At 69.8% G+C, this 56692-nt stretch carries 52 protein-coding genes (2 of these 52 only partly in view); 35 read left to right on the forward strand and 17 right to left on the reverse strand.

The window, feature by feature from the left end:
- From scpB to KY661_RS17265, 4 genes are all read left to right on the forward strand, one after another.
- A protein-coding gene (gene scpB, locus KY661_RS17250; RefSeq protein WP_225411235.1) for an SMC-Scp complex subunit ScpB crosses the window boundary here: on the forward strand, positions 1-749 show its 3' portion. It extends 238 nt beyond the left edge of the window; the window shows 749 of its 987 coding nt (coding positions 239-987); its start codon lies beyond the left edge, outside the window; the stop codon is at positions 747-749.
- Between the two features lie 22 nt (positions 750-771).
- Positions 772-2829: a pseudouridine synthase gene (locus KY661_RS17255; RefSeq protein WP_225411236.1), complete on the forward strand. Its 2058-nt coding sequence runs from the start codon at positions 772-774 to the stop codon at positions 2827-2829.
- Positions 2830-2899: 70 nt separating this feature from the next.
- On the forward strand, positions 2900-5005 hold the full coding sequence (locus tag KY661_RS17260; RefSeq protein ID WP_225411237.1) for a HEAT repeat domain-containing protein: 2106 nt from the start codon (positions 2900-2902) through the stop codon (positions 5003-5005).
- 1 nt (position 5006) lies between these two features.
- Complete coding sequence (locus KY661_RS17265; protein WP_225411238.1) at positions 5007-6443, forward strand: cyclic nucleotide-binding domain-containing protein; 1437 nt, start codon at positions 5007-5009, stop codon at positions 6441-6443.
- A gap of 7 nt (positions 6444-6450) precedes the next feature.
- Here KY661_RS17265 and KY661_RS17270 read toward each other — a convergent pair whose 3' ends face one another.
- A complete protein-coding gene (locus KY661_RS17270; protein WP_083423051.1) occupies positions 6451-7182 on the reverse strand; it encodes a GspE/PulE/PilB domain-containing protein in 732 nt (243 codons plus the stop codon).
- A gap of 90 nt (positions 7183-7272) precedes the next feature.
- Between KY661_RS17270 and KY661_RS17275 the strand changes: the two genes are divergently transcribed.
- Both KY661_RS17275 and KY661_RS17280 read left to right on the forward strand, forming a co-directional pair.
- Positions 7273-8103, forward strand: coding sequence for a hypothetical protein (locus tag KY661_RS17275; RefSeq protein ID WP_225411239.1), 831 nt, complete (start codon positions 7273-7275; stop codon positions 8101-8103).
- A gap of 131 nt (positions 8104-8234) precedes the next feature.
- Positions 8235-9806: a hypothetical protein gene (locus KY661_RS17280; protein ID WP_225411240.1), complete on the forward strand. Its 1572-nt coding sequence runs from the start codon at positions 8235-8237 to the stop codon at positions 9804-9806.
- Between the two features lie 10 nt (positions 9807-9816).
- Here the strand turns inward: KY661_RS17280 and KY661_RS17285 are convergent, their stop codons facing one another.
- The 3 genes from KY661_RS17285 to KY661_RS17295 are packed head-to-tail and all read right to left on the reverse strand — an operon-like array spanning position 9817 to position 12424.
- Positions 9817-10476 (reverse strand): SRPBCC family protein, encoded by a 660-nt coding sequence (locus KY661_RS17285; RefSeq protein ID WP_225411241.1) that lies wholly within the window; start codon positions 10474-10476, stop codon positions 9817-9819.
- Positions 10473-11123, reverse strand: coding sequence for a 2OG-Fe(II) oxygenase (locus tag KY661_RS17290; protein ID WP_075005411.1), 651 nt, complete (start codon positions 11121-11123; stop codon positions 10473-10475). Before KY661_RS17290 ends, KY661_RS17285 begins: the two co-directional genes overlap by 4 nt.
- A 53-nt stretch (positions 11124-11176) precedes the next feature.
- Positions 11177-12424, reverse strand: a complete 1248-nt coding sequence (locus KY661_RS17295; protein WP_225411242.1) for an ArsB/NhaD family transporter — start codon at positions 12422-12424, stop codon at positions 11177-11179.
- Positions 12425-12491: 67 nt separating this feature from the next.
- On the opposite strand from KY661_RS17295, the gene rtcA reads away from it, so the two are divergent.
- On the forward strand, positions 12492-13568 hold the full coding sequence (gene rtcA, locus KY661_RS17300; protein ID WP_225411243.1) for an RNA 3'-terminal phosphate cyclase: 1077 nt from the start codon (positions 12492-12494) through the stop codon (positions 13566-13568).
- 15 nt (positions 13569-13583) lie between these two features.
- Here the strand turns inward: rtcA and KY661_RS17305 are convergent, their stop codons facing one another.
- Complete coding sequence (locus tag KY661_RS17305) at positions 13584-13919, reverse strand: hypothetical protein (RefSeq protein WP_225411244.1); 336 nt, start codon at positions 13917-13919, stop codon at positions 13584-13586.
- A 120-nt stretch (positions 13920-14039) separates the two neighbouring features.
- On the opposite strand from KY661_RS17305, the gene sppA reads away from it, so the two are divergent.
- On the forward strand, positions 14040-15758 hold the full coding sequence (gene sppA / locus KY661_RS17310; RefSeq protein WP_225411245.1) for a signal peptide peptidase SppA: 1719 nt from the start codon (positions 14040-14042) through the stop codon (positions 15756-15758).
- On the opposite strand, the gene KY661_RS17315 is transcribed toward sppA, so the two are convergent.
- Entirely contained in the window at positions 15755-17011 is a 1257-nt protein-coding gene (locus KY661_RS17315) for an isochorismate synthase (protein ID WP_225411246.1), read from the reverse strand. The two genes, sppA and KY661_RS17315, sit on opposite strands and share 4 nt — an antisense overlap.
- Positions 17012-17333: 322 nt before the next feature.
- On the opposite strand from KY661_RS17315, the gene ubiE reads away from it, so the two are divergent.
- The 12 genes from ubiE to KY661_RS17375 all read left to right on the forward strand — a co-directional run bounded on the left by ubiE (position 17334) and on the right by KY661_RS17375 (position 26532).
- On the forward strand, positions 17334-18011 hold the full coding sequence (gene ubiE, locus KY661_RS17320; protein ID WP_225411247.1) for a bifunctional demethylmenaquinone methyltransferase/2-methoxy-6-polyprenyl-1,4-benzoquinol methylase UbiE: 678 nt from the start codon (positions 17334-17336) through the stop codon (positions 18009-18011).
- Between the two features lie 17 nt (positions 18012-18028).
- The gene (locus KY661_RS17325) at positions 18029-18637 is read left to right on the forward strand and encodes a hypothetical protein (protein ID WP_225411248.1); all 609 of its coding nucleotides are present in this window, start codon (positions 18029-18031) and stop codon (positions 18635-18637) included.
- Positions 18638-18800: 163 nt separating this feature from the next.
- On the forward strand, positions 18801-19889 hold the full coding sequence (gene apbC / locus KY661_RS17330; protein WP_075005418.1) for an iron-sulfur cluster carrier protein ApbC: 1089 nt from the start codon (positions 18801-18803) through the stop codon (positions 19887-19889).
- A gap of 24 nt (positions 19890-19913) precedes the next feature.
- Positions 19914-20411, forward strand: coding sequence for a hypothetical protein (locus KY661_RS17335; RefSeq protein ID WP_225411249.1), 498 nt, complete (start codon positions 19914-19916; stop codon positions 20409-20411).
- A 2-nt stretch (positions 20412-20413) separates the two neighbouring features.
- The gene (locus KY661_RS17340; protein ID WP_225411250.1) at positions 20414-20815 is read left to right on the forward strand and encodes a hypothetical protein; all 402 of its coding nucleotides are present in this window, start codon (positions 20414-20416) and stop codon (positions 20813-20815) included.
- Positions 20816-20875: 60 nt separating this feature from the next.
- Positions 20876-21727, forward strand: a complete 852-nt coding sequence (locus KY661_RS17345) for a 3-hydroxyacyl-CoA dehydrogenase family protein (RefSeq protein ID WP_225411251.1) — start codon at positions 20876-20878, stop codon at positions 21725-21727.
- Positions 21728-21761: 34 nt separating this feature from the next.
- Positions 21762-22538: an enoyl-CoA hydratase-related protein gene (locus tag KY661_RS17350; protein ID WP_225411252.1), complete on the forward strand. Its 777-nt coding sequence runs from the start codon at positions 21762-21764 to the stop codon at positions 22536-22538.
- Between the two features lie 120 nt (positions 22539-22658).
- Entirely contained in the window at positions 22659-23801 is a 1143-nt protein-coding gene (locus KY661_RS17355; RefSeq protein ID WP_225411253.1) for an acyl-CoA dehydrogenase, read from the forward strand.
- Between the two features lie 2 nt (positions 23802-23803).
- Positions 23804-24241: an AgmX/PglI C-terminal domain-containing protein gene (locus tag KY661_RS17360; RefSeq protein WP_225411254.1), complete on the forward strand. Its 438-nt coding sequence runs from the start codon at positions 23804-23806 to the stop codon at positions 24239-24241.
- Positions 24242-24250: 9 nt separating this feature from the next.
- The gene (locus KY661_RS17365; RefSeq protein WP_225411255.1) at positions 24251-25396 is read left to right on the forward strand and encodes an acyl-CoA dehydrogenase family protein; all 1146 of its coding nucleotides are present in this window, start codon (positions 24251-24253) and stop codon (positions 25394-25396) included.
- A gap of 39 nt (positions 25397-25435) precedes the next feature.
- Complete coding sequence (locus KY661_RS17370) at positions 25436-26155, forward strand: immunity 52 family protein (RefSeq protein ID WP_225411256.1); 720 nt, start codon at positions 25436-25438, stop codon at positions 26153-26155.
- Between the two features lie 5 nt (positions 26156-26160).
- A complete protein-coding gene (locus tag KY661_RS17375) occupies positions 26161-26532 on the forward strand; it encodes a DUF3703 domain-containing protein (RefSeq protein ID WP_225411257.1) in 372 nt (123 codons plus the stop codon).
- Here the strand turns inward: KY661_RS17375 and KY661_RS17380 are convergent.
- Genes KY661_RS17380 through KY661_RS17390 form a run of 3 tightly spaced genes read right to left on the reverse strand, consistent with a single transcriptional unit; the run spans position 26507 to position 29555 of the window.
- Positions 26507-27331: a carbohydrate ABC transporter permease gene (locus KY661_RS17380; RefSeq protein ID WP_225411258.1), complete on the reverse strand. Its 825-nt coding sequence runs from the start codon at positions 27329-27331 to the stop codon at positions 26507-26509. The two genes, KY661_RS17375 and KY661_RS17380, sit on opposite strands and share 26 nt — an antisense overlap.
- Positions 27332-27334: 3 nt before the next feature.
- Positions 27335-28279, reverse strand: coding sequence for a carbohydrate ABC transporter permease (locus KY661_RS17385; protein ID WP_225411259.1), 945 nt, complete (start codon positions 28277-28279; stop codon positions 27335-27337).
- A gap of 10 nt (positions 28280-28289) precedes the next feature.
- Positions 28290-29555, reverse strand: coding sequence for an ABC transporter substrate-binding protein (locus KY661_RS17390; protein WP_225411260.1), 1266 nt, complete (start codon positions 29553-29555; stop codon positions 28290-28292).
- A gap of 324 nt (positions 29556-29879) precedes the next feature.
- Between KY661_RS17390 and KY661_RS17395 the strand changes: the two genes are divergently transcribed.
- Both KY661_RS17395 and KY661_RS17400 read left to right on the forward strand, forming a co-directional pair.
- On the forward strand, positions 29880-31295 hold the full coding sequence (locus KY661_RS17395) for a carbohydrate porin (RefSeq protein ID WP_225411261.1): 1416 nt from the start codon (positions 29880-29882) through the stop codon (positions 31293-31295).
- Positions 31296-31673: 378 nt separating this feature from the next.
- Entirely contained in the window at positions 31674-33389 is a 1716-nt protein-coding gene (locus tag KY661_RS17400; protein ID WP_075005431.1) for a 30S ribosomal protein S1, read from the forward strand.
- 81 nt (positions 33390-33470) lie between these two features.
- On the opposite strand, the gene KY661_RS17405 is transcribed toward KY661_RS17400, so the two are convergent.
- Both KY661_RS17405 and KY661_RS17410 read right to left on the reverse strand, forming a co-directional pair.
- On the reverse strand, positions 33471-34523 hold the full coding sequence (locus KY661_RS17405) for a hypothetical protein (RefSeq protein ID WP_225411262.1): 1053 nt from the start codon (positions 34521-34523) through the stop codon (positions 33471-33473).
- A 9-nt stretch (positions 34524-34532) separates the two neighbouring features.
- On the reverse strand, positions 34533-35948 hold the full coding sequence (locus tag KY661_RS17410) for a cytochrome C (RefSeq protein ID WP_225411263.1): 1416 nt from the start codon (positions 35946-35948) through the stop codon (positions 34533-34535).
- A gap of 296 nt (positions 35949-36244) precedes the next feature.
- Here KY661_RS17410 and KY661_RS17415 point away from each other — a divergent pair, with 296 nt between their 5' ends.
- The 11 genes from KY661_RS17415 (at position 36245) to KY661_RS17465 (ending at position 46268) form a co-directional block, all read left to right on the forward strand.
- Entirely contained in the window at positions 36245-37426 is a 1182-nt protein-coding gene (locus tag KY661_RS17415; RefSeq protein WP_225411264.1) for a thiolase family protein, read from the forward strand.
- 31 nt (positions 37427-37457) lie between these two features.
- Positions 37458-38156: a CoA transferase subunit A gene (locus KY661_RS17420; protein ID WP_225411265.1), complete on the forward strand. Its 699-nt coding sequence runs from the start codon at positions 37458-37460 to the stop codon at positions 38154-38156.
- Positions 38157-38166: 10 nt separating this feature from the next.
- A complete protein-coding gene (locus KY661_RS17425; protein ID WP_075005435.1) occupies positions 38167-38823 on the forward strand; it encodes a CoA transferase subunit B in 657 nt (218 codons plus the stop codon).
- A gap of 12 nt (positions 38824-38835) precedes the next feature.
- On the forward strand, positions 38836-39204 hold the full coding sequence (locus KY661_RS17430) for a TIGR02266 family protein (protein ID WP_225411266.1): 369 nt from the start codon (positions 38836-38838) through the stop codon (positions 39202-39204).
- A 24-nt stretch (positions 39205-39228) separates the two neighbouring features.
- Positions 39229-40515, forward strand: a complete 1287-nt coding sequence (locus KY661_RS17435) for a class I SAM-dependent RNA methyltransferase (protein WP_225411267.1) — start codon at positions 39229-39231, stop codon at positions 40513-40515.
- Between the two features lie 12 nt (positions 40516-40527).
- Positions 40528-41925, forward strand: a complete 1398-nt coding sequence (locus KY661_RS17440; RefSeq protein ID WP_225411268.1) for a vWA domain-containing protein — start codon at positions 40528-40530, stop codon at positions 41923-41925.
- An 11-nt stretch (positions 41926-41936) separates the two neighbouring features.
- Positions 41937-42443 carry a hypothetical protein gene (locus tag KY661_RS17445; RefSeq protein ID WP_225411269.1) on the forward strand — a complete coding sequence of 169 codons (507 nt, stop codon included), beginning with the start codon at positions 41937-41939 and terminating at the stop codon, positions 42441-42443.
- Positions 42444-42517: 74 nt separating this feature from the next.
- Entirely contained in the window at positions 42518-43921 is a 1404-nt protein-coding gene (gene miaB / locus KY661_RS17450) for a tRNA (N6-isopentenyl adenosine(37)-C2)-methylthiotransferase MiaB (RefSeq protein ID WP_317987272.1), read from the forward strand.
- A gap of 71 nt (positions 43922-43992) precedes the next feature.
- Positions 43993-44466, forward strand: a complete 474-nt coding sequence (locus KY661_RS17455) for a Crp/Fnr family transcriptional regulator (RefSeq protein WP_075005441.1) — start codon at positions 43993-43995, stop codon at positions 44464-44466.
- Positions 44467-44494: 28 nt separating this feature from the next.
- Positions 44495-45484 (forward strand): hypothetical protein, encoded by a 990-nt coding sequence (locus KY661_RS17460; protein WP_225411270.1) that lies wholly within the window; start codon positions 44495-44497, stop codon positions 45482-45484.
- Positions 45485-45503: 19 nt separating this feature from the next.
- On the forward strand, positions 45504-46268 hold the full coding sequence (locus tag KY661_RS17465) for a DedA family protein (protein WP_225411271.1): 765 nt from the start codon (positions 45504-45506) through the stop codon (positions 46266-46268).
- An 18-nt stretch (positions 46269-46286) separates the two neighbouring features.
- Here KY661_RS17465 and KY661_RS17470 read toward each other — a convergent pair whose 3' ends face one another.
- The gene (locus tag KY661_RS17470) at positions 46287-48374 is read right to left on the reverse strand and encodes an Hsp70 family protein (RefSeq protein WP_398577203.1); all 2088 of its coding nucleotides are present in this window, start codon (positions 48372-48374) and stop codon (positions 46287-46289) included.
- Positions 48375-48586: 212 nt separating this feature from the next.
- Between KY661_RS17470 and guaB the strand changes: the two genes are divergently transcribed.
- The gene (guaB, locus tag KY661_RS17475) at positions 48587-50044 is read left to right on the forward strand and encodes an IMP dehydrogenase (protein ID WP_225411273.1); all 1458 of its coding nucleotides are present in this window, start codon (positions 48587-48589) and stop codon (positions 50042-50044) included.
- A gap of 33 nt (positions 50045-50077) precedes the next feature.
- Here guaB and KY661_RS17480 read toward each other — a convergent pair whose 3' ends face one another.
- Positions 50078-50701, reverse strand: coding sequence for a hypothetical protein (locus tag KY661_RS17480; RefSeq protein WP_225411274.1), 624 nt, complete (start codon positions 50699-50701; stop codon positions 50078-50080).
- 112 nt (positions 50702-50813) lie between these two features.
- Between KY661_RS17480 and guaA the strand changes: the two genes are divergently transcribed.
- Entirely contained in the window at positions 50814-52367 is a 1554-nt protein-coding gene (gene guaA, locus KY661_RS17485) for a glutamine-hydrolyzing GMP synthase (protein WP_317987277.1), read from the forward strand.
- A 3-nt stretch (positions 52368-52370) separates the two neighbouring features.
- On the opposite strand, the gene KY661_RS17490 is transcribed toward guaA, so the two are convergent.
- The 4 genes from KY661_RS17490 to KY661_RS17505 form a co-directional block, all read right to left on the reverse strand.
- Entirely contained in the window at positions 52371-53456 is a 1086-nt protein-coding gene (locus KY661_RS17490) for an enoyl-CoA hydratase/isomerase family protein (RefSeq protein ID WP_225411276.1), read from the reverse strand.
- A gap of 14 nt (positions 53457-53470) precedes the next feature.
- Positions 53471-54580 (reverse strand): hypothetical protein, encoded by a 1110-nt coding sequence (locus KY661_RS17495; RefSeq protein WP_225411277.1) that lies wholly within the window; start codon positions 54578-54580, stop codon positions 53471-53473.
- Between the two features lie 12 nt (positions 54581-54592).
- A complete protein-coding gene (locus tag KY661_RS17500) occupies positions 54593-55384 on the reverse strand; it encodes a TFIIB-type zinc ribbon-containing protein (RefSeq protein ID WP_225411278.1) in 792 nt (263 codons plus the stop codon).
- Positions 55385-55467: 83 nt separating this feature from the next.
- Positions 55468-56692: the 3' portion of a S46 family peptidase gene (locus KY661_RS17505; RefSeq protein WP_225411279.1), read on the reverse strand. The gene runs 860 nt beyond the window's last position; only the last 1225 of its 2085 coding nucleotides appear in the window; its start codon lies beyond the right edge, outside the window; it ends in the stop codon at positions 55468-55470.

Raw genomic sequence — 56692 nt, forward strand, 5'->3', positions numbered from 1 at the left:
CGGTGCTCCAGAGCGTGCTGTTCGTGGCCGACAAGCCGCTCACGGTGGACCAGCTCTTCGAGAGCACCGGCATCGACCGGGAGCTCATCGCCAAGGCGCTCAACCAGATTTCTGGCATCCACCGGGATGGCGTCAACGGCATCGTCCTGCACGAGGTGGCCGACGGGTGGCAGTTCCGCACGGACCCGCATTCGGCGGAATACGTGCGGCGCTACCTCCGGGTGAAGCCGCAGCGGCTGACCCGGGCCGCGGTGGAGACGCTGGCCATCATCGCCTACCGGCAGCCCGTCACCCGGCCCGAGGTGGAGGACATCCGCGGCGTGGATTGCGGAGCGGTCATCAAGGCGTTGATGGACCGGAAGCTGGTAAAGATTCTCGGGAAGAAGGAAGAGGTGGGACGGCCCATCCTCTATGGCACCACGCGCGAATTCCTGGAGTTCTTCGCGCTCAAGGACCTGGCCTCCCTGCCCACGCTCCGGGAATTCCACGAGCTGACGCAGGAGCACCGGGAAATCGTCGAGAAGGAAGCCGCGCCGGTGCCCGGGGCCGCCGGCACGGTGGAAGCCCTGTCGGACCCAGGCTTTCAGAAGCGCCTGGACAAGAACGCAGCGGCGTCAGAGGCCGCGCTGGACAAGCTGGAAGAGGCCATCGCGGCCGCCGAGAAGACGCAGAAGGCCACCAGCGGCCTGTTGACGAACACGCCCCCGGCACCTCCCGAAGAGGGGAGCCCGGGGCCCAAGCCCGAATAACGGGCACGAAGGCATCACGAGAATGGCTGAACGATTGCAGAAGTACCTGGCCCGCGCGGGAGTCGCTTCGCGCCGGCACGCCGAAGAGCTCATCACCGCCGGCCGGGTGATGGTGAACAACCAGAAGGTGACCGAGCTGGGCAGCCGGGTGGAGCCCGGCACGGACCTGGTCAGCGTGGACGGCGAGCTGGTGTCGCTGCCCGAAACCTCTTCCTACTACCTGCTGTACAAGCCGGCCGGCGTCGTGACGACGCTGTCGGACCCCCAGGGCCGGCCCACGGTGGCCAACTACGTGGAGTCCACCGGCAAGCGGCTCTTCCCCGTGGGCCGCCTGGACTATGACGCCGAGGGCGCGCTGCTCTTCACGGACGACGGGGCGCTGGCGCACAAGCTCACGCACCCCAGCTTCCAGGTGCCGCGCACGTACCTGGCCAAGGTGAAGGGCGTGCCGGACCGGGCCACGCTGGAGAAGCTGCGCGGCGGCGTGCGGCTCGAGGACGGCATGGCCACCCCCCTGTCGGTGGACCTGTTCGAGCAGGCCGAGCGCAACACGTGGTTGAAGATCGTCGTCGCCGAGGGGCGGCCCCACCTCATCAAGCGGCTGTGCGCCGCGGTGGGGCACCCCGTGGTGCGCCTGTTCCGGCCGGCCTACGCCGGGGTGGGCGTGAGTGGCGTGCGCCCGGGTGAGCTGCGCGCGCTGTCCGCCACCGAGGTGCGCCTGCTGCAGGACGTGGCCGAGGCGCGCACGGCCCCCCCCGAGGGCGAGCTGAACCTGCCGCCCCGGCGGCATGGGCGTGCGGCCCCGGGCTTCGAGGTGGACGACGACGACGAGGGGTTCGAGGTGGGGGATGGGGCCCCGGCCGCCGCGAAGAAGGCGCCTGCCCGGTCCGCCGCGGCGAAGCGTCCGGAGCGCAAACCGGCTGGGAAGACGGCTCGCAAGGAGGAGGGTGGCAGCCGCCTGGTGCGCTTCGACCGGACCCGGCCCGCGCCCCAGGACGAGGAGGACAGCGATCGTCCCCGCCGCGCGGAGTGGAAGAAGGAGGAGGGCAGTGCCCGTCCGGAGCGCAAGGAGTGGAAGCCTCGCGGCGAGGGTTCCGAGCGTCCCGAGCGCAAGTCCTACGCGCCTCGCGGTGAAGGCGCGGGCCGTCCGGAGCGCAAGCCCTACGCCCCCCGTGGCGAAGGCGCGGGCCGCCCCGAGCGCAAGCCCTACGCGCCCCGTGGCGAAGGCGCAGGCCGCCCCGAGCGCCGGGAGTGGAAGCCTCGTGGAGAAGGCGCGGGCCGCCCCGAGCGCAAGCCCTACGCCCCCCGTGGCGAAAGCGCGGGCCGTCCCGAGCGCAAGCCCTACGCGCCTCGTGGTGAGGGCTCCGAGCGTCCCGAGCGCAAGTCCTGGGCGCCCCGTGGCGAAAGCGCGGGCCGTCCCGAGCGCAAGGCTTGGGCTCCCCGGGGTGAAGGCGCGGGCCGTCCCGAGCGCAAGCCCTACGCGCCTCGCGGTGAGGGCTCCGAGCGTCCGGAGCGCAAGTCCTGGGCGCCCCGTGGCGAGAGCGCGGGCCGTCCCGAGCGGAAGTCCTACGCGCCTCGTGGTGAAGGCGCGGGCCGTCCCGAGCGCAAGTCCTACGCGCCTCGTGGTGAAGGCGCGGGCCGTCCCGAGCGCAAGCCCTACGCCCCCCGTGGTGAAGGCGCGGGCCGTCCCGAGCGCCGGGAGTGGAAGCCTCGTGGCGAGGGCTCCGAGCGTCCCGAGCGCAAGCCCTACGCCCCCCGTGGCGAAGGCGCAGGCCGTCCCGAGCGCAAGCCCTACGCCCCCCGTGGCGAAAGCGCGGGCCGTCCCGAGCGCCGGGAGTGGAAGCCTCGCGGTGAGGGGCCGGAACGCCCGCGCGCGCCCCGCTTCGGTGGTGCCGCGGGAGCGGACCGTCCTGCCCGCCGGGCCCCCCGCGCCGAAGGCGGCGAGGGAGGCGGCAAGGGGTTCACCGACTGGAACAAGAACAAGAAGCGGGGGACGGAGACCTCCTGGGATTCCCGCCGCCCCAGTGCGGCCGGAAGCCGGGGGCCTCGCAAGCCTCCGGGCCCCCGCCGCCCCCGCTGACGCGCGGGAACGAGGCTCCCGCCGTGGGGACTGATATAAACAGGTTCCCCACGGCTTCCCTCGGAGTGCGATGAGACCCGGTGTTCGCTCCCTCTTCGTCGTCCTGACCCTCGGCCTGGCCCCCGCGTGCCAGGGCAACCGGGATCAGCTCCTCGCGGATCTCCAGAGTCCCCGGCCCGAGGTCCGCGCCCAGGCGGTGCAAGCCCTGGCCAAGCAGGGCAACGCCGACGACCTGATCCTCTTCACGCGGTCCGCCAAGGACATGGCCTCCATCGTCCGGGGCGAGGCCGCCGAGGCGCTGGGCGGCAGCCAGGATCCCCGCGTGGTGGATCTGCTCGGCGAGCTGCTCGAGGACCCTGACGAGAGCGTCCAGGGCCGCGCCGCCATGGCGCTCTCGAAGATCAAGAACGACAAGGCCAAGGCCTACCTCACGCTCCAGTACAGCCGGCGGGCCCGGAACACCCGGCAGATCATCGTCCAGGCGCTCAAGTCCGCGAACGTGCCGGGCGCCATGGCCGAGGCCGTCGCCGCGGAGTCCAAGGCCATCTGGGAGCGCAACCTGCTGACGCTCCACGAGGGCTCGCTCCCCGAGCGCGTGGGGGCCGCCGAGGAGCTGGGCAAGAGCGGCCGCCCCGAGGCCATCACCCGCCTGTTGCCGCTCGTCCGGGACAGCCAGGTCATCCTCGCCGCCGCCGCCGTGCGCGGCCTGGGAGACGCGGGGGACCGGCGCGCCGTGGCCGCCATCCTCCCGCTGCTCGACGAGAACTTCCCCCAGTTGCGCGAGGCCTCGCTCACGGCGCTCAGCAAGCTCCAGGACCCCTCGGCGGTGGCCCGCCTCCAGGCGGTCGCCCTGGAGAAGAGCGCCGTCAGCTCGCTGGCCAGCGACGCGCTGATCTCCATGCCCCGGGGGCCGGAGACGAACGCGGCCCTGTGCACCATCTCCCTGGAGGGGACGCTGGCGGAGTCCCTCGCGGCCGGCCGCGCCATGCGCGCCCACGGCGGTTGCCCGCTGGAGCCCATCGCCGAGCGGCTCTCCCGGCCCGCGGGAATCGACAGCGGCCTGCAAGCGGTGGCCGGCCTGGGCCCCGCCGCGCAGCCCCTGCTGTCCCGGGTGCTGCCCTTGCTCGCCTCGGCGGATCCCCACCAGCGGCGGCTCGCCTTGGAGGCCGTGACGGCCATCGGCGATGCGTCCGCGGCCCCCGCCGTCCAGAAGCTCTATGAGCAGGAGACCAAGGCGCTCGAGCCCCTGCGCCAGGACTGGGTGCCCTCCGCGCTGCCGCAGACCTACGCCCCCGGGTTCGACCCTTCCGCCCCTCAGGACGAGAAGGACGCCCGGAACACGAAGACCGCCCAGCTCTTCGACCGGGTCCGCAACCTCAACGCCCAGCGCGCCCGCGAGGCGGGCCGGGTGCAGGTGCAGGCCCGGGTGCCCTCGGAGCTGTATGACGAGGTGGAGCCCCAGCGCCTGGAGCCGCTCGCCGCCGTGCTGCGCGCCCTGGGCGCGGTGAAGGCCCCGGGGGCCCTGGAGGTGCTCAAGCAGTACGCGGGCGACTCCAGCGTCACCCTGCGCTCCGCGGCCCTGGCCGGACTGGCGCGCCTGGGGCCCGAGGGCGTGGAGGTGGCCAAGGGCGGCATGTTCGAGTCCGAGCGCGAGCTCCAGAAGGCGCTCGCCCAGGCCCTGGCGGAGCAGGGCGAGGCGGGCCAGTCCGCGCTGGTCTCCCTGCTGCCCCAGTTCTCCAGCGAGAAGCTGGTCCTGCTCGATGCCCTGAACCGCTTCGGCGCGCCCGCGTCGGCCTCGCCTGTCCTGCAGGAGGTGGTGCGCGGCGGGGGCGCGGAGGCGGTGCTGGCCGCCAGCATCCTCGGCAGGCTCCAGGCGAAGGACGCCGTGGAGACGCTCATCAAGGCCCTGGAGGATCCGGCCGGCGTGGCGCGGCGGGAGGTGCTCCTGGCCCTGGGCGAGATCGGCGACTCGCGCGCGGCCGAAGGGGTGGCGAAGGATTTGTACTATGATCAGCCGGAGATCCGGGCCGCCGCCGCCACGGCCCTCCAGCGCATGGGCACCAGCGCCCAGGCCGAGGCGCTGGATGCGCTCAAGAGCGACTACTACCGGCGCGTCCGCGAGGCAGCGAGCGCGGCGCTGGCCAAGGGCGGTACCGCCGGGGAGGGCGCCCGCTGACATGGATCCCGGCTCGCTCCAGGCACAGGCCGCCGAGGCCTTCTCGCAGGGCCGCTTCTCCCAGGCCGCGGAGTTCTACGAGCGGTATTGCCAGGGGCGGCCCGCGGACCACTTCGCCCAGGCGCGCCTGGGCGAGTCCTGGGCCCGGACCGGCCAGCGGGCACGCGCCGCCTCCGCCTACCGGATCGCCGCCGAGGGCTTCGCCCGCGAGGGGCTCCTGCCGCGCGCGCTCGCTGCGAGCAAGCGGCTCCTGGAGCTGGATCCCTCGCAACGGGGCGTCCCGCAGATGCTCGCGGATCTGTACGCGCGCCGAAGCGAGCCCCCGGAGGAGACCCACTTCGACGTCGACTTGGGGGAGGGCAGGCTGCAGTTGGCCCTGAAGGCCGCCGGCGACCTGCTCCTGCCGCATGCCGCCGTCTGGAGCCCCCCGGCGCCCGAAGCCGCCGCCCCCGAGGCGCCACCCGCGCCGGAACCCGAGTCCACGGACACGCTGCTCCAGACGGTGGAACAGGCCGCGCGGGCGGGCCTGCGGCAGCAGGGCACCGGGGTGTCCTCCTCTCTGGAGGAGGCCCTCTTCAGCCTCGCGGAGGAGGTGTCCTCGCGGACGCCCTCGCTGGAGGCCCTGCCGGACATCCCCCTGTTCTCGGACCTGCCGCGCGATGCCTTCATCGAGTTCTTCGAGGGCTGCCCGCTGCGGCACTTCGCGCGGGGCCAGCAGGTCTTCGAGCGGGGCAGCCGGGGCACGGCCTTCTACGTCATCTGCGAGGGCTCGGTGCGCGTCTTCCGGGACGAGGACAAGGAGCTCGCGGCCCTGGGCAGCGGCGCCTTCTTCGGGGAGATGGCGCTCCTGTCCGGCGCGCCCCGCATGGCCACGGTGGAGAGCACCTCCGACGAGACGCTCCTCCTGGAGGTCCCCGCCTCGGTGCTGGCGGACCTGTCCCGCCGCTATCCCCAGGTGGCCCGGGCGCTCAAGAAGTTCTGCCGGGACCGGCTGCTGACGAACGTGATGAGCACCTCGGCGCTGTTCCAGCCCTTCAGCCGCAAGGACCGGCGCATCCTCGTGGAGCGCTTCCGGGCCCGCGACGTGAAGAAGAACGAAGTCGTCGTCCGGGAAGGGGACCACGTCGAAGGGCTCTACGTGGTGCTCTCCGGCGAGGTGGAGGCGAGCAAGGGCGGCCAGGTCCTCTCGCGCCTCCGGGAGGGCGAGCTCTTCGGGGAGATCTCCCTGCTGCTGAAGACGCCCGCCACGGCCACGGTGATGGCCACCCGGCGCACCTCGCTGCTGCGGCTGCCGCGCGAGGACTTCGACTCGCTCATCCTGACGCACCCGCAGGTGCTGGAGCTCGTCTCCCGGCTGTCCGAGCAGCGCCTGCGCCGCACCGAGGCGCTCACGAGCGGGCCGGACACGGCCCCCCCCGCGGAGCACCTGCTGGTCTGAGAGGCGCTCAGGAGCGCGAGACGTTGCGCATCCGGGCGAAGTACTCCTGGCGGGACACGGTGCCCCCGGCCTCCAGCATCTCGATGAGCGTGCTCAGGGAGCGGGCCTGGTTGGCCACCATGCGCTCCAGATCGGCCACCTGCTGGGTGAGCACCTCCACGCGCTGCACCAGCTCGGCCTCCCGGGGCGAGCGCGGGACGGGGGCCGACGGTGGGGTGAACTCGTAGAAGGGCTCCTGGAACCCGAACGCCTCCGGCGGGGCGGTGGGGGTGCCGGTGCCGCCGTGGTAGTGCTGGCGGATGGCGTGCTCGATGGCGGAGACGCTGCTGACCACCACCTGGATGCGGTGATCCGTGTGGAAGGCCAGCTCGTGCAGGGCCTCCACGTTGGTGGGATCCTCGCTGGCCAGGGTGATGACCTTCTGGGGCACGTCCACCGCCACGGGGAAGACGGTGTAGCGCTCGGCCAGCGCCACCGGGAAGAGCTTGAGCAGGTGCGCGGGCGGCGTCACCCGGGAGAGATCCACCGAGGGAATCTGGAGCTGGCGCGACAGGGCCTGCACCATGGCGCCCTCGTCCACGAAGCCCATCTGCACCAGGGTGTGGCCGAGCTTGCCGCCCCACTTGCGCTGCTCGGCCAGGGCCGTGCGCAGCTGCGTCTCGGACAGCAGGGCGGCGTTCAGGAGGATTTCGCCGAGCCGCTTCTTGCGGACAGGAGGAGACGGATTCGAGGCGCTCATGGTCCCAAGGTACCAGGGGCGCCCGGGGCCGCAACTCCGGGGGCCCCCATGGGAAGGGACCGGCGGCACGGGTTGCGATATGTGTAGGGCATGACGCGAGGCTCGGCCTTTCTCCTTCTGATCCTTCTCTCGGCATGCACGTCGTCCCGGCTGTCCGGCGCGAACCTGGACCGCGTGGTGCAACCTGCTTTCGTCTCCCGCATCGAGGATGGGGCGGGCCCCAAGAGCCTCGTCTTCCGGGAAGACGGTTCCTACTCGGAAAAGCTCAAGAAGCTGGAGCCCAAGGAGGCCGACCGGCGCCTCCAGGCGAAGCTCGCCGCGGCGGTGACGCGCTTCGAGATCTCCGAGCGGCTGCGCGTGAACACCATCAACCAGCTGCCCCGCGAGCGCCCCTGGACGAGCATCATCGATCCGGCGCGGGTGGCCACCGCGCTGGAGAGCTTCCTCGTGGAGGAGGTGCCCGCGAACGCGCCGGACTATGACTTGCTCGTGCCGCTGGGCGCGGATGCCATCGTGGAGTTCGTCGTCCAGGACTACGGCATGCGCAGCGAGAAGGGACGGGCAGGGGCGTACATCAAAGGCTATGGGCGCATGTTCTGGCTGGATGGCCGGACCGAGGTGTGGCGGCGGGCCTTCGATGCGGATCAGGTCCAGCTCGGCGACGAGCACCTGGATCCGTTCCGGGTGGGCAAGAACCCGGAGCTGTTCCAGCGGGCCATGTCGTCCCTGGTGGACACGGTGTCGGCCCAGTTCACCCGGGACCTGACGCCCAAGGACCGCCGGGGCGGGCCGCCGCTGCCAGAAGGGGTGGCACCGGCCCTGCCGGACAGCACCCACCGCACGGGCCGCGAGAACCAACTTCCGCCCGCGCCCCAGGGCCCGGAGCTGGCCCCCGGCGAGCTGCCCGACCCGGACCCCTGACGCGCTTGCCCGCCTGCTGCATGGGCAGTCAGGAAAGCGAGCCCCGTCCCGGAGGAAATGCGTTTCGTCCATTTCCCCGCCCCTGAGCGCTGAAAGGGGTGAAGGAACAAATTCCCAGGAGGGGGACACAGATGAAGACGGGCCCAGGGCGGCGGTGGGAGCAGGGCGGCGGGAAGGTGGGGCGGGGCTGGAAGGCGTGCGGTCTGGCGCTGATGCTGGCCGCATGCGGTGGGAACGAAGTCTCCAGCGGGGAGGAGCCGCCTCCCGTCGAACGGGGAGCGGACACGCCCACCCCCGAGGTGCCCTCCGGCGTCTTACCCACGCCGGAGCCCCCTGCGGCGGCACAGCCCGATCCGGCGCCTCCAGCGAACACCATCCCGGAGGTAACGACCACCTGGCCGCGTCACTATGGCGGCAAGGGTGTCGAGTGGCTCCAGGCCCTGGCCTCCGATAGCTCGGGCGGGTTCGTGGCGGGGGGCCTCTTCGGCAGCGTGCCCTTTCCGCAGAACACCGGCTTCGCGCTGGCGCGCTACTCCTCCACGGGCGCCCCCGTGTGGGTCCGGCAAGTCACCACCGAGACTGTCCAGTTGAGCGCCCTCACCGTCACCCCCGAGGGCAACATCCTCGCGGTGGGCAATTACCGGGGCGCGCCCAACCTCGGCGCGGGCACGCTTCCGTATGCCGGCTCGCATTTCGGCTCGAGCCCCTATTCAGGCGCCTTCATCGCGAAGTTCTCCCCCAACGGGAACATCGTCTGGAGCCGGGGCTTCGTGCCCACCTACTTCGATGAAGACCGGGGGCAGCTCTACTACTGGGCCATCTCCGCGGACTCGGTGACCACCGATGCCAACGGAAGCCTGATTGTCGCGGGCAACTTCCACGGCGAGGTGAACTTCGGCACGGGCACGCTCTACGCGGGTGAGGCCAGCACCTATGGGGAGGACCCCTATCCGGGTGGCTTCGTGGCCAAGTTCACCTGGCAGGGAACACCGGTTTGGTCCCGGGCCTTCCGGGCCACGCCCAACGAGCCCGTCAACCTGGTGCGCACCGTGACCACCGACACGGCGGGCAACATCCTCGTGGGAGGCCGGACAGGCGCCGGAGCCAACCTGGGAGATGGGCTGCTCCCGTACACCTCGGCCTTCATCGTGAAGTACGCCCCCACGGGTGGGCTGCTCTGGAAGCGGCTGTTCAGCAATGCCTACGGCGAAGTCACGGCCCTGCGCACCCTGGCCACGGGTCAGGTGGCGTTCACCGCCAACCTCGGAGGCAGCTTCTCGTTCGGCGGGCAGGGCTACACCGGAGGCGATCCGGATGACCAGGGCTATCCCCTGAACCGCAGCGGCTACATCGGCGCGCTGAGTGCCCAGGGGGCCGATCAGTGGATCCGCGATCAGGGGCTCTTCACGCTCACGGGGCTCGCCACGGGGGACAACGGCACCGTCACCCTCACGGGCTTCCGTCCCGGTGGCCCCAGCTCCCACTTGCTCGTGCGCTACAACACCTCGGGCAGCCTGCTCTGGACCCAGAGCATCGACGGCAACTTCGGCAAGAACTCCGCGCCCCGTAGGCTCTTCCTGGTCCCACAGCCGGGGGGCTCCGTGGTGGCGGGTACCGACTTCGAGGGGACCGTCCAGTACAACGGGACGGCCTACACCTCGCGGGGCGCCTCGGACCTGTTCTACTTCCAGGCCGCCCCGTAGCCCGCCCCACTCAGGAGCCGCCGGTTAGCCGGGAGTGCAGCACCGCCCCGAGCAGCTCGGCGGTCTCCGGGGGCAGGCGGGACAGGTGGGTGTAGAGCAGCGCCTCGGCCTGGGCGAGCGCTTCGGGCGCCGCCCCGGCCTCCCGCATTCCCGCCAGCACCGCGTAGGCGGCCACCCCGAGCCGCCCTGCGTAGCCGCACGACTCATCCCAGAACTCCTCGAAGCAGGGCAGGGCCTCACCGGCCGCCACGCGGGACAGGCGCTCCAGGCTGGCCTTCCAGTAGGCCCGGTGGGCCTCCAGGGCCTCGGGGCGCGAGAAGGGCCCCTGAATCACCTCGAAGCGGGTGCCACCCCCGTCCGGGTGGAAGCGCAGCTTCGCCCGCGTCACCTCCGGGCCCCCCAGCGGCCCGCCCTCCCAGGACATCTCCAGCTCCAGGCGCTCGGCGGGGACCACGTCGAGGATCCGGCCCCGCTGCACGAAGGGGACACCCTGCGCGTCGATCAGGTTCACCTGGAACGGCTCGCCCGTGCCCACGTCGCCCTCCGCCCCGGTCCGGAAGCAACCCGGCGGGGCCCCGTACCAGCGGCGCAGCAGGAACGGCGTCTCGAAGGCCGCGAAGACCTGGCTTGGAGAGGAGGCCATCCGCACTTCCATCACCAGCTCGCTCATGCCAGGGCTCCCGAGCGGGTGCGCAGCTCGAAGGTGGGCAGCCGCGCCTTCACCGAGGCGGGCACGCGGTACTGCTCGACCACCAGGCTCACCCGGGCCTCCGAGAGCACGGGGGCCCCGGCCTCCACCGCCACCACCTCATGGGCCACATCCCCCCGGAAGGTGACGAGCGAGCGCGGCAGCGGCGTCAGGGCCGCCACGCGCTGGCCCCGGTGGTACAGCCGCAGCTCGCCGCCCGCGAGCCGCTCCGGCACCTGCACATAGAGGACGCTGACGGCGATGGGGCAGCCGGTGCCCGCGCCGTAGAACTCCAGGCTCCGGTCGATGTGGGCCGCCACCCCGCGCCCGTTCTGGATGAGCAGCGGGTTGAGCAGGAACGCGTCACAGTCCGGCAGCAGCGCCTTGTCCAGGAACGGGGCGAAGGCAGGAAAGCGGTCCTTCACCTGGCCCAGGGCCTCGCGCACGAAGGTGATGGAGAAGCCATAGGTGCCCGAGAACTGCCGGGACAGGTTCGTCTCCCCGAGCAGGGGAGAGCCCAGGATGGTCTCCCGGATGGCGTCGATGGCCGGAGCGGGCAGGGCCTCCGGCGTGCGGTGGACGAAGCTCTGGAGGCGAAAGGCCCCGCCCCAGGGTGGCTGGAAGGACATGGTCCCGAGATTATCGCAGGGCCCGGCCTCGGGATGCCTCCCCGGCGCCTTCCTCAGAACAGCGCGTGCTCCGCCAGCAGCACCGCCAGGCCCACGGCGAAGCTCAAGAGCGTCACCGGCACGCCGATGCGCAGGTAGCCCATGAAGGACATCTTCACCCGGCCGCGCGCCGCCTCGAAGACGATGAGGTTGGCCACGCTGCCCACCAGCGTGAGGTTGCCAGCCAGCGTGGAGCCCAGCGCCAGCACGTGCCAGCCCAGCTCCACGTTCTGCAGCGTGGGCACCCACGTGCGCGCCAGCATCACGAAGGGCACGTTGCTGAACAGGTTCGAGGCCACCAGCGTCAGCGCCGCGAACCCCAACGTCTCGCGCCACGGGGGGCCCGCCATCAGCGGGGCGAACAGCTCGCGGATCTCCCCGGCCCAGCCGTGCTTGTTCACCCCGTAGACGACGACGAACAGGCTGGCGAAGAACACCAGCAGCACGTAGTCCACCCGCTCCAGCGCCGCGCGCGGCTCGCGGCGCGCCAGCGCCATCACCAGCACCGCCCCCGCCAGGGCGCTCCAGCTCATGGGGAACCCCGCGAAGAAGGCCACCACCACCCCCGCCAGCACCCCCAGCGTCACCCCCATCAGCGGCCGGTCCACCGCTGGGGGCGGAGGTTGAGGGTCAAAGCGCCGGGAGGGCAGCTCCTTGCGGAACAGGTACAGCAGCACCGCGATGACGATGGCGGTGGAGAGCAGCGCCGGCAGGGCCATGTACGCGGCGAAGCTCGCGTAGGACAGCCCCGAGGCCCCCTGGATGAGCATGTTCTGGGGGTTGCCGGTGAAGGTGGCCACCGAGCCGCTGTTGGAGCCCATGCACACCGCCAGCAGGTAGGGCACGGGCGGCAACCGGGCGTCGTCCACCACCACCAGCACCAGGGGCGTGAGCATCAAGCACACGGTGTCATTGACGAGGAAGGCGGACAGGAAGGCGCTGATGGCCGTCACCGCCACCAGGAGCAACCGGGGCGTGTGCGCCAGCCGCACCGTGTACGCGCCGCACGCGCGGAAGAAGGACGCCTGGGCCAGGTACTCCGCCAGCAGCATCATCCCCAGCAGCAGGATGAGGGTGTCGAAGTCCACCGCGTGACGGGACGGGTCGTCACTGTGGTTGAAGACCTCCGCGGGGGTGACGGCGCCCAGCACCACCATGAGCACCGCGCCGAGCAGCGCGCCCCCGGGGCGATCCAGCTTGAGCCCGGGCAGGCGTGCCCCGGCGATGAAGACGTAGGTGAAAAGGAAGATCGCGAGCGCCACGAAGCCGGACGGTAGCCCAGAGGCTTCTGCTACGCTGTAAATCCCACGTGGTGTCACAGGGAGCGTCATGACCGGCCCCAGCAGGTCCGGAGAAGACTGGGTGCTGCTGGACGGGAGCGGGGGAGAGGCGGGAGGTCAGCTCCTGCGCTCGGCCCTGTCCTTGTCACTCATCACCGGCCGTCCATTCCACCTCACCGGCCTGCGGGAGCAGCAGGATCCCCGGGGCCTGCGCCCCCACCACCTGGCGTGCGTGCGCGGGGCCGAGGCCATCAGCGAGAGCACCAGCGAGGGGGCCGCCGTGGGCGCCTCGGAGCTGCGCTTCACGCCGGGGCCCGTGCGGCCCGGGGACTACATCCTGGAGGCAGGCACCGCCGGGGGAACGCCCCTCGTCTTTCAGTGCCTCTTCTTCCCGCTGGCGCTCGCGGGGGGCGGGCGGCTCACCCTGCGCGGGGGCACGCACGTGGCGCATGGGCCCAGCTACCCCTACCTGAGCAGCGTGTGGATGCCGGCAATGCACGCCTATGGGCTGGGCGCCTCGCTGAGCCTCACCCATGCCGGCTTCTATCCGGAAGGGGGCGGCGAGTTCCAGGCGGAGGTGCTCGCCCCCGAGCCGCCCCCGGTGCTCGTGGAGCTGCCCTCGCGGGGCACGCTGCACGACATCGCCGTGAGCACCTACGTGGGGGGACTGCCCTTTGCCCTCGCCGACCGGCAGTCCCGCGCCGCCGAGGCCGCGCTGCGGGAGCGGGGGCTCTACTGCCACACGAAGAACCGGCCCTTGCCCGTCACGCGCTCGGCCGGCAGCGCCACCTTCATCCTGGCGCAGTTCGAGAACACCTTCGCCGGCTTCGAGGCCCTGGGCGAGCGGGGCCAGTCCCCGGAGGAGGTGGGGCGTGAGGCGGCCGGGCGGATGACGCGCTTCATGGAATCCGGCGGTGCCATCGACGAGCACCTGGGCGATCAGCTCCTGCTGCCCGCGGCGCTGCTGGCCTCGGGCCGGCTCGGGCCCGTCACGCCGGGCACCACCCGCTTCACCACCGCGCGCGTCACCGAGCACCTCCAGGCGCAGGTACGGGCCGTGGAGCACTTCCTGCCCGTGCGCGTGGAGGTGGAGCCAGGCGGCGAGGTGTTCATCCGGCCCGCCTGAGCGGACCGCCGGGCCTTAGGACTCGTCTTCGGCCTGGCGCGAGTTGCCGAAGGTGTTCGCCCCGGCGATCTCGTGCGAGGTGTTGCGGTAGGCCTTCCACGCGAAGGGGACCGCGGCCAGCAGCACCAGCGCCCCCAGTCCGAGGGCCGCCCAGGGCACGGGCGTCTCTTCGATCTGGATGTCGCGGTTGTAGGAGTTGATGTTGCCGCCGAGCTCGCGGACCTTGTTGGCCTCCCGCTGCTCCTTCGTCATCTCGGGCGGGGGCTGGTACTCGGTCACGGGACGGCCCGCGAGCGCGGCCCCGCCAAAGAGCAGGGCGGACACAATCATGAGCTGAGAAAGCGGACGCATGGGCGCCAGCCTACCACGTTCGCCCCCATGAAAAGTTCCAGGCGGCCCACCAGGGGCCACGCCCCCTGCTCAAACCCTGCTTGCGTCCCCGCCAGCCGTCCATTACGCGCCAGCACACCTATGGTGCGACTTGTCTTCGTGGCCCTCGCCAACCTGTTCTTGCTCGCACGGACCCTGCTCGGGCTGCCGTTCCGCCTGCTGGCGTCCCGGCACCGCCCCGCCTATGTGCGCTTCCGCCTCTCGGGGGACTTGCCCTACCGCGAGCGGCGCCGCAACCGGTGGCGCTGGGGCCTGAGGAACGCCGCGCCCGAGCCCGCCACGGTCTCCTCGCTGGAGGCCTTTCGGGAAGCCCTGGGCTTGCTGGCGAAGGACCCCCGGGTGAAGGGCATCCTGCTGGAGCTGGAGGGGCTCGCCGTGCCGTCCGCCAAGAAGGACGCGCTGGTGGAGCAGCTCCTGGCCTTCCGCGCCGCGGGCAAGCGGGTGGTGGGCTGGGCCGTCAGCGTGGACAACCTGGGCTTCCAGGTGCTGTGCGCGGCGGACGAGGTGCTGCTGGCGCCCGCGGGCCGGGTGGACCTGGTGGGCTACGCGGCGGAGGCCACGGCGCTGGGCGAGGGCCTGGCGCGCGTGGGCATCCAGGCGCACTTCATCCGGCGCGGGGCCTACAAGACGGCGCCGGAGCTCTTCACCCACGGGGAGATCTCCGACATCCAGCGGCAGACGCTGGAGACGTTCCTGGACGAGCGGTACGCGGAGCTGGTCCAGGCGGTGGCCACCGGGCGCAAGCGCTCCCCCGAGGAAGCCCAGGCGCTGATCGACGGGGGGCCCTACAGCGCCCAGCGCGCGGTGACCGCGGGGCTGGTGGACGCGCTGTGCACCGAGGCGGAGCTGCCGGCGCGGCTGAATCCACAGCCTGCTGGGAAGAAGGACGCGGACGCGGACGAGGAGCCCCTGGAGTCCATGGAGAGCTGGCTGGGGGCGGTGCCGTTCCCGCCGGTGAAGTGGCGGCCGGTGAGGCGCCGGCCCCGGCTGGGCCTCATCTCGCTGTCGGGGATGATCGTCCCCGGCAAGGGCTCCAGCAACCCGCTGGGCCCCAAGACGGCGGGCTCGGACGCGGTGGTGAAGGCGGTGCGCGCGGCGGGGCGGGACAAGCGCGCCAAGGCGGTGGTGCTCTACATCAACAGCCCCGGGGGCTCGGCGCTGGCCTCGGAGCTCATCCTGGAGGCCATCCAGCGCGTGGCGCGCAAGAAGCCGGTGATTGCCTACGTGGATCAGGTGGCCGCCAGCGGCGGGTACATGGCGGCGCTGGGGGCGCAGGAGATCTGGTCCTCCCCGCACGCGGTGGTGGGCTCCATCGGCGTCTTCGCGGGCAAGTTCGAGGCCTCCGGGCTGCTGGAGCACCTGGGCATCCACCGCACGCTGCTCACCCGGGGACAGAACGCGGGCATCTTCTCCGTCTCGCGCGGCTTCACCCCCCACGAGCGGGCCTCGATGGAGGCGGAGGTGGAGGAGACGTACCAGGCGTTCCTGGGCCACGTGGCCAAGGCCCGCGGCCGGACGAAGGAGGAGATCCACGAGCGCGGCGAGGGGCGGGTCTACTCGGGCACGCGCGGGCTGGCCGCGGGACTGGTGGACCGCCTGGGCAGCTTCGAGGACGTCTGCCGGCATGCGCTGGAGCGGGCCGGGGTGAAGACGGAGCACTTCGAGCTGGCCTTCTATGGCGGCGCCGAGCGCCGGGCCTCCCTCCTGCAGTTGCTCCTGAGCGGGGCGCGCACCCAGCTCTACGCCTTCTGCCCGGCGGCCTGGTCCCTCACGGGGGAGACGGAGCGGGGAGGGCCTTAGCCCTCCGAGCCCCCGAGGGCCCGCGCCATCGTGAGGCTCTTCAGCTCGGTCTCCCGCCACTCCGCCTCGGCCTTGGAGCCCGCGACGATGCCCGCGCCGACGAAGAGCCGGGCCTGGGCGCCCTTCACACGCGCCGAGCGCAGCGCCACCATCTGATGGGCCCGGCCCGGGCCCACCCAGCCCACGGGCGCGGCGTACCAGCCCCGGTCCAGCCCCTCGTGCTCGAGCAGGAAGGACATCGCCACGGCGCTGGGAGTGCCGCCCACGGCGGGGGTGGGGTGCATCGCCGCCACCAGCTCGGCCACCCCCACGCCCTCGCGCAGCGAGGCCCGGATGCCGGTGCGCAGGTGCACCATGCCGCGCAGGGTCAGCAGCAGGGGCGCCGCATCCGCGTCGATGTGCTCGGCCAGGGGGCGGAGCACCTCCAGGATGTAGCGCACCACCGCCTCGTGCTCGCGCCGCTCCTTGTCCCGCCCCACCAGCTCCAGGGCCTGCGCGGCCGGCGCGGTCCCCGCGAGCGCCTCCGTGCGCAGTTCCCGGCCCTCCACCCGGCACAGCGTCTCCGGGGTGGCGCCCAGGAAGGCGGTGTCATCCGGGGCGCGGAACAGGAAGGTGGCGCACCGGGGGTTCTGCTCGCGCAGCCGGGCCAGCACTTCCACCTGGTCGAAGGGGCGCTCGCCCTCGATTTCCACCGCCCGGGCCAGAACCACCTTCTGGAAATACCCGCTGGCGATGGCCTCCGTGGCCCGCTCCACGCTCTGCTCGAAGGCGGAGCGGCCAGCGGACACGCGCAGCGCCTGGGGCTCGCTCCGCACGGAGAGGGGGCCTGCCGGAAACTTCGACCCGAGGCCCACCAGCATCGACCGGACCTTGTCCTCCGCGCCGGGCCCCTGGGGGACGAAGACGGCCGCGGCCAGCCGGTCCCCCTCGCGCCACACCAGCCGCTCCGGCAGGGTCCAGCGCCCGAAGCCAAACGCCCCCCAGCCCGCATCCGTGGCCTCCGCCGCGAAGCGCCTGCCCCCGAACCAGGGCCCAGGCAGGCAAGCAGGCGCCTGGTCCAACCAGCGCACCGTGCTGGCGGAGGACAGCCGCTGGAGAATCTCCTGGGCCTCCTGGGCACTGTGGGCCTCCAGGGCCCCGGCCTCGCCCCAGCCCGCCACCACCTCTTGGGCGGGGGGGTAATCCCAGTAGACTGAGGGCTCGCCCAGCAGCTCGGCCCCGGCCAACGGGTCCACCGCGGCCAGGTAGCGCATGCCACCGACCCAGGATTCCTGCTCAGCCCGTAAGGGCGATGCCGCGGATGCGCTTCCAGGAGATGCTCCGGCCACTGCGGCTCCTAGCCTCGCCTGGGGCCGAGCCCCGCTGAGCGGCGAGATGCGATGTATAAGCCTTGTTTGTTTCAAGGCTGTGTACACCCCCCGCCGAGGGGGCGCGGGAAGGCTTCAGCTTCGCCTGGGCCGGGCGCCGAGTAAAGACTCCCCGCCCCCGGCCACCGGGGTGATACCCTCCCCGCCGATGAACTCCCCAACCCGCCCTGTGCCGCCGCAGCCGTCTGACATCAACGGTTCCGGGAGGATGTTCGACCAGATCGCCCCCCGCTACGACTTGCTCAACCGGATGATGTCCCTGGGCATCGACCAGCGCTGGCGCCGCAAGACGGTGAAGGCCCTGGCGCTGAAGCCGGGCTACCGGGTGCTGGACCTGGCCACCGGGACGGGCGACCTGGCGCTGAAGGTGCTGAAGTACCACCCGGACGGGACGGTGGTGGGCCTGGACCCTTCCGAGGGCATGATGGAGATCGGCCGGAAGAAGGTGGCCGAGCAGGGGCTGTCCGCCCAGTGCGAGCTGAAGCGGGGCGATGCCCAGGCGCTGCCCTTCGAGGACAACAGCTTCGACGGCATCTGCATGGCGTTCGGCATCCGCAACGTCCCCGACCGGCCCAAGGCCCTGCGGGAGATGGCGCGCGTGACGCGCCCGGGCGGCCGCATCGCCATCCTGGAGCTGTCCGAGCCCCAGGGCGGGCTGCTGGGCCCCCTGCTGCGCTTTCAGATCCGCACGGTCGTCCCCTGGCTGGGCGCCAAGCTCTCCGGCTCCGGCGAGTACCGCTACCTCCAGGAGTCCATCGCCGCCTTCCCCCAGCCGGAGGCCTTCGCGGACATCATGCGCGAGGCGGGCCTGGAGGTGCTCCAGGTGCACAAGCTGACCCTGGGCGTGTGCTGCCTGTTCGTGGCCCAGCCGCGCGCGAAGCCGTGAAGACCCCGGGGGGCACCATGACGTTCCGTCACCCGCTCCTAGGGCTCCTGGCCCTGGCCTTCACCGGGTGCGTCACCGCGCCCCGGGGCCCCGAGCGCACTGCGGAGGCCTACGCGAAGGCGCTGGAGGACAACCGCCTGCCCCAGGCCTATGCCCTCACCACCGGCCTGCCCGAGGGGGAGGCGGCCTTCCGCGGCCGCTATGCGGACCCGGCCGCGCGCCGGGAGCGGGCCGCCGCGGTGCGCGCGGGCCTTCCGCTGCTGGAGGGCCATGCGCCGGCGCTGCGGCTGGAGCGCCGGGAGTCCACCTGGCGCGTGGAGGAGACGCTGCCCACGGACGAGGTGAAGGCCACCCTGGCCCGCTTCCTCAACGCGGCCGAAGGCACGGACTGGGAGAAGGCCTGGAGCCTGCTGAGCGCGCCGCTGCGCGCGCGCTACACCCCGGACCGCCTGCGCGAGGACTTCCAGCGCGAGCCCCTGGCCCGGGAGCGCCTGCGCCGCGCCCGGCTGGCGCTCAAGGGCGAGGTGAAGGTGCAGGGCACCGAGGCCACGCTGCCGCTGGGGGCGGAGCGCGCGGTGCGGCTGGTGTTGGAGGGCGAGGAGTACCGGGTCGCCGCCATCGAGTAACCGGGAAAACCCGGGCAAGGCGTGCGGACGAGCGTCGGCCCGGCCCGTGCGCGGGGAGGGCGGCGGCGTTAAACGTCGTTGACAGGCCCCGAGGGGGCCGACCATCCTCCGCGCCCCTCCCGTCACGCAACTGCGCGATTTCCAAAAGGTTTCAGGTGTACCGATGAGCGTTTCCGAGCGCGATGTCCTCGCGGCGATGTCCAAGGTGATCGATCCCGAGCTGCACGTGGATCTGGTGAAGGCGGGGATGGTCAAGGACATCCGCATCAGCGGCGACGCGGTGAAGCTGAAGATCGAGCTGACGACGCCCGCCTGTCCCATGAAGGGGAAGATCCAGGCGGACACGGAGGCGGCGCTCAAGGCGGTGCCGGGGCTGAAGTCCTTCGAGCTGGAGTGGGGCGCCCAGGTGCGCGCCACGGGCGGCGCGGGGCAGGGCCCGGGCCAGGCGCTGCTGCCGGGCGTGAAGAACATCATCCTGGTGGGCGCGGGCAAGGGTGGGGTGGGCAAGAGCACCGTGGCGGTGAACCTGGCGGTGGGCCTGGCCAAGCACGGCGCCAAGGTGGGCCTGCTGGACGCGGACTTCTACGGCCCGTCCGTGCCGATGATGACGGGCATCACCGAGAAGCCGGTGAGCCCGGATGGCAAGACGCTCACCCCCATGAACAAGCATGGGCTGAAGGTCATGTCCATTGGCTTCCTGGTGGAGCCGGACCAGGCGCTCATCTGGCGCGGCCCCATGCTGCACGGAGCGCTGATGCAGCTCGTGCGGGACGTGAACTGGGGCGAGCTGGACTACCTGGTGCTGGACTTGCCGCCGGGCACGGGCGACGTGGCGCTGTCGCTCTCCCAGTCGGTGCGGGCCGCCGGCGCGGTGCTGGTGACGACGCCGCAGGACGTGGCGCTGGCCGACGTGGTGCGCGCCAAGAGCATGTTCGACAAGGTGCACATCCCGGTGCTTGGAATCGTCGAGAACATGAGCCAGTTCATCTGCCCGAACTGCTCCCACGCGACGAACATCTTCCACCGGGGCGGCGGCCGCAAGGCGGCGGAGATGTTCCAGATCCCGTTCCTGGGCGAGGTGCCGCTGGAGCTGAAGGTGCGCGAGGCCGGGGACGCGGGGCTGCCCGTGGTGGCCGGTGCCCCGGACAGCCGCGAGGCCCAGGCCTTCCTGGAGATTGCCCGCAACGTGGCCGGCCGCGTCTCCGCGCAGAGCGTGCGCTCGATTCCACTGCCGGTGATGCAGGCGCGCTAATGTCCTGAGCAACCGAGGTGCCCCATGCCGGGTGACAGAGATGAGTTTCCGCCGGATCCGCTGGATGACATGCACCACCCCGATCGCGAGGGCCGGCCCGGCTTCGTGCCGGAGTTCGTGCGCAAGGCCGCCGTCGCCGGGCTGGGTGCCATCTTCATGACGGAGGAGGGCATCCGGGGCCTCGCCGGGCAGCTCAAGCTGCCCAAGGAAATGCTCGGCCACATCGTCAACCAGGCCGAGAAGACGAAGGACGAGATCGGCCGCGTCGTCTCCGAGGAGGTCCGCCGCTTCCTCCAGTCGGAGAAGCTGCGCGAGGAGTTCATCAAGCTCCTGTCGGGGATGACCCTGGAGGTGAAGGCGCAGATCCGCCTCCTGCCCCCGGACGAGAAGTCCCTGGAGACGAAGGACGCCTCCGGCGAGCCCGCCGCCCCGGCGCAGGCGGCCCCCGCCCCCGTGCCCAAGGTGGTCGTCTCGGAGATCAACACGCGGCGCGGCGGCAAGCGGACCCCGAAGAAGGAGTGAGGGTGGAACCCGACGCCAAGCCCGCCCGGGGACGCCACCCGCTCTTGCGGCGCCTGCCGCTCCTGGCGCTCGTGGGCGTGGGCCTGTGGCTGTGGCGGGCCACCGAGACGCCCGAGCACTCCCTGGTCTGGCGGCTCGACGGCGCAGGTTGGAGCGCAGTGCGGGGGCTGGAGTTTCAAGTGACCGGGCCGGACGGGCAGACCCTCAAGCGCGAGGAGCACTTCTTCCCGGCGGCCCCGCCCTCGGAGGTGACGGTGAAGGTGGACCTGCCCGAGGGCTCCTACCGGGCGCTCATCTTCGTGAAGGAGCCAGGACAGCCGGCCCGGCCCCCACTTGTAGAGGGGCTGACGATTGGCGAGGAGCCCTACATCCTGAAGACGCTGCGCCTGCCCGCGAGCCGTTGACCGGCCGGGGGGTGGCGGCTATAGGCGCCAGACTCTCTTTTGACCGGGAAATCGAACGCCATGGCAACCACCCAGCACATCGTCGTCGTCGGGGCAGGGCAGATGGGGGCGGGCATCGCGCAGGTCGCGCTGCAAACGGGGCTGCGCGTCACGCTGGTGGACGTCTCCGAGGACGGACTGGCCAAGGGCGCGAGCCGCATCCGCGCGGGCCTGGCCAAGCTCGTGGAGAAGGGCAAGCTGGACGATGCCCGGCGCAAGGCCGCCGAGGCGAACCTCGCCACCTCCCCGCGCCTCGCCGAGGTGAAGGACGTGGACTTCGCCATCGAGGCCGCCACCGAGAACGAGGAGCTCAAGAAGCGCATCTTCCGGGACCTGGACGCGGTGGTGCGGCCCGGCGGCGTGCTCGCCTCGAACACCTCCTCGATTCCCATCACCCGCATCGCGGCGGTGACGAAGCGGCCCGAGTCCGTCATCGGCATGCACTTCATGAACCCGGTGCCGGTGATGCAGCTCGTGGAGATCATCCGCGGGGCGGCCACCTCGGATGAAACCTACGCCACCACGCGCGCCCTGGCCGAGCAGATGGGCAAGACGACGGTGGTGTCGCGCGACATGCCTGGCTTCATCGTCAACCGCATCCTCATCCCCATGCTGAACGAGGCGTGCTTCGCGCTGATGGAGGGGCTGGGCACGGCGGAGGACATCGACACGGCGATGAAGCTGGGCACCAACCAGCCCATGGGCCCGCTGCAGCTCGCGGACTTCATCGGCCTGGACACGTGCCTGTCCATCGCCGAGGTGCTCCACAAGGGCCTGGGCGATGACAAGTACCGCCCGTGCCCGCTGCTGCGGCAGTACGTGGACGCCGGCTGGTACGGCAAGAAGAGCGGCCGCGGCTTCTACAAGTACTAAGACTTCTTTCCCCCCCTCTTCGAGGAGCTTTCCCATGGCCTACGACAACATCCGGCTGGAGAAGCAGGGCGCCATCGCGACCCTCACGATTGACCGGCCCAAGGCGCTCAACGCGCTCAACACCCAGACGTTCCACGAAATAGAGGCCGCGCTGCTGTCGCTGGGCACGGACACCCGCGTCCTCATCGTCACCGGCGGGGGCGAGAAGGCCTTCGTGGCGGGGGCGGACATCGCCGAGATGGCCACCATCCCCGCGGACAAGGCCCGCGAGTTCTCCGCGTTGGGACAGCGCGTCATGGGCCTCCTGGAGCAGCGGCCCTTTCCCACCATCGCGGCGGTGAACGGCTTCGCGCTGGGCGGCGGCTGCGAGCTGGCCATGGCGTGCGACCTCATCTACGCCTCGGAGAAGGCGAAGCTGGGCGTGCCCGAGTCGACGCTGGGCGTCATCCCCGGCTTCGGCGGCACACAGCGGCTCACCCGGCTGGTGGGGAAGATGCGCGCCAAGGAGCTCATCTTCACGGGCAGTCACGTGACGGCGGCCCAGGCCAAGGAGTACGGGCTGGTGCTGGACGTGCTGCCCCCCGAGAAGCTGATGGAGCACTGCCTGGCGGTGGCGGGCAAGCTCATCAAGAACGGCCCCCTGGCGCTTGCCCAGGCCAAGCGCGTCGTCGAGTTCGGCGCGGACCAGGACCTCCGCTCCGCCAACGAGCTGGAGAGCCAGGGCTTCGGCGTCCTCTTCGGGACCGAGGACCAGCGCGAGGGCATGAAGGCTTTCCTCGAGAAGCGCCCCGCGGCCTTCGCGGGTAAGTAACACCGTTTCCGTTCTCTAATAGGCACGGCAATTCCTCCTCCAGGGCAGGTGCCTGGAGGGGCCGCCATGCCCCCCCGGGCGCCGCGTAGACTGCGGCCGCGCCTTGCCCCCAGGAGTGCCATGAACTTCGAGCTGACCGACATCCAGCGGGAAACCCAGCGGATGTGCCGCGAGTTCGCCGCGCGCGAGCTCATCCCCAACGCCCGGAAGTGGGACGAGACCCACGCGTGGCCCACCGAGGCGGTGAAGAAGCTCGCCGAGCTGTCGCTGCTGGGCGTGGCGGTGCCCGAGCAGCACGGCGGCGCCGGGCTGGACAACGTCTGCTACGCCATCGCCATGGAGGAGATCAGCCGCGGCTGCGCCTCCACCGGCGTCATCATGAGCGTGAACAACTCGCTCTACTGCGATCCGGTGTCCAAGTACGGCACCGAGGAGCAGAAGAAGGAGTTCCTCACCCCGTACGCCAGCGGCGAGAAGCTCGGCTGCTTCGGCCTCACCGAGCCCGAGGCGGGCAGCGACGCGGCGGCCCAGCAGACCGTCGCGGTGCGCAAGGGTGACGAGTACATCATCAACGGCTCGAAGAACTGGATCACCAACGGCCCCAAGGCCGACGCCATCGTGCTGTTCACGATGACGAACAAGGAGGCGGGCAACAAGGGCATCACCGCCTTCATCGTGCCCACGAACACCCCGGGCTTCATCCGGGCCGAGCCCGACAAGAAGATGGGCATCAGCGCGGCGCACTCCTGCTCCATGTTCTTCGAGGACATGCGCGTGCCGGCCAAGTACCTCCTGGGCAAGGAGGGCGAGGGCTTCAAGGTCGCCATGAGCACGCTGGACGGGGGCCGCATCGGCATCGCCGCGCAGGCGCTGGGCATCGCCCGGGCGGCCTTCGAGGAGGCGGTGCGCTACTCGGGCGAGCGCAAGACGTTCGGCAAGCCCATCCGGGACCACCAGGCCATCCAGTTCATGCTGGCGGACATGGCCACGGAGATCGACGCGGCGCGCCTGCTGGTGCACCAGGCCGCGGTGCTCAAGGACAAGGGCGTGCGCCACTCGATGGAGAGCGCCATGGCGAAGCTGTACGCCAGCGAGATGGCCAGCCGCGTGGCCAACAAGGCCCTCCAGGTGCACGGCGGCATGGGCTACAGCAAGGAGATGGACGCCGAGCGCCACGTGCGCGACGCGCGCATCACCGAAATCTACGAGGGGACGAGCGAGATCCAGCGCATCGTCATCTCGGCCAACCTGCTGAAGGAGTAGCCATGAGGGGGATTTTCGCCGCGGCGCTGTTGCTGGCCTCCACCGGGGCGCTCGGGCAGGACGAGCCCGGGGAGAGGCCCGCCAAGAGGAAGAAGGCCGCGCCCAAGGCCCGCGAGGTGCTGGATGCGAGCCGGCTGCCGTTCACGCCGGACTCCATCCAGCAGGTGATTGCCTACCACCGGGAGAAGATCCAGGCCTGCTACGAGGACACGCTCGTGGAGCAGGACAAGAAGGTGGAGGGCAAGCTGATGACGTCCTTCACCATCTCCGCGGTGGGCATGGTGAAGAACGCGAAGGTGCTCAAGAAGGGCACCACGCTGAAGGACGCCGGGCTGCACGACTGCGTGGTGGCGGTGCTCACGGCGATGAGCTTCCCCAAGCCGCCGGATGGCCGCGACTACCCCATCGAGTACCCTTTCAACCTCAAGGCCATCGAGTAGGACGCCCCCGTGAACCTCGAGCTGACCGAAACCCAGACGCTCATCCGTGACACCGCCCGCAAGGTGGCCCGCGAGCGCGTGGCCCCCCAGGCCCGCGCCGCCGACCGCGAGGAGCGCTTCTCGCCAGCGCTCTTCAAGGAGCTGGCGGAGCTGGGGCTGATGGGCGTGAACCTGCCCTCGCGCTTCGGCGGCTCCGAGGCGGGGGTGGTGTCCTACTCGCTGGCGGTGATGGAGCTGTCGGCCGCGTGTGCCTCCACCTCCGTGGCCATGGCCGTGACGAACATGTGCGGGGAGCTGATCAACGCCTTCGGCACCGAGGCCCAGAAGGAGAAGTTCCTGCCCCGGCTCACCTCGGGCGAGGCGGTGGTGGGCGCGTTCGCGCTCTCCGAGCCCCATGCGGGCTCGGACCCGGGCGCGCTGCACACCACGGCGGTGCGCCAGGGTGACAGCTGGGTGCTCAACGGCAGCAAGCAGTGGATCACCTCCGGGGCGTACGCGGGGGTGATGGTGGTATGGGCGCGCACCTCGGGCACGGGCAACAAGGGCCTGTCCGCCTTCATCGTCGAGGGCGGGACGAAGGGCCTGCACGTGGGCAAGCACGAGGACAAGATGGGCCTGCGCGGCTCGAACACGGTGGGCCTCACCTTCGAGGACTGCCGGATTCCGGCGGACCAGCTCCTGGGCAAGGAAGGGGAGGGCTTCAAGCTGGCGATGGTGGCGCTGGATGGCGGCCGCATCGGCATTGCCTCCCAGGCGTGCGGCGTGGCGCGGGCCGCGCTGGAGGCCTCGGTGCGGTACACGAAGGACCGCAAGGCCTTCAACCAGCCGGTGAGCGAGTTCCAGGGCCCGCGCTTCATGATGGCGGACATGAAGGTGCAGATCGCCGCAGCGGAGCTGCTGACGTTCCGGGCGGCCGCGCTGAAGGAGCAGGGCAAGCCGTTCACGCGCGAGGCCTCCATGGCGAAGCTGTACGCCAGCGAGATGGCCAACCGCGTGTGCGACAAGGCGGTGCAGCTCCACGGCGGCTACGGCTACATCGACGAGTTCCCGGTGGAGCGCTACTACCGGGACGCGCGCGTGCAGACCATCTACGAGGGCACCAGCGAGGTGCAGCGCATGGTCATCGCCCGGGAGACGTTCAAGCTCTTCAGCTAGCCGACTCCTCGCGGGGCATCTTGGGCCATGCTCCTAGCGATGATCGAAACCTACTACGCGGGTTCCTACTGGCTTGCCCGGCCCGAGCCCGCTGAGGCTTGTGCGCACCGCGCGGAGCGTTTCTTCCACCTCCTGAGGCACTGCGATCCGGCGTGGACCCGCTGGCATCCGCCAGGCCGCTCGTTCGAGGAGGCACGCCAACGCCAGGTCCACACCGACGCCGCGAGTTTCCAGCGGCTGTTCGCGGCGAGGGAACATCAGATCGATGAGGGCTTTTCTTTCGGACTCTGGGCGGGCGGCAGTCCCCAGGAGACATCCACGGTTGATGTGCGCTGCGGGTTTGCGGCCCCCTGGCTTTCGTCCGCCTGCGTGCTCAAGCCCTTCCAGGAAGGGGCTGCCGGTGAGCGGGTCCTGACCGCATCCAGCATGACCCAGGTGTTGCATGCCATGGCCCTGGCCTGGGATCCGGAGTGGGCCATCGCCACGTCCGAGACACACCGGGACAGCGTCACGGAGAGAGCGAAGCCAGGCTCCTTCGTGGGCTGGGGGATGTACTTCTCGCGGCTGCGCGGCACTGTCCCTCCACTGCCTGCCCCCGTGCGCATCGAACCCGTGGAGGACAAGGGCTCGCTCGTCGTCCTCACCCCCGAGCGATTCACCGCCTCCAACCCGGAACACACCGCCCTGGCCGCTCACGTTCACGAACTGCTGGGCCGGGCTGGCCTGCTGAGGCCGTTGCAGCCCTGGCCAGTAGCATGAGGACCATGACGCCTTCACTGCGCGGACACTTCGAGCGGGAGTTCGGCGCTTCCCGGGAGGCCGAGGCGCGCGGGGAGCTGGCCGCCGCGTGGCGGTTCCTGGAGCGGGCGCACATCCTGAGCCAGGCCCATGCGTGGCCGCACCTGAAGGTACACGGGGCCATGTTCGCGTTCGCCTGGCGGCGGCGGGACTGGCGCGAGTGGCTGGGACAATGGCCCCGGCTGCTGCTCGCGGCCCCCGGCTCGTGGACCGGGAGGGCCCCCCGGGGCAACACCGGGGGAGCCAACGTGGGAATCTTCACCCCCATGGCCATTCCCGAGGACCTCCAGGAATGGCTCCGGGAGGCGGCGGCTAACCCTTCACGGCGCCCGCAGTGAGGCCGGAGATGATCTTCCGCTGGAAGATCAGCACCAGCACCACGAGCGGAACGGTGACGATGACGGAGGCGGCCATGATGATGCCCCAGGGCGTCTCGAACGCGCTGCCACCGCTGAACAGGGCGATGGCCACCGGCACCGTGCGGACATCGTCCGACAGGGTGAAGGTGAGCGCGAAGAGGAACTCGTTCCACGCGGAGATGAACGCCAGGAGGCCCGTGGTCGCCATGGCGGGCCCCAGCAGCGGCAGGAACACCTTCGTGACGACCATCCACGGCGTGGCGCCGTCCACGATGGCCGCTTCCTCCAGGTCCTTCGGCAGCTCGCGCATGAACGTGGTGAGCACCCAGATGGTGAAGGGCAGGGTGAGGATGAGGTTCGAGAGGATGAGCGACGGCAGCTTGTTGTAGATGCCCAGCCACCGCACCAGCTCGAACATGCCCGACAGCACGGCGATCTGCGGGAACATGGACACGCCCAGCACCGTGAGCAGCAGCGTGCTACGGCCCCGGAACTGGATGCGCGCCAGCGCGAACGAGGCCGTCAGCCCCAGCAGCAGCGACACCAGCACCACCGCGGTGGCGACGATGACCGAGTTGACGATGTTCTGCCCGAAGGGCTGGGCGGTGAACACCGCCGTGTAGTTGCTCCACTCGGGCTCCTTCGGCCACGGGGAGACCTCGAACAGCTCGCTGCCCGTCTTCAGGGACGAGACGATCGCCCAGTAGAAGGGAAAGAGCGTGTAGACGGCGACCACCAGCAGCAGCAGCCCAAAGGCGATCTTCTTCAGCCAGCCCATGCCCTAGTCTCCCAGCTTCACCCGGCCCACCACCATGTAGAGGGCGGTGAACACGGCGATGATCGCGAACAACAAGGAGGCCGCGGCCGAGCCGACCCCGATCTCCTGGTACTCGAACATGCGCTGCCGCGCGTAGCCCGCCATGGGCATCGTGTCCGTGCCACCGCCGGTGAGCACGAAGAAGATGTCGAAGACGCGCAGCGCATCCAGGATGCGGAAGATGATGGCCACCATCAGCGGCCCCTTCAGCATGGGCAGCGTCACCTGGAAGAAGGCCCGGATGGGCCCCGCCCCGTCGATGCGGGCCGCCTCGTAGACGTCCCCGGGCAGCATCTGCAGCGCCGCCAGGATGAGCAGCGTCATGAACGGCGTCGTCTTCCACACGTCCACGGCCACCACCGCCCCGAAGGCCAGGGAGGGCTCGGCCGTCCACGCCATGGGCTCGGAGATGAGCCCCACGGACATGAAGATGGCGTTCACCACGCCGTAGATGTCGTTGAACATCCAGGCCCACATCCTCGCCGAGACGACGGTGGGGATGGCCCAGGGCACGAGGACCGCGGCGCGCAGCAGGCCGCGGCCCCCGAACTTCGCGTTCAGCGCCAGGGCGATGATCATCCCCAGCACCGTCTCCAGAAAGACCGACACCCCCGCGAACTTGAAGGTGGTGGCCACCGTGGTCCACCAGTCCGGATCGTCCAGGACCTGACGGATGCTGTCCAACCCCACGAACTGCGAGGCGGCCATGTCCGTGAGGTTCGCGTCCGTGAACGAGAACCAGAAGGTCCGCGCCAGCGGCCAGCCCGCCACCAGCAACATCACCACCAGGGTGGGGGCCAGGAACAGCCAGGCGGCGCGGGTGCGCTCGCGCAGCAGGGCGGAGGCGCCTTCCGGCGGTCCGGAAGAGCCCCCTTCGCCAGGAACGATCGGGGTCGCGGGGTGGGCCATTACCGCCTCCTTACCACTTCCCGTTCTTGCCCAGGCTCTTGAGCTTCGTCTCCACGCGCTTCAGGTTGTCGGCCGCCTTACCTTTGCCCGACAGCGTGGAGTAGACCGCGTTGCGGAACTCGGTGCTCACCTGGTTGTACTTGATGCCGGTGATGGTGGGCCGCGGCACCGCGTTCACGAACGTGTCGTAGAGGCTGCCGAAGAAGGGGTTGGCCTTGAGCAGCTCCTCGTCCTTGTAGAGGCTCATGATGGTGGGGTTGAAGGCGCCCACCAGCGCGCGGCGCTTCTGCTCCTCGGGGCCCGTCAGGTACTTCACCAGGTCCACGGCGATCTCCGGGTTCTTGGAGTACTTGGACACCCCGAGCTGCCAGCCGCCCAGCGCGCCCGTGGCCTTGCCGTCCGCGCCGCCCTTGGGCAGCGCCATCACTTCCACCTTGCCCTTGATCTGGCTGTCCTTGGAGTTCGCCAGCGCCCAGGCGTACGGCCAGTTGCGCATGAACACCGCGTTGCCGGACTGGAACGCGCCGCGCGCGCCCTCTTCCTCGTAGGCCAGCACACCCTTGGGCACCACGTTGCCCACCAGCGAGGCCATGAAGTCAACGGCCTGCACCGCCTTCGGGTTGTTGATGGTGACCTGGCCGCTGGCGTCCACAATCGTCCCGCCGCCGAAGGAGTCCACCCACTCCAGCGCGTTGCACGTCAGGCCCTCGTACGACTTGCCCTGGAACACGAAGCCCACGAGCTTGTCGTTGCCCCCCTTCTTCTCCGCGTCCACGATGGTCTTGGCCGACTGCGCCAGCTCCTGCCACGTGGTGGGCGGCTTCTGCCCGTGCTTCTCCAGCAGGTCCTTGCGGTAGTAGAGCAGGCCCGCCTCGGTGAACCAGGGCATCGCCACCAGCTTGCCGTTCACCGTGTTGTTCTTCACGATGGGCTGGAAGTGCTGCTTGAGCACGTCCTCGGGGAAGTGCGGCTTCAGGTCGATGAAGTGGTTGGCCACGATGCCCGGCCAGATGATGTCGATGCGCACCACGTCCAGGTCCGTGGAGCCCGCCGCCAAGAGCTGCTGGAACTGCGCGAGCTGCTGCCCGGCGTCCGTCGGCACGCTCATGATCTGCACCGTGTGCCCGCTCTTCTTCGCCCAGGCCTGAGCCCCCTGGGTGCAGAGCTCCTGCTCCTGGCCCACGCTGCCACAGGCAATGACGATCTTCTCCGCCTGCGCCAGCTCCGGGGTGATGAGTGCCGCCGCGGCCACAAGCCCTGCCAGTACCTTTTTCATACGTGTTTCCTCCAAGGAAACGCTCCGCCCCTGGAGCGTCGAGAACGCGTTCACACGGGCTGGGCAAACCTTGACGCGCGAGGTCAACGTTTTGCTGAGCAATCTTTGACGCGAGAGGTCAAGAACGCTCGCAGCGGCCCACCCCATGGGGCGTGCAACCCGTATCACGATTTATCCATGATCAAGAGACTTGAATAGAACAACTATCAAGTTCTATGAGGAGGCCCGCTTTGGCCGGCCCACCGAGGAAGGGAGAGGTCTCCCTCCGGTCTCACTCCTCACATCTCGACTTTTGTTGTCTGCCACACGTTTGGGGGCTGCATCGTGCTTTCTTCCCGAAGACTGCGTTCTTGCGTCACCTCGTTCATCTCCGCCGCGACCCTCCTGGCAGTGCCCACCACCGCTTCGGCGTGGATTGGCTCTGAGAACCTGGAGATCGGCATGTACGGCCGCATCGGCGCCTCCTGGAATCCCCAGACGGGCCGGTACGTACACGGCAAGTCCCTGAACCTCCTCGGCAACCCCCTGGGTGGCCGCTTCGAGGAAGGCGACTACATGGAGCCGACGATCAAGCTGCACATCGTCAAGCCCGTGGTGGAGGAGCCCACCAAGCCCTGGTACCAGGTGGTGGTCACCCCCGCCTTCTACTCGAGCACGGGCTCGTTCCTGGGCGCCTCGCCCCCGGGCTTCTCCATCTCGCAGGCGTACCTGGAGGCGGGCAACGTGCTCACCCCGGACCTGACGATGTGGGTGGGCCAGCGCTTCTACCGCAGCACCGACGTGCACATCGCCGATATCTTCTTCTTCAACCAGCTGGTCTCGCAGGGCGCGGGCGTGAAGTACAAGGGCCTGGACCTGGCGGTGCTGCTGCAGACCTCCCAGGCGCCCGGCCTCTACAGCGTGCCGGCGGGCCCGGAGACGGGCAACATGCGCATCGACCGTCAGCGCACGGTGTTCGTCGGCCAGTACGTGCTGCCGGTGGCCGAGAAGCACTCGCTGAACTTCCTGGCCGAGTTCCACCTGCTGCCCTCCAGCAAGTCCCTGCTCACCGATGAGGGCACCACGGTGCAGGAGGCCGACATCGGCTACGTGGGCGGCGTGAAGGGCCGCCTGGACCTGGGCAACGGCAGCTTCAACGAGCTGTCGGTGCGCGTCGGCGGCGGCATCGCCAACGGCGCCTTCAGCGCCTCGCCCACCTTCGCCACCTTCGGCCGTGCCAACGAGGACGGCAAGTACAGCGGCGCGATGGGCATCGAGGCGGTGGAGCACCTGCTCATCAACGTGAACCCGATGCTCACCCTGAATGCCTACGGCATCCTCGAGTACAGCAAGGGCGCCGATGACGGGGACCGGGCGTCGGCCACCACCGCCATCAACAACGGCACGAACTTCGCGGTGGGCGTGCGCAGCTTCCTGTACCTGACCGACAACTTCCACCTCATCAACGAGGCGACGTTCCAGGGCTTCAAGGCGGAACTGCCCGAGGGCGTGGAAGACCCGGGCATGCCCACGGCCTTCCGCTTCTCCATCGTCCCCACGCTCGTGCCCTCCGGCCTGCGCTCGGCCTGGGCCCGCCCGCACATCCGCCTCATCTACTCGCTGGCCGTCTACAACCAGGCCGAGGTGGACCTCTACACGGACCGCGGCACCCTTGGCCTGCCCGTGTCGCCGTACCTCAACGACTTCGGCGCCAAGAAGTTCGGCCACTTCGTGGGCACCCGCGCCGAGTGGTGGTTCTAGCCACTCGCCTCGCTTCCGGGAGGGCAAGCAGCCGTCCTCCCTGGAAAGTTCCGCCCCCCGGGCAGCTTGCACGGGGGAGCAGGCGTTCCTAGAACTCAAGGGGCTTGTGAAGTGTGAGCCGGGAAACGCGTCCGGTTCGCCAGGCAGGGCCCCCGGCAGTGCTTCAGCCCCCCCCAGACGGCCCCGGGCGGGTGTTTTCCGCAGGTCTGTAGGACTTTCGCGTGCTCGCTTGACTGCCGGAATCACCGGCGTCTAGGGTGCGCGGCTTCTTTTTTTCAGTCCCCGAGGTGGGGACACACGTGGCCTCCGTCGCGCCCCGCGGCTGGCCCACGTGAATCAACAGGGGCTGCTGTACCCGTTTCAAAGGACTTCCCATTCATGCAGCAGAACGTGAACCAGCAGATTGGACCGGAGGCAGGCGACGAGGATTTTGCCGCGATGTTCGAGGCGTCGCTCAAGGAGCGCGGTGGTGACGGCATCCTCAAGGAGGGTGAGATCGTCAAGGGCACCGTCGTTCAGGTGACGAAGGACTACGCGATCGTCGACATCGGCTACAAGTCCGAGGGCCAGGTTCCGATCTCCGAGTTCACCAGCCCCCGCGGCGAGATCACCGTCAAGTCCGGTGACGCCGTCGAGGTCCTCCTGGAGAGCCGCGAGAACGACACCGGCATGGTCGTCCTCTCCAAGGAGAAGGCCGACAAGATGCGCATCTGGGACGAGATCAGCGCCGCGTGCGAGCGCGATGAGATCGTCAAGGGCACCATCGTGGGCCGCGTCAAGGGAGGCCTCTCCGTCGACATCGGCGTGAAGGCGTTCCTGCCCGGCAGCCAGGTGGACATCCGCCCTGTGCGCAACCTTGACCAGTACATCTCGAAAGAGTTCGAGTTCAAGGTCATCAAGTTCAACAAGAAGCGCGGCAACATCGTCCTCTCCCGCCGCGTGCTCCTCGAGAAGCAGCGCGAGGAGATGAAGAAGGAGACCCTCAAGAACCTCAAGGAGGGTGCGGTCCTCAAGGGCGTGGTCAAGAACCTCACCGACTACGGCGCCTTCATCGACCTGGGCGGCATCGACGGCCTGCTGCACATCACCGACATGTCCTGGGGCCGCATCGGCCACCCGTCGGAGATGTTCAACGTGGGTGACGAGGTTCGCGTCGTCGTCCTCAAGTTCGACCCGGCGCAGGAGCGCGTCAGCCTCGGCCTCAAGCAGATCCAGGAGGACCCGTGGCACCGCGCCGACGAGAAGTACCCGGTCGGCACCCGCGTGCGCGGCAAGGTCGTCTCCATCACGGACTACGGCGCCTTCATCGAGATCGAGCAGGGCGTCGAGGGCCTGGTGCACGTGTCCGAGATGTCCTGGACCAAGCGCCTCAAGCACCCCTCCAAGATCCTGGAGGTCGGCCAGGAGGTGGAGGCCGTCGTCCTGGACATCGATCCGAAGGCCAAGCGCATCGCGCTGGGCATGAAGCAGATCGAGCAGAACCCCTGGACGCTGCTCGAGGACAAGTACCCGATCGGCTCCGTCATCAAGGGTCAGATCCGCAACGTCACCGACTTCGGCATCTTCGTCGGCGTCGAGGAGGGCGTGGACGGCCTGGTGCACGTGTCCGACATCTCGTGGACCCAGCGCATCAAGCACCCGGGTGAGCTCTACAAGAAGGGCGACGAGGTCGAGGCGGTGGTGCTCAACATCGACGTCGAGAACGAGCGCTTCAGCCTAGGCATCAAGCAGCTCCAGCCGGATCCCTGGGAGACGCTCTCCGAGCGCACCCCCGTGGGCAGCCGCGTGAAGGGCAAGGTCACCAAGGTCACCGACTTCGGCGCGTTCGTGGAGATCGAGCCGGGCATCGAGGGTCTGGTGCACGTGTCCGAGCTGCGCGAGGAGCGCGTGGAGAACCCCCGCGACGTCGTGCAGGAGGCTCAGGAGGTTGATGTGAAGATCATCGACATCAACACCCAGGACCGGAAGGTGGCGCTCTCCATCAAGGCGCTCATCGGCGAGGGCTCGGATGACTACCGCGAGTACCTGCGCAAGCAGGCCGAGGGCAGCAAGGCGCGCCTCGGCGACGTGATGGCGAGCAAGCTGAAGAAGTAAGCAGCCTGCTTCCCCGAGCCTCTCCCTCGCGGGAGAGGCCCTGGCGGCCGGGTCCCTTTCGGGGCCCGGCCGTTTGCGTTTCTACTTCATGCCGTCGATCCACGCCTGGATGAGCGCCTTGCCCTCCAGGTCCACGGCGCGCGAGGCCGTGGGGGGCATCTGCTCCACCGTGCCGCGGATGGTCATCCGGTGGTGCACGCAGCTCTGCTCCGCGTTGCCCGGATCGATGCGCAGGTTGACCCCCGGCGTGACGAACTTCTCCACCGGCACGTTGACCGCCGTGCGGTAGGTGCCCGTGTCCGCCACGGCCTTGTCCTTCACGGACAGCCGCAGGTCGAACACGTTGTTGAACTCGATGCCCTGGGGGTGGTGGCAGTTGCCGCAGTTGGAGTGGAGGTAGCCGAGCGCCGCGGCCTCCACGCTGTTGCCCGGCGCGGTGAAGCGCTCCGTGGGGTTCACCGTGAGCCGGCCCTCCGCGGCGAGCGTGCCCAGCGTCACCCCCGTCCCGTCATGGTCGAGCTGGAGCGCGCTGAAGCCCAGCGCCTGCTCGGGCAGGTACGAGTGGCAGCTCTTGCAGTCCTTGGCGGCGGGGATGGAGTGCTGCGTGCCCAGCGGGTTCACGGCCCCGTAGCGCACGTAGTCCGCGTCCGAGCCGTCCGCACGCCACGCATAGGCGCCCAGGATGAAGTCCTCGGGGCCCGAGCCGTGGCGGGCGATGAAGCGCGTCTCCACGAGCTTGCCGTCGACGATGAACTCCTTCCACAGGCGCGCGCCCACCGGGAGCACCCAGTGGTCCATGTCGCTCGTGTCGATGTGACACCCGTCCGGCAGCTGCACGAAGCGGCGCTTCTGCGCCGAGTCGGACCAGAGCGGGTAGCGCGGGGTGAACTCGCGCACGCCCGGCGCGAGCGTCCGGGCGGCGAAGTCCTGGTACAGCCCCGTGTCCGACAGGGTGGCCGGCACCCCCGCCTCCAGCCCCGTCCGCAGGCCCGCGCAGGGGACCTTCGACTCCACGGGCGGTGCGGGGGGCTTCTCCTCATCCGAGGAGCAGGCCGTGAGGGGGAGCGCTGCCAGAAGGCCGGTGAGGCACAGCGCCCGGGAGGGCTTGAGGGAGGAAGGGATGCCGGTTTTCATCGGTGGTCCTTAGATGCCGCTCACCGCGCAGGTGGACGAGGCCGGGGGGGCCTCACACTTGCCGGCCGTGCAGACCTGGCAGGCACCACATTCGGTGTCCTGCGCGCAGGCGCTGCCCACGCACTGGTTGATGCCCTGGCCCGGCGTGGAGCTCATGTTGCACGTCCCGCCGTGGTTGGCGCAGTCCGCGTCCGCCATGCAGAAGTACGTGGGCGCCTGCGGCTGCTTGTCGGCGGCCCCCGTGAGGCGCGTCTGGGTCTTCAGGTAGAAGTAGACGGCCTCCAGGTCGCTATCGAGCATCTTCGCGTAGGCCTCGGCCGCGGAGTACATCGGGAAGGCCAGATCCCTCCGGGGCTCGGGGCCCGCCACCTTCTTGGTGGTCATGATGTCGCGGAAGGCCTCGTAGGTGTCCGGCAGGCGGCTGTGGGTGGCCCCCAGCAGGTTGGCGCCCAGCGTGCGCGAGTAGCCCGTCATGGCGTTGAGCCCGGGGGGCACGTCGAACACGCGGCCACCGGTGAGGTAGCCCGCCGTGGTGATCTTCCCGAAGTCCGGGTTCGGGCCCGGGGCGTAGTTGCGGTCCGGGTTGGTGTGGCAGCTGTTGCACTCGGCCACCATGACCAGGTAGCTGCCGCGCCCGTACTTCTCGCGGTCCGCGGCGCTGAAGCCCGCCAGGGCGGGGGGATCCGCCAGCGGCTGCACGGCGAGCCCGCGCGTGGCGTGGCCCGGGTAATCCCCCGCTTCGGACGGCAGCGGCCGGGAGACGGCCCCGTCGACGAAGTTGGAGGGGAAGGGGATGGGGCGCGCGGCGCCGGCGGGGCCCTTGATGTCCGCGGGCACCGCGTTCTTCACGGCCGGCACCTTGGTGAAGAAGGCGTACATGGCCTTCAGGTCCTCGGTGGACATCCAGCGGTAGCCCACCCAGGGCATGACGATCAGCGCCTCGGCGTCATCCTCGCTGAGGTAGTCCCGGCCCGTGCGCATGGTGTCGATGAACTGCTCCTCGGTCAGCCGCATGCCGACGTCCGGATCCGAGGTCAGGTTGCGCGCGTAGACGACCGCGCCCGGCCCGATGGGGTAGGGCGTTCCGCCACCCATGTACTGCGGGGGGCCGTTGGCGGAGTTGTAGTTGTGGCATCCGCTGCACTCGCCCACCGCGTTGACCAGGTAGCTGCCGCGGCCAATGCGCTCCTTCTCGGCCACGGACATGCCGCTCACGTCGAGCGGGAACCCCAGAATTTCCAGGCCTTTCTTCGCGGATTCCGAGAGCGTCTGCTCCGGGGGCGGGGGCGGCACCACGGGATCCTCGTCGTCGCAGGCCGCGGAGCCCAGCAGCGCTCCGGCCAGGGACAGGGTAGCGCCCAGGCGCCTCCACCCACCCCAGGACCCAGGGACCGGCAAGGCGGTCCGGTGGTTCTTCGGCTTCATCACAGTCACAGTGCTTTCTCCTCAGGGGGGACAGGAACATCCCCACCCGGGACGATAGACGTGCCCCCTGTCCCACTCAATGAACCCCGTGGAAAAGGGGAGAGACGGGGAGAGTCCGCCTCCAGGCGGCCAGGCGGGGGGCGGTGGAATGACACATGTGACGCAGGGCGCCGGCCGTTATCCAACAGGAAAACGGCCCGGCGCCGCTGGGTGGCTCCTGCTCCCTTGACCCTCTCCAGGGGGGCGGGGATAAGGGCCCAGCCGTTCATTCCGCCGGTTCCCAAGGAGGCATTTCCATGGCTCGAACAGTCGTCATCGTGGGCGCGGCCCGTACCCCCATCGGTGCTTTCCAGGGCTCCCTGTCCAAGCTCACGGCGCCGCAGCTCGGCGCGGTGGCCATCAAGGCGGCGCTGGAGCGCGCCGGCGTCAAGCCCGAGGCCGTCCAGGAGGTCCTCATGGGCTGCGTGCTGCAGGCGGGCGTGGGCCAGGCCCCCGCGCGCCAGGCCCTGCGGCTCGCGGGCATCCCGGACAGCGTGCCGGCCACCACCGTCAACAAGGTGTGCGGCTCGGGGCTCAAGGCCGTCATCGCCGGGGCCCAGTCCATCGCCCTGGGCGACGCGGACGTCGTCGTCGTGGGCGGCATGGAGTCCATGAGCAACGCGCCCTACATCAGCCACTCGCTGCGCGGCGGGGCCCGCATGGGCAACGTGGAGTTCAAGGACGCCATGATTCATGACGGCCTGTGGGACCCCTACGACAACGTCCACATGGGCAGCTGCGCCGAGGAGTGCGCGGTGACCCAGGACGTCAGCCGGGCCCAGCAGGACGAGTACGCGCTGGAGTCCACGAACCGGGCCATCCGGGCGCAGAAGGAGGGGCTGTTCACCTCGGAAATCGTTCCGGTGGCCGTGCCCGGCAAGAAGCCCGAGGACACCGTCATCGTCACCGAGGACGAGGGCCCCCGCAACGCCCGGCCGGAGAAGATCGCCACCCTCAAGCCCGTCTTCAAGAAGGACGGCACGGTGACGGCCGCCAACGCCTCGTCCATCAATGACGGCGCCGCGGCGCTGGTGCTCATGAGCGAGGAGCGCGCCAAGGCCGAGGGGCGCACCATCCTGGGCCGCATCAGCGGCTACGCCGAGGCGGCGCGCAAGCCGGTGGAGTTCACCATCGCCCCCGCGGACGCCATCAACAAGCTGCTCACCAAGAAGGGGCTGAAGGCCGAGGCGGTGGACCTCTGGGAGATCAACGAGGCGTTCGCCGTGGTGTCCGTCGCCAACAACCGGCTGCTCAAGCTGGACCCGGCCAAGGTGAACGTGCGCGGCGGCGCGGTGGTGCTGGGCCACCCCATCGGGGCCTCGGGCGCGCGCGTGCTGGTGACGCTGCTGCACACCCTGAAGGACCAGGACAAGAAGCGGGGCGTGGCCTCGTTGTGCATTGGCGGTGGAGAAGGCATTGCCCTGATGGTCGAGCGGTGATTCTCTCTCCTTCCGGAGAACGAGGAGACGGATGAACAAGGTCATCGCGAGCGCGGACGAAGCGGTCGCCGACATGCCCGACGGCTGTACGCTCATGAGCGGCGGCTTCGGGCTGTGCGGCAACCCGGAGAACTTGATCGAGGCGATTCACCGCAAGAACGTGAAGCGCCTCACGATCATCTCCAACAACTGTGGCACCACCGACCTGGGGCTGGGGATTCTTCTCCAGAACAAGCAGGTGAAGCGGATGGTGTCCAGCTACGTGGGGGAGAACAAGGAGTTCGAGCGCCAGTACCTCTCCGGGGAGCTGGAGGTGGAGCTCAACCCCCAGGGCACGCTCGCCGAGCGCATCCGCGCGGGGGGCTGCGGCATTGGCGGCTTCTTCACCCCCACGGGCGCCGGCACCCAGGTCTCCGAGGGCAAGGAGACGCGGATGATCGACGGGCGGTTGCACGTGCTGGAGACGCCGCTCAAGGCGGACTTCGCCATCGTGCGGGCCTGGAAGGCGGACCGCTGGGGCAACCTGGTGTTCCGCAAGACGGCGCGCAACTTCTCGCCGATGATGTGCATGGCCGCCAAAACCACCATCGTGGAGGCCGAGCACATCGTGGAGCCCGGAGAGCTGGAGGGGGACCTCATCCACATCCCCAACATCTTCGTGCACCGCATCATCCAGGCGAAGAACCTGAAGAAGTGGATCGAGCGGCGCACCGTCCGCAAGCAGGCGTGAGGACCTTCCGATGCCCCTGACCCGTGAACAGATCGCGCAGCGCATCGCCAAGGAGCTGGAGGATGGCTTCTACGTCAACCTCGGCATCGGCATGCCCACGCTTGTCGCCAACTACATCCCGCCCGGCATGGACATCGTGCTCCAGTCGGAGAACGGACTGCTCGGCATCGGCCCCTGGCCGGTGGAGGGCGAGGAGGACCCGGACCTCATCAACGCCGGCAAGGAGACCGTGACGGCCGTGAAGGGCGCGGCCTTCTTCGACTCCGCCCTGTCCTTCGGGATGATCCGCGGCGGCCACATCGACATGGCCGTGCTCGGCGCCATGGAGGTGAGCGAGGAGGGAGACCTGGCCAACTGGATGATCCCCGGCAAGATGGTGAAGGGGATGGGCGGCGCCATGGACCTGGCGGTGGGTGCCAAGCGCATCTACGTGGCCATGGAGCACGCCAACAAGGAAGGCCAGCCGAAGATCCTCAAGAAGTGCTCGCTGCCGCTCACCGGCCTCAAGTGCGTGCACCACATCGTCACGGACCACGCCCTCTTGGACGTGACGCCCGAGGGGCTGGTGCTGCGCGAGCTGGCCCCTGGGGTGACGGTGGAGCAGCTTCAGCGCATCACCGAGCCGAAGCTGAAGGTGGCCCCGGACGTGCGCGAAATGAAGTTCTGAGGGACCGGCGCATTGGCCCCCTCCGAGAAGCTTCCCCCCCGGCCGCCGCGGCTCGAGTACGAGCTGCCGGTGGCCTACCAGTCGGTGTCCGGCTTCATCACCGACTGGGCCGTCAACATCTCCCGCGGCGGCCTCTTCATCAACACGAAGAAGCCGCTGTCGGTGGGCTCGCCCGTGCGGCTCATCGTCTCGCTGCCCGGCACGAAGTTTCCGTTCGATCTCACCGGGCGGGTGACGCGCATCAACACCGCCCACAACGGGGCCAACCACGTGCCCGGCATGGCCATCGAGTTCGTGAACGTGGATGACGAGAAGCGGGCCCTCATCGAGCAGTTCGTCGAGCGGCTGCGCGCGGAGCTGCCCGCGGACGATGCGGGCTAGGACTCACCCCTGAGCGTTCCCCCCATGCAGCCCCTGCCTGACACCCCCATCGAGCTGACCATCGAGCGCCTCGGACAGCTCGGTGAGGGCGTGGCCTCCTGGCAGGGCCGCACCGTCTTCATCCCCGGTGCGTTCCCGGGCGATGTGGTGCGCGTGCACCTGGAGCAGCAGGGCCGGGTGCTCCGGGGGCACCTGCGCCAGGTGCTCACGGACGGCGCGGACCGGCGCCCCTCGCCCTGTGCCGTGAGCTCCGACTGCGGCGGGTGTGACTGGCTGGAGCTGGCCGAGCCCGCCCAGCGCGCCGCGAAGCAGGAGATCGTCCTCTCCACCCTGGAGCACCTGGGCCGCCTGTCCCGGGAATCCTTCACCGTGCGCCCCCTGCTCGTGGCCCCCCGGGACTTCGGGTACCGGCGGCGCTCGGTGCTGCACTTCGCCAAGGGCGCCCTGGGCTTCTTCGGGCGGCGGAGCCACGAGCGGGTGCCCATCTCCGTGTGCGGCGCCCTCACCCCGGTGCTGACGGCGCTGCCGGGCAAGCTCGCCCCCCTGCTCAAGCCCCTGGCCAAGGACGCCGAGGAGGTGCACCTGCTGGCCGAGGGGGAGAAGGCCTCCTTCGCGGTGATGATGACCGGGCCGGTGTCCGCCCGGCACGTGGAGGCCGCCGAGGCCGCCCTCCGGGCGCTCCGGCTGGAGGGGGCGGTGCTGGTGCCGAAGGAGGGCTCGCCCCGGCTCCTGGGCAAGCCCGCGCTGCGCTCGCTGTCCCCGCTGCGGCCGGAAGTCCCCCTGTACCTGCGGCCGGATGCCTTCGCCCAGGCGCACGCGGAGGCCAATGTGGGCCTGGTCACCTCGGCCATCTACGAGCTGGGCGCCCGCGAAACGGACTCCGTGCTGGAGCTGTACTCGGGCAACGGCAACTTCACCTTCCCGCTCGCCGCCACCGCCGCCTCGGTGCTGGGCGTGGAGTCCTCCCCCGTGGGCGTGGAGCTGGCCCAGCGCAGCGCCCGGGAGGGCGGGGTGGCCAACGTCCGCTTCATCCAGGGCGATGCCCGCAGGGTAGTTCAGGGCCTCATCGGCGAGCGGCGCACGTTCGAGCTCTGCCTGGCGGACCCGCCCCGCACCGGGGCCCCCGGACTCGCACTCCAAGTATTATCACTGGGAGTGAAGCGGGTGGTGTACGTGGCCTGCGATCCGGCGTCCCTGGCGCGGGATGCGGCGGACCTGGTGAAGGCGGGGTACCAGCCCCGGGCCTTGCAGGTGGTGGACATGTTCCCGCAGACGCACCACGTGGAAGCGGTCATGTCGTTCGAGCGTTGAGGGGGAAGTCCCATGGACGCCCGTATCGTCGAGTTCGCCGAGGTGCTGCGCCAGAACGGTGTTCGCGTGAGCACCGCCGAGGTGCAGGACGCGCTGCGCGCCGCCTCGGAGGTGGGCCTCAAGGAGCGCGCCGTCTTCCGCGCCGTGCTGCGCACCACGCTCATCAAGCGCGAGCTGGACGTGGACGTTTTCAACCGGGCCTTCGACTTCTACTTCTCGGGCGCGGCGAAGACGTTCGAGGCGCTCGACAAGTCCCTCTTCAAGCAGCTCGAGGAGGAGGGCTACCTGAAGGGCGACGAGCTGACGATGGTGCTCTACCAGATGCACCTGCTCTTCCCGGAGATGTCGCCCCTGGCTCAGGCCATCCTGGAAGGGGACCGGGCGAAGCTGGCGCGCATCTTCCGCTCCGCCACGCTCCAGCTCGACTTGTCCCGCATGGAGAGCGGCCTCCAGACGGGCTTCTTCTCCCGGCGCCTGCTGGCGGCGGCCGGCATGGAGAAGGCCCGCACGGACCTGAGCGCCATGGAGGCCGAGCTGGCCGCGCGGGGCCTGTCCACCGAGGGGCTGGAGATCGTCTCGCGCTACGTGGCGGACGCGATGCGGAAGATTGAAGACGCCGCGCGCCAGGAGGTGAAGCGCCAGGGCGAGGCGCGGATCCGCGTGCGTGGGGACTCGGCGGAGGACAAGCCCCTGCACCTGCTCAGCCAGGCGGAGGTGGACCAGATGCAGTCCGCCGTGCGCACCCTGGCCGAGAAGCTCAAGAGCCGGCTCATCCGCAAGCAGCGCTCGCACCGCAAGGGCACCCTCAACGTGCGCCGCACCCTGCGCCGCAACCTGCCCTGGGGCGGGGTGCCCATGGTGCCCCTGTTCCGCTCCCGCCGCCCCGAGCGCCCCGAGGTGGTGGTGCTCTGCGACGTGTCGGACTCGGTGCGCACCGCGGCCCGGATGATGCTGCTGTTCACCTACACGCTGCAGGAGCTGTTCGTGCGCGTGCGCTCCTTCGTCTTCGTCTCGGACGTGGGCGAGGTGACGCGCTACTTCCAGGACCTGGAGGTGGACCAGGCCATCGACCTGGCCACCGCGGGCAAGGCCGTCTCCCTGAGCGGCAACTCCAACTATGGCCGGGCGCTCGCGGAGTTCACGAGGGACCACCTGGGCAGCATCACCCGGCGCACCACGGTCATGGTCATCGGGGATGGCCGCAACAACTACAACCCCGCCAACGTCTGGGCGCTGAAGGACTTGAAGCGCAAGGCCAAGCGGCTGCTGTGGATCTGCCCCGAGCCCCGGGGCAACTGGGGCATCGGCGATAGCGAGATGCTCACCTATGAGAAGCACTGCCACCAGGCGGTAGTGGTCAATTCCGTGACGGAGCTGGCCCGCATCGCCGATCAGCTCGTCCCTTCCTAGAGGATTCCCCCATGGCCCCGTCCTACTTCGACGAACTCAATGCCTCCGTCACCAGCGAGGTGCTTGCCGCGGACGACCGGACGCTGCGGCTGGCCGCCGCCCCCCTGACCGGGGAGGAAGTCGCCGGGCTGCTTCGCTACCAGGAGACCTTCCTGGGCATCGCCGAGGCAGACCGGAGCTCCGAGGGGCTCGCCCGGGCCCACACGGAGGCAATCAAGGCCTCGGGGCTGCGGGAGGCCCGGCGGGTGGACCAGGGCAACGCCATCATCCGCACCTTCGCGGGCCAGCGCTGGGCCGCGGGCCAGCTCCGGGACAAGCTCCAGCAGCTGGAGGCCCAGCCCGGTGCCGAAGCGCAGGAGCGCCACCAGCGCATCCAGCGGGACTTGGCCAAGCTGGAACAGCGCACCGCGCTGCTCGCCCGGCGGTACGGGGACGAGACGCTCGCGCTGCTGCGCCAGCACGAGGCACGGCTGCTGCCGCTCCACGTCCGGATGGCCCAGGTGCTCAGCCAAGGGTGAGGCAGGCGCCCTTCGGCGGTTGCATTCCCACTCCAGGCAGCGCATAAAGGTCCGTTTTTCAACGGAAAAAGCCCATGAAGCGATACTTCATCCATACCTTCGGCTGTCAGATGAACGTCAACGACTCGCTTCGAATGAGCGAGGCGCTGGCGCAGATCGCCTACACCCCGACGCCGACGCCGGACAACGCGGACCTCATCATCCTCAACACCTGCTCCATCCGGGAGAAGGCCGAGGACAAGATGCTGTCGGCGCTGGGCCGCTACCGGCCGGTGAAGGTCAGCCGCGGGGCGCTCATTGGCGTGGGCGGCTGCGTGGCCCAGCAGGAGAAGGACAAGCTGCTGAAGAAAGTGCCCTACGTGGACTTCGTCTTCGGGCCGGACAACATCGGCAAGCTGCCGGAGATCATCTCCCGCGTGACGCAGGACCGCGAGCGGGTGGTGGAGACGGCCTTCGTGGACTCCGAGGAGTACGTCTTCCCGCGCGCCGACGCCGAAACCTCGCGCGGCAAGGTGACCGAGTTCGTCACGGTGATGAAGGGCTGCGACAACGTCTGCTCCTTCTGCGTGGTGCCGCACACGCGCGGCCGCGAGGTCAGCCGGGCCTTCCCGGACGTGCTCACCGAGGTGGCGGACCTGGCGCGCGTGGGCGTGCGCGAGGTGACGCTCATCGGGCAGAACGTCAACTCGTACCGGGGCGGCATCAGCTTCGCCCAGCTGCTCTTGCGCACCGCGGAGGTGCCCGGCATCGAGCGCGTGCGCTTCACCACCAGCCACCCGCATGATCTGTCCGACGAGCTGATCGACGCGTTCCGCACCCAGCCGAAGATTGCCCCGCACTTCCACCTGCCGGTGCAGTGCGGCTCGGACCGCATCCTGAAGATGATGCGCCGGGACTACACGGTGGAGCAGTACCTGGAGCGGCTGGCGAAGCTGCGCGCCGCCCGGCCCGGCATCGCCGTCACCACCGACATCATCGTGGGCTTCCCCGGGGAGACCGAGGAGGACTTCGAGATGACGATGAAGCTCACCGAGCAAGTGCGCTACGAGAGCCAGTTCTCCTTCATCTACAGCCCCCGGCCCAAGACGGGCGCCGCCCTGCGCGAGAAGGACTGGGGCCCGGTGCCCCACGAGGTGAAGATCGCCCGGCTGGAGCGGCTCCAGAAGGTGCAGCGGAAGATCTGCGGGGACATCGCCGCCAGCCAGGTGGGGCTCGAGGTGGAGGTGCTGGTGGAGGGCCACTCCAAGTACGACGCCGGCAAGCGCTTCGGGCGCACCCCGGAGAACCGCACGGTGAACTTCGACGGGGATGCTCCCGCCGGGGCCATCGTGAAGGTGCTCGTGGAGAAGGCCACCCCCAACCACCTGATGGGTAGGCAGGTGGCCCTGCTGATGTCACCCACGGTGATACCTCCTGCCGCCGAGACCTTGCCCCCCGGAATCGTTCCGCCCGTCCGCCTTCCCCTCGTCGAGGCGTGAGCGTCCCCCTGTTTCCCAGGGAGCCCGTGCCAAACGCTGACGTGGGAAGAGGGACGTGGTAGGACCTACCCATGGCCCTTGTGGTGCCCGAGACCGTGCTGAAGGCGTGCCCCATCTTCAAGGGGTTCACCGATACTGGCATCGCGATCTTCGCCAGCATCGCCGTCCCGCGCGCCTTCCCGAAGGGCTCCCAGCTCTTCGCGGAAGGGAAGATGGGCGAGTCGCTCATCATCGTGGGCGAGGGCACCGTCCGCCTCAGCGCGAAGAGCCCCACCGGCGAGGAGATTTCGCTCGGGGATGTGGGCGCCGGTGAGCCCCTGGGCGAGCTCGCGCTCGTGCAGAAGGGGGAGCGGCTGTGCAGCGCCACCGCCATGACGGATGTGGCCGCGCTGGAGATCCGCCACGCGGACTTCCAGAAGCTCCTCATCCAGAAGCCCCAGGCGTGCGTGAAGCTGCTGATGGGCATCGTCGCCTTCTTCGGCCAGAAGGCCCGCGACAACCGGGACATGCTCCGCACGCTCGTGGGGAAGGCGCCCGCGGCCTGAGTGCCGCGTGCTAGCCTGCATGCCCCTCATGCGTGCGTGCGCTCCGCTGCTCGGCATCCTCCTGCTCCTCGGGGCGCCCCCGGTCCGCGCCCAGGAGGACTGGTTCGCCAGCCTGTACACCCCGGGCGGCATCGAGCTGCGCGCCGACACCCGGGTCTTCTCGCTCTACGCCCTGCTCAATCGCACCGGGTACGACACGGGCACGCTGCGGCGTGAGCACCCGGTGCCCGCCTGGCAGTACACGCCCGCCCGGGCCCGGGTGCGCGAGGCGCTGGGCGGCGCGGACCCCTCCGTGGCGCAGCGGGCCCAGGCCTTCTTCGACGCCCACCCGGTGCCCCTGGAGCGCTACCTCGCCGTCACCGTCCGCATGCAGGACGAGGACGCCCCGCCCGAGCCCCGCGAGTTGGCGGGCCTGGAGGTGCTGCTCGACCGGGTGGAGGCCCACTGGCCCGTGCCCGCCCTGCGCGCGGAGACCTTCGCGGACCACCGGGCGGCGATGCGCGCCTACCTCCCCCTACTGGATGCGCCCTGGCGGCGGACCCACCAACTGCTTCGTTTGCCGGAAGGGCAGCCCGCGCTCAGGGTCGTGGTTAACCTGCTGGACGCCGAGGGACAGGCCCACGGCTTCCGGACCGGCCAGGGGGCCGTGGTGGTGGTAGGCCCCAGTCAGACACCCGCACTGGAGACGGTGATGTGGGAGTACGCCCGAGCCATGCTGCCCCCTCGGATTGCCGAGCAGGCCCAGGCGCGTTGGGCCGCGGGGCCCGCGCTGCTCCGGGAGGCCCAGGCCCTGGGGGCCAAAGAGACGACGGTGGGTGCTTATGCCACCGCGCTGCTCAGCCGCGCCCTGGCGCTCGCGGCCCTCGGGGCGCCCCCTTCCGCCTATGACAAGGCAGGGCGGGAGGGCTATTTTGGCCTCCAAGCGCTGGCTGGGAGTTTTGATAACCCGCGCCCGGTTGATGGCTGGGCACTGGAAGGGCTGGCTCGTGTAGGTTCCGAGCGCCCCTCCCGGAAGTGAACGAGAGCGAAGGACAAGCGTGCAAGAGCTCCTCACCAATCTGCTGGGTAACACTCAGGGCTTCCTGGCCTATGCGGCCGTGTTCGGCATCCTCGTGGCCTGCGGGCTGGGGGTGCCGCTGCCCGAGGACATCTCCCTGATTCTCGGAGGGTTCCTGGCCCACAAGGGCGCCGCGAGCCTGCCGGTGATGATGGCTGTGGGCTTTGGCGGCATCCTCGTGGGCGACAGCCTCATCTTCTACGCGGGGCGCCGGTTGGGCACCCACGTGGGGAAGAACCAGAAGGGGGGCTTCTTCGCCCGCCTCATCACCCCCGAGAAGCGGGCCAAGGTGGAGGGCCTGTTCGGCATCCACGGGCAGAAGATCGTCATGATCGCCCGCTTCATGCCGGGTGTGCGCGCGGTGACGTACTTCACCGCCGGCTCGGTGGGCATGCCCTACTGGCGCTTCATCTTCTGGGACGGGCTGGCGGCGCTCCTGTCCGCGCCCGTCTTCGTGTGGCTGGGCTTCCACTTCGGCAGCGAGCTGGACTTCCTCATCGGCAAGTTCAAGGAAGGGCAGTACGTGGTGATGGCCGCCCTGGCGGTGGGTGGGGTGGGCTTCTTCCTCTGGCGGCGGCGCAAGGCGAAGGCGGCATTAGCCGCGGCCCAGGCCGTGACGCAGCCCCCCGTGGTGCGCGTCCCGGTGGAGGGCCCCGTGGCCTCCGCCCCCCGCGCCGCCCCGTTCATGGATGCCGCCGAGAAGCAGGCCGCGGCCCTGTCGCGGGCCCCCGAGCTGCAGAAGTAGGCAGGCCCGCCGCGCCGCTCACCGGCGCGCGAAGAGCCCCTGGAGCCACCCCACGACGCCCTCCCTCCGGGGCGGGGCCGGGGAGGCCTCCGGAGAGGGGGAGGCCTCCTCCCGGAAGGTCTCCTCCAGCGCCAGGCGCGCCTTGACGGCCTCGGGCGTGTCCCGCGTGGAGAAGGTGCTGGTGACGCGCTGGCCCGTCACGGTCTCCTTGGCCGTCACCTTCAGCAGCGACTCCTCGTTCACCTCGAAGGTGATGGCCACCTGGAGCTGGCCTCGCGGCAGCGCGGGCAGGCCGCTGAGCTTCAGCGTCCCCAGGTACTCGTTCTCCACCACCCGGTCCGAGTCCCCCTGGAAGATGGTCATCTCAATCTCGGACTGGCCGTCGTGGCTGGTGCTCAGCAGGTAGCTCTTGAGCGCGGGCAGCTCCGCGTTGCGGTCCAGCACCGGCTTGAAGCGCCCCCCCGGCAGCCCCACGCCGATGGCCATGGGCAGCACGTCGATGAGCACCACGCCTTGCTGCTGCTCGAGGCTGGTTGCCAGCAGCGCCGCGCCCAGGGCCACCGCCTCGTCCGGGTGGACGCCCTTGCTGGGCGCCTTGCCGAAGAAGGTGGAGATCTTCTCGTGGATCCGGGGGAAGCGGCTCTGGGCGCCCACCAGCACCACCTCCTCGATGTCCCGCACGGTGAGCCCCTTGGCCCGGAGCACCTCCTCGCAGACCTCCAGGGTGCGGTCCACCAGCGTCTCGGTGAGCGCGATGAGCGTGTGCCGGGTCAGCGTGACGTCCAAGTCATACGCCGTGTCGTCGATCATCGTCACGAACGGCACGTGGATGCGGCTGTCCAGGCGCTCCGAGAGTGCGCACTTGGCCCGCTCGGCCGCGTCGTGCAGCCGCTGCATGGACACCCGGTCCCCCTGGAACACCTTGCCCGTCTTCTTCTGGAACTCCTCCAGCAGGTACTCGACGATGGCGTTGTCGAAGTCGATGCCCCCCAGGAAGGTGTCGCCCCCGGTGGAAATCACCTCGTAGACGTTGCCGTGCAGCTCCAGCACGGACGCATCGAAGGTGCCACCGCCCAAGTCGTACACGAGGATGCGCTGGCGCAGCTTGCGCCCATGGCCGTAGGCGAGCGCCGCCGCGGTGGGCTCGTTGAGGATGCGCTCCACGTACAGCCCCGCGAGCCGGCCCGCCTCCCGCACCGCCTGGCGCTGGTTGTCGTTGTAGTAGGCCGGCACGGTGATGACGGCCCGCGAGACGGGCTGGCCCACCTGGTTCTGCGCGATCTCGCGGACCTCCCGGAGGATGAGCGCGGAGATCTGCTGCAGCGAATAGACGCGGTTGCCCAGCTTCACCGCCGCCTCGCCGCCCTCGCCGGGGGCAATCTCGTAGGCGAGCCGGTCCTTGATGTGCTGGACGATGGGCGAGTCAAACGCCCGGCCCACGAGCCGCTTCGTCCCGTACACCGTCTGCTTCGGGTGGGTGAGCAGCTGGCCCTTGGCGGGGTGGCCCACCACCAGCTTGCCGCGCACGTTCAGGGCCAGCAGGGAGGGCACGGTGTTGTGGCCCTCCCGGCTGCGGAGCACCTCCGGCTTGCCCTGGCGCACGTAGGCGGAGCACGAGTTGGTGGTGCCCAGATCGATGCCGATGATGGGCCCCTCGCGCAGGGGCTCTCCGGTGGGAGGCTCGAACGGCGGGGCCACCAGCTCCACGGGGCCAGGGGCCACCGGCGCGGGGGGCGGCTTGGGCGGAGGAGGGGACGAGGGGGGCGCGTACTCCGGCGCCCCCACCCCGGGAGGCAGCGGTGGCAGCCGGGAGGAGGCATCCGGGCGGCCGGCGAGCGCCCCCTCCAGGAAGCGCTTCGTCTCGGGATCCAACGTCAGGAAGCGCAGCCCCATACCGGGCACGCCCGTGCCCTTCCGCCCGGTGACGAAGTGGACCACCGCGGACGCATAGATGATGCGGGCGCCCGAGGTGAGGCGCAGATCCAGGGTAATCAGGGTGCCCGGTTCTTTGATCGTCTTGGAGCGCAGGTAGATGCCGCCCCAGGTGACGTTGGCGCTGTACTTGGCGGCGAACTCTTCCGAGGTGGCGAAGGGCAGTTTGACCACCAACCCCACCGGCCCCTCTTGCTTCGATTCCGTCAATGCGCGCGCCCGGCTGGGAGGAAGGCGCGGAGTATCGCCCGAAGCCTCCGCGGACGGACATCAAAACCACGGCCGTCCGGCGGCCAGGCATCCGGATCATTGCGAGGGCGCCCCAAGCCGCGTATGCAAAAGGTTCCGCCGGGCACGGGTGCCCTGCGGCCCCTTCCGGAGCCCCCATGCTGCCCACCGATGTCCGGCTCGCGCTCACCTTTGATGACGTTCTGCTGCTCCCGGCCGAGAGCTCGGTTGTTCCCAAGGAGGTCGAGCTGTCCACGCGGCTCACGCGCCAGCTGCGGCTGAACATCCCCCTGCTGTCGGCGGCGATGGACACCGTGACCGAGTCCCGCGCGGCCATCGCAATGGCGCAAGAGGGCGGCATCGGCGTCATCCACAAGAACATGACCCCCGAGCAGCAGGCGCTCGAGGTGCTCAAGGTGAAGAAGTTCGAGAGCGGCATGGTGGTGGACCCGGTCACCATCGAGCCGGGGGAGCCGCTGGCCCGGGCGCTGGAGCTGATGCGCCACCACGGCATCTCCGGCATCCCCGTGACGCAGGGCCGGCGCCTGGTGGGCATCGTCACCAGCCGCGACGTGCGCTTCGAGACGAACCTCTCCCAGAAGGTGGAGCAGATGATGACGCGCAAGCTCATCACCGGGCGAGAGGGCATCACCCAGGCCGAGGCCCAGACGCTCCTGCACCAGCACCGCATCGAGAAGCTCCTCATCGTCAACGAGGCGTTCGAGCTGAAGGGGCTCGTCACCATCAAGGACATCGAGAAGCGGCGCACCAACCCGAACGCCGCCAAGGACGCCAAGGGCCGGCTGCTGTGTGCCGCCGCCGTGGGCGTCTCCGCGGACCGGGAGGCCCGCATCGACGCGCTGGTGAAGGCTGGCGTGGACGTCATCGTCGTGGACACGGCGCACGGACACTCGCGCTCGGTCATCGACGGGGTGCGCGACACGCGCAAGAACTTCAAGGGCTTCGAGCTCATCGCCGGCAACGTGGCCACCGCCGAGGGCACCCGGGCGCTCATCGAGGCGGGCGTGGACGCGGTGAAGGTGGGCATCGGCCCCGGCTCCATCTGCACCACCCGCGTGGTGGCCGGGGTGGGCGTGCCGCAAATCACCGCCGTGGATGACTGCGCGCGCGAGGCGAACAAGCACGACATCCCCATCATCTCGGACGGCGGAATCAAGTACTCGGGCGACATCGTCAAGGCGCTCGCCGCGGGGGCCAGCTCCGTGATGATCGGCTCGCTGTTCGCGGGCACCGAGGAGGCGCCCGGCGACGTGATTCTGTACCAGGGCCGCAGCTACAAGAGCTACCGGGGCATGGGCTCGCTGGGCGCCATGAAGCAGGGCGCCAAGGACCGCTACTTCCAGTCGGACGTGGACGCGGTGAAGCTGGTGCCGGAGGGAATCGAAGGGCGCGTGCCGTACAAGGGCACCCTCGCCATGAACGTGCACCAGATGCTGGGCGGCATCCGCAGCGGCATGGGCTACGTGGGCTGCGGCACCATCGAGGAGCTGCGCCACAAGGCCCAGTTCATCCGCATCACCTCGGCCGGGCTCAAGGAGAGCCACGTGCACGACGTCATCATCACCGAGGAAGCGCCCAACTACCGGGTGGAGTAGGGCGCCTCACCCGCGGTGAAGCCGGGGGAAGGGCTACTTGCCGCCCCGGCGCTTGGTTCCACCCGTGCTGCCGGCCTCCTCCTCGGGGGCCTTGGCGGCGGGGGAGACCTTCTTCTCCGCGTTGGCCACGCGGTTGAGCAGCTGCTCCTTGTCATCCGGGGCGAGCGTCTCGATGGCTTGGCGGAGGGTGTCGAAGTCCAGGCGCGCGATGGTGACGGCGTTGCCGCCCTTGATTTCCTGCACCGTGGGCACGTCCACCAGCTCGCGCATGTAGGTCTCGAACTCGACCTTCACGTCCTCGGTCTGCTGGATGCAGGTGTCCTTGGCGGCGACGATGGCGCCGGCCCCCTCGCGGTACTGGAGGTCGGGGTTGCGCAGCATCGCCTCCTCGAAGGTCTGCGTGCGCTTGCGCAGGGAGCTGAAGAGGGTGATGTAGTCCATGAGCCGGTCCGTCTCGGGCCGGTTCACGTTGCGCGCCTTGAGCAGGTCCTCGTCCGTGTTCAGGCAGGACACCTTCTCCAGGTCGCTCGCCTCGGGGGTGTCCTTCACCGCCAGATTGGCCGTCTCGCGGTCGAGCCGGTCCTCCGAGGAAATCTCCCGCGTCAGACAGCCGGCAGAGAGAAGAAAGAGTGAGGCAGCGGCGGACAGGCGGCGCATCCAGGACCTCGAATAAGAACGGGAACCGGCAGGTGAAGTGTTAAACGGTTGATCCGCGAAAGTTTGTAGCGGTATGGGCCGCCCTCCGTCAACGACGCCCCGGGAGAACCTCGTGGACATCCACGCCGAGAAAATCCTCATTCTCGACTTTGGCAGTCAGTACACCCAGCTCATCGCCCGGCGGGTCCGGGAATTGGGCGTCTACTGTGAGATTCACCGGCCGGACCTCCCCGCCGGGGAAATCCGCCGGTTTGCCCCGCGCGGCATCATCCTGTCCGGGGGCCCGGCCTCCGTGGAGACCGAGGGCTCGCCCCGGTGTGACCCGTTCGTCTTCGACGCGGGCGTGCCGGTGCTGGGCATCTGCTATGGCCTGCAACTGCTGGCCAAGCTGCTCGGGGGCAAGCTGGACCGCTCGGCGCACCGGGAATACGGCAACGCCGAGGTGGAGGTGCTGACGGCCCGGGGGCCCTTCGCGGCGTTCCACCCGGGCGAGCGGCTGAAGGTGTGGATGAGCCACGGGGACCGGGTGGACGCGCTCCCGCCAGGGTTCGAGGCCATTGGCCGCAGCGGCAACTCGCCCTTCGCGGCGGCCGCGCACACGAGCAAGCCCTTCTACGGGCTCCAGTTCCACCCCGAGGTGGTCCACACCGCGCAGGGCAAGGCCATGCTGCGGGCGTTCCTGTTCACCGACTGCAAGGTGAGCGGCACCTGGACGATGAAGGGCTTCATCCAGGAGGCGGAGGAAGCCATCCGCCGGCAGGTGGGCGAGGAGGGGCGGGTCATCTGCGGCCTGTCCGGCGGGGTGGACAGCTCGGTGGCGGCACTGCTCCTGCACCGGGCGATTGGCCCCCGGCTGCAGTGCATCTTCGTGGACAACGGGCTGCTGCGGCAGGACGAGCGGGCGCAGGTGGAGGCGCTCTTCGTGGACCGCTTCCACGTGCCGCTGAAGACGGTGGATGCGCGGGAGCGCTTCCTGCAGAAGCTCGCCGGGGTGACGGACCCGGAGAAGAAGCGCAAGACCATCGGCCGCGAGTTCATCGCGGTGTTCGAGGAGGCCGCGCGCGAGGTGCAGGACGCGGGCTTCCTGGCGCAGGGCACGCTCTACCCGGACGTCATCGAGTCCGTCTCGTACAAGGGCCCCTCGGTCACCATCAAGAGCCACCACAACGTGGGCGGGCTGCCTGAGCAGATGAAGCTCAAGCTGGTGGAGCCGCTGCGCGAGCTGTTCAAGGACGAGGTGCGGGTGCTGGGCCGGGAGCTGGGGCTGCCCGAGGAGATGGTGAACCGGCAGCCGTTCCCCGGGCCGGGCCTGGCCATCCGCGTGCTGGGCGAGGTGACGGAGACGCGGCTGGCGCTGGTGCGCCGCGCGGATGCCATCGTCCAGGAGGAGATCCGCACGGCGGGGCTCTACACGGAGCTGTGGCAGGCGTTCGCGGTGCTGCTGCCCGTGCAGAGCGTGGGGGTGATGGGGGACGAGCGCACCTACGAGTCCACCTGCGTGCTGCGTGCGGTGACGAGCGTGGACGGGATGACGGCGGACTGGGCGCGGCTGCCGTACCCGGTGCTGGAGCGCATCTCCACGCGCATCACCAACGAAGTGCGCGGCATCAACCGCGTGGTGCTCGACATCTCGTCGAAGCCGCCGGCCACCATCGAGTGGGAGTAGCCCTCAGGGGCGGGCAGGGGAGGGAACGAATTCATCCTCTCCCCGGGCGGCGAAGCACGCCTCCACGTCCGCGTCGCGAACCTCGGCCAGGGTGGCGGGGTTCCAGCGCGGACGCTGGTCCTTGTCCACGAGCACGGCGCGGATGCCCTCCCGGAAGTCCGGCGACACGGTGAGCGTCTGGCTGAGCCGGTACTCGATGCGGACCACCTCGTCATAGGGCAGCGGGCGGCACAGCCGGAGCTGGCGCAGCGTCACCTTCAGGCTGGTGGGTGACATCCGGGCGAGGGTGGCCCGGGTGGCCTCGGCCCACTCGGTGCCCTCGGCGGCGAGCGCGGAGAGGATGTCCTCCACCCGGTCCGCCGCGAAGCACCGGTCCACCCCCGCCTGGTGCGCGCGCAGCGGCGCGGGCCCCGCGTCCGTGGCGAAGGAGGCCAGGAGCCGGGTGGTGACGTCGTGCGCCTGGCCCTTGCTCCAGTCCGCGGAGACCAGGGCCTCCAGCAGCGCCTCGAGCCGGGAGTGCTCCACGTGGTGGGTGCCGTAGCCGAGCCACATCGCATCCGCGGCGTTGGCGCGGGTGCCGGTGAGCCCCAGGTACGTGCCCATGGCGCCCGGAAAGCGCGGGAGGAACCAGCCGCCGCCCACGTCCGGGAAGAAGCCGATGGCCGTCTCGGGCATGGCGAACATCAGCCGCTCGGTGACGACGCGGTGGGAGCCGTGCATGGAGAGCCCGAGCCCACCGCCCATGCTGATGCCATCCACGAGCGCGATGAAGGGCTTCTCGAAGTGGTGGATGCGGTGGTTGAGCGCGTACTCGCCCTGGAAGTATTCGCGGGCCAGGGGGGCTTGGCCCTCGGGGACGGGCGCATCGAGGGACGCGGCCACGGCGCGCACGTCCCCGCCCGCGCAGAAGGCCTTTCCACCCGCGCCGCGAATCACCACGGCCCTCACCGAGGGCTCGCGGGCCCAGGCCTCCAGCTGCGGGTGAATGGCCCGGATCATCCCCAGATCGAGCGCGTTGAGCGCCCGGGGGCGCTCGAGCGTCACCAGTCCGATGGGGCCTCGCGTCTCCAGCACAACGTCATGGCTCATGGGGGGCATGTACCTCACTGAGAGGGGGCGTTCACATCGATGAGGATTCGGTGGCGGTAGAGCTCCAGCAGGATGTCCTCGTGGAGGTCCGCCTGCTTCTCGTCCCGGAGCCGCTGGCGCACGGTCTCCACGGGCTGCTTGCCGTTGAACTCCACGAGCAGGCTGTAGGCCTCGCCCGGCAGGGCGACGGCATCGAACTCGCTGTAGGAGGCCAGGGCGATGCTCCCATCCGGGAGCCACTGCACGGTGGCGCCGGGGTTGAGCTTGAGCACCTGGGGGAGCCGGGGGGCCACGGCCGCCCCGTAGCGCTGCTTCAGGATGGACAGCTCGATGGTCCCATCGATGCCCAGGAGGTTCTCGAAGTCCTTCACGGAGAGGGCGCGGACGCTCTCGTAGCAGGCCTTGTAGAACTCGGCTTCCCGTCCGGCCCAGCCGCCCCACAGCTCGGCATACTCCTTCTCGGGCGGGGGCTGGTCATCCAGGTCCTCCACGGTGAGCGGCACCGTGGCGGCGTCGGCCTTGTCGCGACCGGTGAGCACATAGTCCGGCAGGTGCTGGAGCAGCGCGTGGCGCGACAGCTGGATCTCCGCCAGGGTGAGCCACGTCTTGAGGGTCATCCAGAACTTCCGGCCGTCGGCGCCCGCCACGTACTTGCAGAAATACGTGGAGCACACCGCCTCGCGGTAGCGCCAGATGGTGCACAGGCCGCCCTGGCCCTCGTAGTACGGGCAGCGCAGGGACTGGGTCCGTCCGAAGGCTTGCCGGGCGTTGTTATAGAGGAGGGTGTAGCGGGGAGGGGCCTTGAGCCACTGGGGGTTCACGGCCACGCGCCGGGCCAGCTTCTCCTGGATGCGCCGGCGGCCCTCGGCCATGGCGGCGTCCTCGTCCGAGAGGATGGCGCCCACCAGATAATTGGGCAGCCGGGGGTGGTAGGTGCAGCACTTGGTGTCCGGCCGGAAGAACCGGGTCACCCCGTCCACGGACTCGATGGGGTTCGGGTTCGAGGCCTCGCACATGGCGCACGAGGAGCACGTGGCCTTGGTCTCCTCGGGGACAGGCCCCTGGAAGAACGAGGGAAAGAGGGACCGGTAGAGCGCAGGAAGGCTGTCCAGCAACGGGGGCATGCAGGAGGGTCCTTAGAAGAGATCGCCGATACCGCCAACGACGCTGAAGAGCGCGTCCATCCCGAGATCGATGAGGTCCACCCCATCGCTCACGGTCTCCACGATGTCCACCCCATTGGAGCTCTCGGAAGGCGCGGGAGGAGGGGGATTTCCCGCGGCCCGGGACGCCTGCTGCGCCTGGGCATCGAGCGCCCGGAAGAATCCGTCCATCTGGAGCGTGTCCATGAGGATCTGCGCGGCCACGGCGGGGGCCAGGACAGCGCCCGCGACGGCCACGGCCTTCTTGGCATCGTCGAGCGTCACCCCCACGGCCTTCGGATCCAGGATGCAGAGCGGCGCATGGCAGGCCGGGCACGCGGTGTCCCGGGCCAGCGCGATGGGCCCGCCACAGTCGGAGCACTGCAGGAGCTGCGCGTGCTTCTTCAGCTCCGTGAGCTCCCGGGCGGAGAGGCTGCGGACGATTCCCTTCTCCCGGAGGAACTGGAAGAAGGTGATGAAGCGGCCGTGCGCGGAGGGACAGCGGAAATACTGGAAGCGGTTGTCCCGCGCCATGTCGTGCGTGCGCGACAGCACCTCCCGGCAACGGGGGCACTTCATCGCGTGGAGGAGCTGCGTGCGCGCGCTCCGCTTGCCGTGCATCTCGCGGAACAGCTGGAGCACCCCCGCGGCGGACAGCTGGGGGCTCTCCTGGGCGTCGAACCACACGCCGTGGCAGGCGTGGCAGACATCCAGGAGCACCTGTCCGCCAAGGCGCTTGTCGAAAGCCTGCTCGGCCGAGGGGGATTGGCAACCAGGACAGTTCATGAAACCCGCCATCCTACAAAGAGAAGGGCTGTCCAGGGCATCCCGGACAGCCCTTGAACGTCATGGCCTCGAAAGGCCGGGACTCACCCCGCCGGGGGGCTCTTCACGGTGGGGGCCTTGGTGGGACGCAGCTCCTCAAGCAGGCGCGTGGCACCGTAGACCGTCTTCAGCGACTCGGAGATGGCCTCGCTGTGCACGGAGACGGCCCGGTTGACGCTCTCGTCGAAGCCGAACTCGCCGCCCAGGGACTGGATGTTGCCGTCGAAGACCAGGCCGACAATCTCCGCGTCCTTGTTGATGACGGGCGAGCCGGAGTTACCGCCGATGATGTCGTTGGTGCTGGCGAAGTTCATGGGGGTGCTGGCCTTCAGCTTGTTCTTCGCGTCCAGCCAGGTCTTCGGCAGCGCGAAGGGGTCCTCGCCGGTGTGCCGGTCGAAGGTGCCTCCCATGACGGTGACGGGGGTGACCTTCTTGCCGTCCTCCGTGTAGCCCTTCACCGAGCCGTAGGACAGGCGCAGGCTGAAGGTGGCGTCCGGGTAGACGTTGGTGCCGTACACGTCGAACTTCGCCTTGGCCACCAGCTCGCTGTTCTTGCGGATGACCGAGTCGATGTTCTCGTCGTAGTTCTTCCGGATGGCGCGGGCGTCGGGCTCCACGAGCCGGGCCAGGGCGATCATCGGATCCTTGGACTCGGTGATGGCCTTCTTGCCGCCCTCGAAGAGCTGCTGGCGGACCTTGACGTCGCGCAGCTGGCTGCCGTTCACCACGCGGGTGGCCAGCGTCAGGGGCGACTCCTTGCCCAGCACCTTCTTCACGAACGGGTGGTCCGAGCCCAGCTCCTCGCGCAGCTTGGTGAGGCTGAACTCCAACCGGGCAATCTCCAGCTCCGGGTAGATGGGCGCCGGGCTGAAGAGCTGGGCCTTGAGGGCGGGCAGGTTCGAATCCGCGAACTCGCGCAGCCGCTGGCCGTTCTCCTTGGGGAGTTCCTCGGCGCCGCGCACCAGCGCCATGGCCAGGGAGTACATCTGCGAGCTGAAGCCCGCGTTCTTCTCGATGAAGGTGTAGTCCTTGCGGATGTTCTTGAGCTGCTCCTGGGCCTTGGCGATCTCATCCCACGCGGCGCCGTATTTCTGCTTCAGCTCCGGGGAGGCGTTGACCTTCTGGCGCAGCTCCTGCTCGGCGGCGACCTTCTGCGCGAAGAACGCCTTGTCCAGCAGGGCCTCGTGACGGCCTTTCTGCGCCTTCACGCCGTTCTCCACGCCGAAAAGGATGTTGTTGGAGATGCGCTTCTGCTCGGGACCGCGCTTC

Origin of the sequence: Allostigmatella hybrida, assembly GCF_020103775.1 — a bacterium.
Taxonomy (GTDB): domain Bacteria; phylum Myxococcota; class Myxococcia; order Myxococcales; family Myxococcaceae; genus Hyalangium; species Hyalangium aurantiaca.

Coding starts and splice junctions, on each gene's coding strand:
- KY661_RS17255 (WP_225411236.1), top strand. CDS start 772: ATGGCTGAACGATTGCAGAAGTACCTGGCCCGCGCGGGAGTCGCTTCG.
- KY661_RS17260 (WP_225411237.1), top strand. CDS start 2,900: ATGAGACCCGGTGTTCGCTCCCTCTTCGTCGTCCTGACCCTCGGCCTG.
- KY661_RS17265 (WP_225411238.1), top strand. CDS start 5,007: ATGGATCCCGGCTCGCTCCAGGCACAGGCCGCCGAGGCCTTCTCGCAG.
- KY661_RS17270 (WP_083423051.1), bottom strand. CDS start 7,182: ATGAGCGCCTCGAATCCGTCTCCTCCTGTCCGCAAGAAGCGGCTCGGC.
- KY661_RS17275 (WP_225411239.1), top strand. CDS start 7,273: ATGACGCGAGGCTCGGCCTTTCTCCTTCTGATCCTTCTCTCGGCATGC.
- KY661_RS17280 (WP_225411240.1), top strand. CDS start 8,235: ATGAAGACGGGCCCAGGGCGGCGGTGGGAGCAGGGCGGCGGGAAGGTG.
- KY661_RS17285 (WP_225411241.1), bottom strand. CDS start 10,476: ATGAGCGAGCTGGTGATGGAAGTGCGGATGGCCTCCTCTCCAAGCCAG.
- KY661_RS17290 (WP_075005411.1), bottom strand. CDS start 11,123: ATGTCCTTCCAGCCACCCTGGGGCGGGGCCTTTCGCCTCCAGAGCTTC.
- rtcA (WP_225411243.1), top strand. CDS start 12,492: ATGACCGGCCCCAGCAGGTCCGGAGAAGACTGGGTGCTGCTGGACGGG.
- KY661_RS17305 (WP_225411244.1), bottom strand. CDS start 13,919: ATGCGTCCGCTTTCTCAGCTCATGATTGTGTCCGCCCTGCTCTTTGGC.
- sppA (WP_225411245.1), top strand. CDS start 14,040: ATGGTGCGACTTGTCTTCGTGGCCCTCGCCAACCTGTTCTTGCTCGCA.
- KY661_RS17315 (WP_225411246.1), bottom strand. CDS start 17,011: ATGCGCTACCTGGCCGCGGTGGACCCGTTGGCCGGGGCCGAGCTGCTG.
- ubiE (WP_225411247.1), top strand. CDS start 17,334: ATGTTCGACCAGATCGCCCCCCGCTACGACTTGCTCAACCGGATGATG.
- KY661_RS17325 (WP_225411248.1), top strand. CDS start 18,029: ATGACGTTCCGTCACCCGCTCCTAGGGCTCCTGGCCCTGGCCTTCACC.
- apbC (WP_075005418.1), top strand. CDS start 18,801: ATGAGCGTTTCCGAGCGCGATGTCCTCGCGGCGATGTCCAAGGTGATC.
- KY661_RS17335 (WP_225411249.1), top strand. CDS start 19,914: ATGCCGGGTGACAGAGATGAGTTTCCGCCGGATCCGCTGGATGACATG.
- KY661_RS17345 (WP_225411251.1), top strand. CDS start 20,876: ATGGCAACCACCCAGCACATCGTCGTCGTCGGGGCAGGGCAGATGGGG.
- KY661_RS17350 (WP_225411252.1), top strand. CDS start 21,762: ATGGCCTACGACAACATCCGGCTGGAGAAGCAGGGCGCCATCGCGACC.
- KY661_RS17355 (WP_225411253.1), top strand. CDS start 22,659: ATGAACTTCGAGCTGACCGACATCCAGCGGGAAACCCAGCGGATGTGC.
- KY661_RS17360 (WP_225411254.1), top strand. CDS start 23,804: ATGAGGGGGATTTTCGCCGCGGCGCTGTTGCTGGCCTCCACCGGGGCG.
- KY661_RS17370 (WP_225411256.1), top strand. CDS start 25,436: ATGATCGAAACCTACTACGCGGGTTCCTACTGGCTTGCCCGGCCCGAG.
- KY661_RS17375 (WP_225411257.1), top strand. CDS start 26,161: ATGACGCCTTCACTGCGCGGACACTTCGAGCGGGAGTTCGGCGCTTCC.
- KY661_RS17380 (WP_225411258.1), bottom strand. CDS start 27,331: ATGGGCTGGCTGAAGAAGATCGCCTTTGGGCTGCTGCTGCTGGTGGTC.
- KY661_RS17385 (WP_225411259.1), bottom strand. CDS start 28,279: ATGGCCCACCCCGCGACCCCGATCGTTCCTGGCGAAGGGGGCTCTTCC.
- KY661_RS17390 (WP_225411260.1), bottom strand. CDS start 29,555: ATGAAAAAGGTACTGGCAGGGCTTGTGGCCGCGGCGGCACTCATCACC.
- KY661_RS17400 (WP_075005431.1), top strand. CDS start 31,674: ATGCAGCAGAACGTGAACCAGCAGATTGGACCGGAGGCAGGCGACGAG.
- KY661_RS17405 (WP_225411262.1), bottom strand. CDS start 34,523: ATGAAAACCGGCATCCCTTCCTCCCTCAAGCCCTCCCGGGCGCTGTGC.
- KY661_RS17410 (WP_225411263.1), bottom strand. CDS start 35,948: ATGAAGCCGAAGAACCACCGGACCGCCTTGCCGGTCCCTGGGTCCTGG.
- KY661_RS17415 (WP_225411264.1), top strand. CDS start 36,245: ATGGCTCGAACAGTCGTCATCGTGGGCGCGGCCCGTACCCCCATCGGT.
- KY661_RS17420 (WP_225411265.1), top strand. CDS start 37,458: ATGAACAAGGTCATCGCGAGCGCGGACGAAGCGGTCGCCGACATGCCC.
- KY661_RS17425 (WP_075005435.1), top strand. CDS start 38,167: ATGCCCCTGACCCGTGAACAGATCGCGCAGCGCATCGCCAAGGAGCTG.
- KY661_RS17435 (WP_225411267.1), top strand. CDS start 39,229: ATGCAGCCCCTGCCTGACACCCCCATCGAGCTGACCATCGAGCGCCTC.
- KY661_RS17440 (WP_225411268.1), top strand. CDS start 40,528: ATGGACGCCCGTATCGTCGAGTTCGCCGAGGTGCTGCGCCAGAACGGT.
- KY661_RS17445 (WP_225411269.1), top strand. CDS start 41,937: ATGGCCCCGTCCTACTTCGACGAACTCAATGCCTCCGTCACCAGCGAG.
- miaB (WP_317987272.1), top strand. CDS start 42,518: ATGAAGCGATACTTCATCCATACCTTCGGCTGTCAGATGAACGTCAAC.
- KY661_RS17455 (WP_075005441.1), top strand. CDS start 43,993: ATGGCCCTTGTGGTGCCCGAGACCGTGCTGAAGGCGTGCCCCATCTTC.
- KY661_RS17460 (WP_225411270.1), top strand. CDS start 44,495: ATGCGTGCGTGCGCTCCGCTGCTCGGCATCCTCCTGCTCCTCGGGGCG.
- guaB (WP_225411273.1), top strand. CDS start 48,587: ATGCTGCCCACCGATGTCCGGCTCGCGCTCACCTTTGATGACGTTCTG.
- KY661_RS17480 (WP_225411274.1), bottom strand. CDS start 50,701: ATGCGCCGCCTGTCCGCCGCTGCCTCACTCTTTCTTCTCTCTGCCGGC.
- KY661_RS17490 (WP_225411276.1), bottom strand. CDS start 53,456: ATGAGCCATGACGTTGTGCTGGAGACGCGAGGCCCCATCGGACTGGTG.
- KY661_RS17495 (WP_225411277.1), bottom strand. CDS start 54,580: ATGCCCCCGTTGCTGGACAGCCTTCCTGCGCTCTACCGGTCCCTCTTT.
- KY661_RS17500 (WP_225411278.1), bottom strand. CDS start 55,384: ATGAACTGTCCTGGTTGCCAATCCCCCTCGGCCGAGCAGGCTTTCGAC.